Raw genomic sequence first — 57,671 nt, forward strand, 5'->3', positions numbered from 1 at the left:
CACGCCCTCTTCGCGAACAAGTTCGCTCCCACAAAAGCCAACGGATAACCTGTAGGAGCGAACTTGTTCGCGAAAGCGTTAATCCTGACGCAAGAAATGCATCGACTGTCACGCCCTCTTCGCGAACAAGTTCGCTCCTACAACAGCCCACGGATCAGCGTGACGCTCACAACGTCCAGATCGATCCGCTGGCCCTGGCGCGCTCGTCGCACAGCTTCAGCACGACACGGCGCTCGTCGTTGCTCATGCGGCTCCAGCGGGTGATCTCGCTCACGGTGCGCTGGCATCCGGTGCAGATATCCTGTTCATCCAGCGCGCAGATGCTGACGCATGGAGAACGGACCGGCTTTTCGACTATGGAATCGGTGCTCATTAATCTTCCTGCTCGGCCAGGTCGCGGGCGTAGCGCTGAGCGTTTTGGACGTAGTGGGCGGCACCGGCTTCCAGCATCTTCTTCTGCACGTCAGTAAGTTCACGTATCACTTTGCCTGGCGACCCCATGACCAGCGAGCCGTCAGGAATGATTTTGCCCTCTGCAATCAGCGAATTGGCGCCGATGATGCAATATTTTCCGATTTTTGCCCCATTGAGAATGACGGCGTTGATACCGATCAGGCTGTAATCGTCAACGCTGCAACCGTGCAGCATGGCGTTGTGCCCGATGGTCACGCCCTTGCCGATGTCCAGCGGCCAGCCCATGTCGGTGTGCATCACCGTGCCGTCTTGCACATTGCTGTTTTCGCCGATGTGGATCAGCTCGTTATCGCCGCGAAGAACGGTGTTGAACCAGACGCTGGCGCCCGCGTCGAGCCTGACGTTGCCGATCAGTACGGCGCTGGGTGCCACCCAGCTCTGCGGGTCGGTCTGAACGCGGGAATTTCCCAGGCGAAATTTCATGCAGATTCCTCAGGCTGGCCGCTTAGGGGTCAGCTCGTTATGGATAACGTGAAAACTGTCTACTTAGCGGATCGAGCGTTCCGGCGGATGATGCAGGCTGATTTTACTGTCGTAGAGCACATTGACCAACTCGACAATCATGATCGCGGTCAGCCCCCAGATCTTGTACTCGCCGTACCGGTAACTGGGCACGTACCAGCTCCGGCCTTCGTAATCGATGCGGTGCGTGTGCTCACGCGTGTCCTGCCGAAAAAACTCCAGAGGTACGCTGAATACTGCAGCAATCTCGCCATCGTTGGGGCGGTACTCGACAAAGTCGGGGATGACACCCACATAAGGCGTGACCTTGATTCCGTGTTTGGAGATCAGCGGGCTGAGCGGGCCGATGATTTCGACCAGTCCGGGCGGCAGGCCAATCTCTTCTTCGGCCTCACGCAACGCCGTGAAAATCAGATCAGGATCACCCGGATCGCGACGGCCGCCCGGAAAAGCCACCTCACCGCCATGAGTCGACAGGCCGCTGGCGCGCAGGGTGAGGATCAGCTCGGGTTGCTCACTGCGGGTGACAGGCACCAAAACAGCTGCTTCGGGAAATCCTCGACCCGTGTCGAGGGTCTCTGGCGTATGACTGACGACGCGGCGAAGTAGCTCATCCAGCATGGGGAATCTCGATCTGTTGCCTGTCTGGCATCATGCACCAAAGCAACGTTGCGCCCAACCCCTTGTAGGACAACTCTCCGCAAACCGAGGCTTGCCGAGCCGCTGCGGGACAGGCCAAGATAGCCACTGCGTTCACTATCGACTGAAACCATGAAATTTTGCAGCCAGTGCGGCAACCCGGTCATTCAGCGTATTCCCGAAGGCGACAGCCGTCTGCGGTACGTCTGCGAACAGTGCCAGACCATTCATTACCAGAACCCGAACATCGTTGCGGGTTGCCTGGTGACGCAGGGTGATAAGGTTCTGCTCTGCCGCCGCGCCATCGAACCGCGCCTGGGCTTCTGGACATTGCCGGCCGGTTTCATGGAGAACGGTGAGACCATTGAACAGGCCGCGCGCCGGGAAACCGTCGAAGAAGCCTGCGCGACATTGACCGAACTGCATCTGTACACATTGATTGACGTTCCTCATATCAACCAGGTGCATGTTTTTTATCGTGCGGAAATGGCGTCCGACGCATTCGCCGCAGGTATCGAGAGCTTGGAAGTGCAGTTATTCGACGAAGCAGACATTCCCTGGGCGGACCTGGCTTTCATGACGGTCAGGCGTACTCTAGAATGCTTCTTCGCGGATCGGCGTCGGCAGACTTACCCGGTTCATACCAGCGCCCTCCCCCCGTCACGTCCGCTGCTGGACACCTGAGCCAGGGTCGCAATCAACATCGGCCTGATGATCGGTAACAAGCGTTATCCATCAAGGAAGCCGTCAGGGAAATCGTAATGCGCTGGTTGCTCGCCTTTTTTTGCATGTCATTCGTACCGCTGTCGCAGGCTGCGTTTACTCAGACCATCGTGCCCAAGGGCAGCGAACAGAAAATCATCAATAACACAGTCATCAACACCGAAAGCATTGCCAGCAAGAAAATCGACAAGGTGCTGGTGCTCAAGTCGGCGCGTCAGTTGCAACTGATCAGCGGCGGTGAGGCCTTGAAAACCTACCGCATCTCTTTGGGTAAAAACCCCAAGGGCACCAAACTTCAGGAAGGCGATCAGCGCACACCGGAGGGTTTTTACTGGCTCGACTGGCGCAAGCCCAGTAACAACTTCAACTTATCGATGCACATTTCCTACCCGAACATCTCTGACGCCGCGCGTGCGCGCAGCCAGGGCGTGAAGCCAGGCAGCATGATCATGATCCACGGTACGCCGGTGGATGAGGAATACCCGGAATGGTATTTCCACACACTGGACTGGACCAACGGCTGTATCGCGATGAAAAACAACGACATGCGCGAGGTCTGGGATCTGGTGAAGGACGGGACAATGATCGAGATTCGACCTTGAATGCGCGGCGTCACGCAAAGTTGTGACGCAGAGCGTCACGAAAGGCATGCCAACATAGCCTTCTCCCGAGCACCTCTCATGCCTCACGCTCCAGCGTGGGAATGCAGTTCTGGACGCTCTGCGTCCAACCCCGAGCGTGCATGTCGCGCAGAGTCAGGCTTCAGAAATCTTCCAGTCGCCACACTTCATAAGCAGGTGTTTCGTAGGGATGGCTCTGCTTGAGCGCCGTCACGGCCTGCTGAATCAGCTCGTCAGCCACGACCAGCTCGACTTTCCATTCCTCCACCGACTCGACCGCGCCATTCTGCCCGATAAATGGCTGGCTGCCATTCAGCGGGCGGAACTGGCCGTGGCCGAGTACCTGCCACGAGCATTGATCGTAAGCGCCGATTCGCCCTGCACCCGCAGCGAATACGGCGCTCTTGACCTCGTCCACATGACTCGGTGGAACAAAGAAAGCGAGCTTGTACACGCGCCTTAGTTAACCCAGGCGCGCGCGTTGCGGAACATGCGCATCCAGGCACCGTCCTCGTTCCAGTCCTCTGGACGCCACGAGTTCTGCACGGCGCGGAACACGCGCTCCGGGTGCGGCATCATGATGGTGACGCGACCGTCAAGGGTGGTCATGCCGCCGATACCGCGAGGCGAGCCGTTCGGGTTGGCCGGGTAGGTTTCAGTGACCTTGCCGTGGTTGTCCACGAAACGCAGCGCCACCGTACCGGAGATATCCGCCTCAAGCAGCGCATCGCCATTGCGGAATTCCGCATGGCCTTCACCGTGAGCGATAGCGATCGGCATACGCGAACCGGCCATGCCTTGCAGGAAGATAGAAGCCGACTCCTGAACCTGCACCATCGCCACACGCGCTTCGAACTGCTCGGAACGGTTACGCACGAAGTGCGGCCAGAACTCGCTGCCCGGAATCAACTCATGCAGATTGGAGAGCATCTGGCAGCCGTTGCACACGCCCAGCGTAAAGCTGTCGGAGCGCTCGAAGAAGCCCTGGAACGCATCGCGTGCGCGGCTGTTGAACAAGGCCGACTTGGCCCAGCCTTCACCGGCACCCAGTACGTCGCCGTAAGAGAAGCCGCCGCAGGCAACCATGCCCTTGAAGTCGTTCAGATCGACACGACCCGCCAGGATGTCACTCATGTGTACGTCGATAGCGTTGAAGCCGGCGCGGTCAAAGGCTGCGGCCATCTCGACCTGCCCGTTGACACCCTGCTCGCGCAGAACGGCCACTTGAGGACGAACACCGGTCTTGATATACGGCGCAGCGATATCTTCGTTGACGTCGAAGCCCAGCTTGACGGTCAAGCCCGGATTGTCTTCTTCCAGCAGCGCGTCGAATTCCTGATCGGCACACTCGGCGTTGTCACGCAGGCGCTGGATCTGGTAGCTGGTCTCGGCCCACTGACGCTGCAACAGACGGCGCTGACCGCTGAACACTGGCTCGCCGTGGAAGCTGATCGACACTTCGTCGTTATTGATCGGCTGCCCGATCACCGCTACGCAATCTGCCAGACCCGCTGCGCTGAACTGGGTCAGCACCAGCGGCGTGGCGTCCTGACGCACCTGGATGACCGCACCCAGTTCTTCGTTGAACAGGATAGCGCCCAGCTCTGAAACGTTATCGGCCAGACCGTCGAGGTGCAGGTTCAGACCGCAGTGGCCGGCAAACGCCATTTCCAGTGTGCTGACCAGCAAACCACCGTCAGAACGGTCGTGATAGGAAAGAATATGGCCATCGGCGTTCAGCCCCTGAATCACGGTGAAGAACGCTTTCAGATCTTCACCGTCATCGACGTCGGGAGCAACGCGACCCAGCTTGCCATGCGTCTGGGCAAGGATGGAGGCGCCCATGCGGTTCTGGCCACGACCCAGGTCGATCAGGATCAGGTCGGTGATGCCTTTGTCCATGCGCAGCTCAGGCGTCAGGGTCTTGCGGATATCGACCACGGGCGCAAAGCCGGTCACGATCAACGACAGCGGCGAGGTCACGCTCTTCTCGGTGCCTTCGTCGCTCCAGCGGGTTTTCATGGACATCGAGTCCTTGCCCACTGGAATGGTGATCCCCAGTTCCGGGCAAAGCTCCATACCGACCGCTTTCACGGTGTCATACAGACGCGCGTCTTCGCCAGGGTGTCCGGCAGCCGACATCCAGTTTGCCGACAGCTTGATGTCGGACAGCTTTTCAATGCGCGAAGCCGCGATATTGGTCAGCGTCTCGCCGATGGCCATACGACCGGAAGCCGGGGCGTCGAGCAGTGCCAGCGGTGTGCGCTCGCCCATTGCCATGGCTTCGCCAGTGTTAACGTCGAAGCTGGTCGCAGTGACGGCGCAGTCAGCCACCGGCACTTGCCACGGGCCGACCATCTGATCGCGGGCTACCAGACCGGTGATGCTGCGGTCGCCAATGGTGATCAGGAAGCTTTTGCTGGCGACGGCCGGGTGACGCAGCACGCGCTGCACACTTTCTTCGATATCCAGCGTGCTCGGGTCGAAATCATCGCCAATCTCGGCTTCACGCTCGACCGAACGGTGCATGCGCGGTGCCTTGCCGAGCAGCACTTCCAGCGGCATGTCCACCGGGCTGTTGCCGAAATGACTGTCGGTCACGGTCAGTTGCGGCTCGGCAGTGGCTTCGCCGACCACGGCAAACGGGCAGCGCTCGCGCTCACAGATGGCCTTGAAACGCTCGAAGTCTTCAACGCCGACCGCGAGCACATAACGTTCCTGGGACTCGTTGCTCCAGATTTCCAGCGGGGCCATGCCCGGCTCGTCGTTGGGTACGTTACGCAATTCGAAACGACCGCCGCGATCACCGTCATTGACCAGTTCAGGGAAGGCGTTTGACAAACCCCCGGCACCGACATCATGGATAAAGCTGATCGGGTTACGGTCGCCCAACTGCCAGCAGCGATCGATCACTTCCTGGCAACGACGCTCCATCTCAGGGTTTTCACGCTGAACGGAAGCAAAATCGAGGTCTGCAGAGCTGGTCCCCGTTGCCATCGAGGAGGCCGCACCGCCGCCCAGGCCGATGAGCATGGCCGGACCACCCAGCACGATCAGCTTGGAACCGACGGTAATCTCGCCCTTCTGAACGTGATCTTCGCGGATATTGCCCATACCACCCGCCAGCATGATCGGCTTGTGGTAACCACGAACTTCATCGCCATGCGGCGTCGTGATGGACTGCTCGAAGGTACGGAAATAACCCGTCAGGGCAGGACGGCCGAACTCATTGTTGAACGCCGCGCCACCCAGCGGGCCTTCGATCATGATGTCCAGCGCGGTCACGATACGCTCGGGCTTGCCGTACGGCACTTCCCAAGGCTGCACGAAACCGGGGATCTGCAGGTTGGACACGGTAAAACCGGTCAGGCCAGCTTTGGGCTTGGCGCCGCGACCGGTTGCACCTTCGTCGCGAATCTCACCGCCGGAGCCGGTCGCTGCGCCCGGAAACGGGGCGATGGCTGTCGGGTGGTTATGGGTCTCGACCTTCATCAGAATATGCACCGGCTCCTGCACCGCGCCGTACTGACGGGTTTCAGGGTCCGGGAAAAAGCGACCGGCGACGTTGCCGACGATCACCGACGCGTTGTCCTTGTAAGCGGACAGTACGCCTTCGCTGTGCATCTGGTAGGTGTTCTTGATCATGCCGAACAGGCTTTTTTCCTGGCTCTGACCGTCGATGTCCCAACTGGCGTTGAAAATCTTGTGACGGCAATGCTCGGAGTTCGCCTGGGCAAACATCATCAGTTCGATGTCGTGAGGGTTGCGCCCCAGGCCATTGAAGCTGGTGATCAGGTAATCGATTTCATCTTCCGCGAGGGCCAGGCCCAGCTCGACGTTGGCCTTTTCCAGTGCGGCACGACCGCCGCCCAGAATATCCACGGCGGTCAGCGGCTTTGGCTGAGCGTGGCTGAACAGACCCGCAGCCTGATCGTGATCGCCCAAGACCAACTGCGTCATGCGGTCGTGCAGACTGTCGGCGATGGCCTGAGCGTCGGCTTCGCTGAACTGACCTTCTACATAGAAGGCAATCCCGCGCTCGATGCGCTGGATTTTGCTCAGGCCGCAATTGCGAGCGATGTCGCTGGCCTTGCTCGACCAGGGAGAAATAGTGCCAAAACGCGGCAACACCAGAAACAGACGGCCGCTCGGTTCCTGAACAGGCACGCTTGGGCCGTATTTCAGGAGACGGTCGAGAACCTGCTGTTCTTCGCGGGTCAGAACGTCGGTGACGTCAGCGAAGTGAGCGAATTCGGCGTACAAGCCACTGACAGCTGAAACTTTTTGTTTCAGTTGTTCTAGTAATTTGCTGTGGCGGAAAGCAGAAAGGGCAGGAGCACCGCGCAGGATCAACATCTTCGGGACAGCCTCGAGAAGGGGGTGTGCTTTGAGGCCGGATATTCTAGCCTAAACCGGGCCTTTGATCACCCAAAACGGCAGCACTCCGTGCGCCCAAATGTCGCTGCACCCAAAAAAAGACGGTAAATACCTGCAAATTGCCTTCGCCTATCAGACGCAAGCGTCACTGTCGAGATATGGCGCCCGGTGCGCTTTGCGTATACTGCACCGATGTTCTTCAGACCAGATTTCCGCCCACGTTGCGCCAAGTGGCTCATCGCAACCGGACTCTTCCTGATGCTCGGCGCCTGCGTGGAGAAACCCACCACACTGGAACGAGTCAAGGAGGACGGTGTTCTGCGCGTGATTACCCGTAACAGCCCGGCGACTTATTTCCAGGATCGCAACGGTGAAACGGGCTTCGAATACGAGCTGGTCAAGCGTTTTGCCGAGGATCTGGGCGTCGAACTGAAGATCGAAACGGCAGACAATCTGGACGATCTGTTCGATCAGATGAACAAACCTGGCGGTCCGGTGCTCGGCGCAGCAGGCCTGATTGACACGCCAAAGCGCAAACAGCAGGCGCGTTTCTCGCATTCGTACCTGGAAGTGACCCCGCAGGTTGTGTATCGCAACGGCCAGTCGCGCCCGACTGACCCCGGCGATCTGGTGGGCAAGCGCATCGTGGTGCTTAAAGGCAGCGCCCACGCAGAACAGCTTGCGGCGCTCAAGGAAAAAAATCCCGCCCTTGAATATGAAGAGTCGGACGCGGTCGAGGTCGTCGATCTCCTGCGCATGGTGGATGAAGGCCAGATTGACCTGACGCTAGTCGACTCCAATGAACTGGCGATGAATCAGGTGTATTTCCCCAACGTGCGGGTCGCTTTCGACCTGGGCGAGGCCCGCCAGCAGCGCTGGGTGGTGGCGCCGGGTGAAGACAACAGCCTGCTCAACGAAATCAACGCCTACCTCGACAAGGTCGAAAAGAACGGCACGCTGCAGCGCCTGAAGGACCGCTACTACGGTCATGTTGATGTACTTGGCTACGTTGGCGCTTACACCTTCGCCCAGCACTTGCAAGAACGTCTGCCCAAGTACGAGAAGCACTTCCAGATATCCGCCAAGAAAGAACAGGTCGACTGGAGGCTGCTGGCCGCTATCGGTTATCAGGAATCGATGTGGCAACCCACGGTGACATCAAAAACCGGTGTGCGCGGCTTGATGATGCTGACTCAGAACACGGCTCAAGCCATGGGCGTGACCAACCGTCTTGATGCGCGACAGAGCATTCAAGGTGGAGCAAAGTATTTTGCCTACGTGAAGGATCAACTGGACGACTCGATTAAAGAGCCGGATCGCACATGGCTGGCTCTCGCTTCCTACAACATTGGCAGCGGTCACCTCGAAGATGCACGCAAATTGGCCCAGAACGAGGGGCTGAATCCTGATAAATGGCTCGACGTTAAAAAAATGCTGCCGCGTCTGGCACAGAAGAAGTGGTACAGCAAAACCCGATACGGCTATGCACGGGGCGGCGAGCCGGTGCATTTCGTTGCAAACATTCGTCGCTATTACGACATTCTGACCTGGGTCACGCAGCCGCAGCTTGAAGGCAGCCAGGTGGCCGATGGCAATCTGCACGTGCCCGGCGTCGACAAGACACAACCCGCCACGCCGCCCGGCCCGGCGCCTGCCAGCAACGACGAAAAGCCGGCGCTCTAGCTGACCGGACCTTTCCCTGCCTCCTTGGCCGCCCGGCGCATTCTGAAAAACTCGCTCAGCATTGCCCCGCACTCCTCGCCCAGCACACCGCCTTCAAACAAGACACGATGATTGAGAAAGCCCTGGCTGAAAAACTGCCCCTGGCTTTGAACGATGCCTGCCTTTGGCTCAAGTGCGCCGTAGACCACACGCGCCACACGTGAATGCACGATCAAACCGGCGCACATGCTGCACGGTTCCAGCGTCACGTAGAGCGTGCTGCCTGGCAGCCGGTAATTGTCCAGCGCCTTTGCCGCATCACGAATCGCGACCATCTCGGCATGGGCGCTGGGGTCGCTGCCGCTGATCGGGCAATTGTAACCACGGCCGATGATCTCACCGTTCTGAACCACCACCGCGCCGACCGGAACTTCGCCCAGCAACGCACCCTGCGCGGCCAGTGCCAGCGCCTCACGCATGAAATATTGGTCATTGCTGCGATCAATGATCTGCGGCTGCCTCATCACGCCACCTCGATGGCGGCCATCAGGCCGGTTTCCATGTGATCGATGACGTGGCAGTGAAACATCCAGACGCCGGGATTATCGGCAACCAGTGCAACCCGCGCCCGTTCGTTACGCCCCAGTAGAAAGGTGTCGGTGAAGTACGGAATGATCTTGCGCCGATTGGACGCAATCACCTTGAAACTCATGCCGTGCAGATGAATCGGATGCTGGTACTGGGTCATGTTCTTCAGCTCGAAAATGTAGCTATTGCCGAGCTTCAGTTTGGCGATGGGGCGATCAGCACAGGTTTTGTCGGTAATGTCCCAGGCTTCACCGTTGATCTGCCACAGGCTGGGCGGCTTGCCATTGCCCGTGTTGACTGACATGGAGCCGACCCACTCGACATTGAAATTGATCTTCTCGGCGTTCTCCAGATCAGGTTCGGCCACCGGATTGGCCGGCAGCTCAGGCGGCCACTGGCCGGGCGCGTCGTTATTGGCGACTGACCGGAACGTCCCCAGACGCACCGGGCCGTTGCGCAATGAAATTTCCTCGCCCGCAGGCGGTGCCTTGATCGCCAGACAGAGGCGCATGCCTGGCCCGAGCCAGTATTCATCACCAAACGGACGCGGCGTGACCGGGTTGCCATCCAGCGCATAAATCTGCGCTTCGGCGTCCGGCAGGTTGAGCCGGTAGGTCACGGTATTGTCCAGATTGAGCAGCCGCACGCGAGTGATCTGCCCGGCTGGCAATTCAATGACGGCCTGAGGAACGCCGTTCAGCGTCGAAAGCCGCCCCGCCGTACCTTCGCGCGCCGCCTCACGCAGCACACTGAACTCGGTGAACGCGCCCTCTTCGTCCACATGCCAGCTTTTCAGGCTGACCGTGCGCTCATGGGCAAAACCGGTCGACTCACGTTCTTCGACAATCAACGGCCCGACCAGCCCGCGCCCCAGCTCTTCGCTGCTGCTGACGTGCGGGTGATACCAGTAGCTGCCAGCATCCGGCACACGGAATTTATAATCGAAATACTCTCCCGGTTTGACCGGCAACTGCGACACGTACGGCACGCCGTCCATCTCCAGCGGCAAGCGGATGCCATGCCAGTGAATGGTCGTCTCGACCGGTAACTGATTGATGAAGCGCAACCGCAGCCACTCACCCTGCCGCACCCGCAACTCAGTGCCCGGCGCAGAACCGCCAAACGCCCAGGCAGGCGTCTTGTGGCCAGAGACCAGCTCTATATCCAGCGGTGCAGCGATCAACACAAAGTCCGACCCCGCCTCCGACTCGCGACGCCCCATCCAGTAACGCGAAGCCCCGCCTGCGCCAAGGCCGACTACGGCAAGACCGGCGATGCCTGTAAGGATCTGACGACGTGTGAAGGACATGAACGGCGGGACCTCTGATACGAAAGCTAGGGCACCTGAGAGCAGATGCGAGGGGCGAGTACGATACACCTGCATTTGAGGAAAGATAAGGGTAGACGGTGCGGACTGAAGTCGAGTCGTGAAAAAGCCGGAAGGGCAGCAATGCCCGCTCCGGCTTTTTGAGTGATGAGACCGTTATGCCTGACTGACTCGTTCAAGCCATGCGATATAAGCAGGGCTGGTATCGGGCGGCAGAGTCGCACTGTAGCGCTCCAACTCGGGCTGCATGTTGAACGCTTTCCATATCAACGGTGCAAAGCGCCATGCCGGGCTGTTCACCTGTTCCAGTTCGCTTAATAATTGCAGGCTGCGTTGTTTGTGCTCGGCCAATATGTCCGACTTGTAATCAAGCGCTTTTCCCAATCCCGAGATGTACATCAGCTTTGCTGTTTCTAGCTCAGGCCACTGGAGCGCCATATTCAGCGGCCATTCGAGCATGGCACGCTCACCCCACATTGGCGATTTGGGCATATGGTCATTCGCGAGCAACGTCAGCATAAAGGACTGGCCCAACTGGGCCAGATAAACCGGCAACACCTCAGCTTCGGGCTGCCGGTAAAACACGTCCAGTGGTTGCTCACGCTTAAGTCCGATTCCGGCAAGCAAGCGCTGTTGGGTGTCGAGCACCAGAGCACCCAGTTCAGCCTTGACTGCACTGCCGCTTTCGGTGTTTTGCTTTGTACGGGTGGTGCAATTCCAGAGGCTCATTGAAATCCGCCACAGGGCCGCCTCGCCTTCACCGGAACAACCCAGCTCACCGGTAACGAAATACTTCATGACGGGGGGCACTATATCGAACAGCGCATTGCCGTCGGCCTCACATCCCGATAGCACAGGCCCGCCGCCCTCAATCACCTGAACATAGCAAGTGGCTGCGTAGTCATTCCAGTAATGTATCGACTCAGCCAGATAAAGAGGAATGGCACGCGTGAAGCGTCCCACGTCATCTTCTCGCTGCGATTCAGCTGATTCTTGCGTTTCCATGATTTTTGAAAAAGCAAAGAAACCCACTTCTGGAGCCCCTTCCGGCTTCTGCGTAAAAAACCAGTCGGGATTGCGCAAACCGTAGTGCCAGACAGGCTTGGTCAGTGCCATTGTATTGATCGTCATAGTGTCAGGATCAATCGGAATGCCTTTGTCTTCCTGCCTGCGCATTTCATCAAACGCGTGCGCAAATTGGTCAAGGTGACCTTTGATCGGTGCAAAGCCGAGTGCGTACAGGCGACTCAGCAATGCCTCGCCTTCATCCACCCTGCCAAGCTCCTGATAGGCACGCAACAGATTGAGACCTGCCGTCGAATCATGTTTGTGCTCGTCGTAAGCAGGCCCTACAAGCTCAACGATCAGTGGGATGTGGCCATTGTTACCCAAATCACCCGAGATCATTTGCAGCGCGCTGCGGTCGAACTGACCTCCCGCCAACACCTCCTCATACAGCACGCGCGCCTGTTCAACGTTCTGATGCTGCAGATAATGACGTGCCATCCACAATTGCGAACGCCAGCTACCAGGCAATGCCATGACAGTGCGGAGTGCAGTGAGGTAGCCCGCCTCGCCACTTCGCTCTTGCTGAATGCTCAGCCACCACATCACGCCATTCTCTTGATTCGGATCGGCTTCGACCGCCTGCCAGAGCGTTGACTCTGCGGCTGATTGATCACCACGTTCGGCGAACACTTTGGCCAGGTTGGTCAGCAGAATCCCGGACACACCTACTTTCGCCATTCCGGTGCGCAAGGCAGTTTCAGCAGCATCGAGCTGGCCGTTATGCATCAGCACAATGCCGTGGGCAACGTAACTACGCTCAGGGTTATCGTCGATCTCTATCAGTCGTTCGGCTGCAGGAATCAAATCAGCCGCAAAACCATCATTCAGACCCGACGCAATCAGGTTGTAAAGCTCGTCGGGGCTGCTCCACTGCTGCTTCAGATTGGGCAGGAATACTGTGTCGCGCCACTCACTCCGGGCAATCTTCAACTCACGTCCGTGGCTGTCATAGACGGTGATCAACTCGCCCTCATGGGACTTAGACGACGTGGCATCAGAATGCCGAGCGGATGTATCTGCGGGAGCTTGAGTTTTTTTACCGCTGAGAGCAGACAGAATGCGTTTGAACATAAATGAGTCGCCAAGGTGTCAGGTTAAATGGCGCCGGCAACCCTGAGAGTGAGGTCTGTCAGCAGTTTCACAGTTCTCTTAAAAGCGGTAGTACCCGACTATGCCAGCTGCCGCCGCAAGGCCGGATGCCTACAATAGCTTGTATCGACCCCGCGTGACCGAGGCAGGAATCTGAAATCAATTGCCTGTTTGACGCCAGGGGCGATCTTCAACCCGACGCGTCTCTACGACCTTCATCCGCAGCGGCAGGCGTCCACTGAGCCAGGAACGCCACGACCCTTTGCTCTATGTAGCTCTCAACGGTTCTCAGCCGAAGCAAGGGGATGCCGCATTTGCTCAAAATGCTGTTTTTCACAGCGTCTCTCTCGGCTTGTATCGGATCATCGTGGTAGCCGCCGTCAACTTCAATGACGCCCAGCGGACTTTTCCCCACCTTGAAATAGAGTACAAAATCACAGCTGGCCGCGTTGTTCATGAACTCCAGCTCTCGCGCCGTGAAGTCGGCACGGGCTACAGACACAAGTTGTTTGAGCAGGACCTCGCGATGAAACATGATGCCTTGATGGGTTTCCTGATCCAGCGCCTCACGAAGTATCTGCGCCACAATCCGTTCGGACTTGACTGAGATGTCTTCAGGGTCGAGCCTCTGGTCCAGACGCTCCAGTGATTGGTCGAACTCTTTGTAGAGCAGATCGAACGCGGAGATAACCGGCGCACGATGAATTTGCCCGTCGTCTGCGTAATACTCCATGTAGCGGATAAGTGCAGCGATGTGCCCATTGCTCGTTTTGAAGACGTTGTCGCCCGTGACCAGCGTGAACCTGCTCTTGGCCCTCGAAACGGCCACATTGACCATGCGCGCATCGTCTACAAAGCTCAGCCGTTTCGGGCTTTTGTGTTTGTCCAGAACGGTAGAAAAAACGATTTCGTCGCACTCTCGGCCCTGAAACTTATGCACGGTGTCTTTAACGAAATCTGTCGGCAAACACGAACTGGACAGTACCGCCTGATTCTTGAACGGCGCAATGAACCCTCTGCCATCCTCGCCCTCCCAGAGGCTTTCTCCATTGGCCTCAAGCACCGCCAATAGTGAGTCCAGCTCTCTCAGGTTGGAATTGTTGCGCGTATGATTTCCCTTGGCGGTCACCAACAGCGTCAGTGCCTGCTCGCCGCTGTCCTGCGTCATCGGAACCAGCTGATTGTCATAGAACTGTTGATTGCAGAACTGAATGATCCGCGGATGGCATCGGTAATGCTCTTTGAGCAATGTCATCGGGATTGAATCTCCGAATACACTGATGCACGAATCCAGCAAGCTGTACTTCTCGCAGTCATACCAGGGCGCAGGCGCATCCAGGCCCAGTTTTTCCGGAATATGGGCAAGCTGCTTTCGATCACCCACGATAATAAGGTTCTTCGCGCAACTCAGCGCCAGCACACCGGGAACGATGTCCTGCTGCGAGGCCTCATCGATGATGACATAGTCCAGCACCGCCTTGCCCCCCAGGGAATTGACGATCGAATGCGTACTGCTGCCGATGACCGGGAAGCGCTTCAGAAATGCATCGAGCCGATTTTTGTAATCGGTATCGAAGGTATCATCATCAGAAAGGTGACGCTGCAAGTGGCGTTTCAGGTGGTGCATCGAAGAGGATGTCAGCTCTTCCAGCAGTGCCTTGAAATGACCGACCCGCAAGGTTTCCTTATGGACAGCCAGTTCCGACCTTTTCTTCTGCAGAACGGCGTCGTAATAATGAAGCTGCAAGTTATAAAAGGCCGACATGCGCTTCTCCCGGTCTTTCAACGGCCGGGTGCGCACTATTCTGAAATTGAACAGCAACTCGATCCGGTCCTTGAGCCTGATCCGATCACCAGGAATCCGCGGCAGGTAGGCCATTAAGTCCGTCGTCTTGCGTGGCGACAACATGTACCTGTCTTGAACAGGCACTACTCCGTTGTCCTGTTGCCATTCAAGGAGGTAGCGCCGTTCTATGTCCAGTTCGTTAATTTCGATTTGCAACTGAGCCACTGCATTTTGGGCGCCCAGATAGCGTTTGAGTTGCTGCAGAACGCTCTGGATATTTTCGATGGAAGGCGCAGGCTCAGGGTCTGCTACAGGCCGGGAAGGCAAGTCGGCAAAGAAAGCATTCTGGTTTTTCTGGCTACCCAACCTGGCAACAAGATAGTCCAGCCCGCACTTGCCCAGCTTTTCATAGACATTATCGACTGCGGGATTGTTGTTGGACACCACTGCCACGGTTTTCCCCTGCAAGAGGATATTGGCAATGATGTTCAAGATAGTTTGTGTCTTGCCCGTCCCGGGAGGCCCTTCGATAACGCTTATTTGCGAACTGAAAGCCTGCTCCACCGCCGTGAGCTGACTTTCGTTAAGCCCGAACGGAAAGATAAATTTCCCCGGCGACTCCAGCCGTCCCTGCTGTTTTTTGCAGTAGGCATGCAGCGCCGTGGCCGGAGACAACGAAAGGGTCGCCATCTGACGCGCAACATTTTTGGCAATGCCCTTTTTGTCTTCATCGGGCGCATTGCTGACCCGAGCGTCGGCCACCGAACGGAAATAGTTGAATGCAGGCTCATTGGTGATCGTCGTTGGAGAAACGAGCTCGATCTTGTCCATCCTGAACAAGTATTTTTTTAGGCTTTTTGGATACTGAACGAGCGCGTATTTTTCGCCATAGACCTCCACCTTCTCGACGGGACTGAGCACAGCGCTTCCTTTCTTCAGAAGAAGCATGTCCTTTAGTTCGCGGGTAGGCACAATCGTGCAGTCTTCAAGCAGGCTGGCGTCAGACGGTTGAGAGGCGTAATGGCACGTCAGCGTGAATTCGTTTTGGTCATTCTTTTTTATCACCCAGTCGCTGACCCGCCGGGGCGTGTCCTCGCCGCACACATAGATAGAAACCATAAATCCCTTAAACAGGCTTGATGAAGGCCTGTGTGCATCCGTGCCTTAAAAATCCGAACCGTGTGATTCGGTGCGTGGGGGCCATGTTCGCATTTGTCATTGGTTGAGGCCAGCGTGGAATGATACGGCAAATTGACCATTTTATGAGCGACTCTTTCTAATGCAAAAAAGTACTTTTGAATGAGGTTATGCCAAATCAGTGATCCACGAAATATCCAAGCCACTTTAACGCGCGGACAGTCGATACGCGCGCTTGAGGTGGGTGGACCCGTTATTTCTATCTTGATCTTGGCGCCCGCAATCAGATCTCTAATAGGGTCATCACCACGCCTAAAGGCAAATAATTGGACTCGAGCTTGGGCACTTTGCTTTCCGAACCCGCTAGAAAAAGCTGTCCCTCATCTCATCCCACGAACGAGACATTCTATTTCGTACACGCCATTCATCGACTGCGTTATCTGTTCGTCCAGCGAAAGGCTGCTCAAATTGTGCAGATAACGCGACATCCAAAAATTCACTCACAGGCAAAATCCAACACTTAGAATCGGCAAATGGCAAAACCTTGCCCAAATAGTAGCCATACGCTACCCTCGACATTTCATTATGATGGGCATCGCCCACTTCCCCCGTGAACCCTTTACGTCTAAGGAATGACATGACCACTGCAAAAATCTCAGGACTTATTAACGGCAACAAGCTCTATCAGGAAAGGGCGCGAATGGCACTCCCGATTCTGATTCGTCAAGCCGAGGCAAGAAAGACTCTACATTACTCCGACCTGGCGCAAGAATTGGGCATGCCTAATCCACGCAACCTGAACTTTGTTCTCGGGAGTATCGGTCAAACGCTTGAACAGCTTTCAAAAGAATGGAATACAAAAATCCCCCCTCTTCAAGCGTTGGTAGTCAATAAAAACAGCGGCCTCCCCGGAGAAGGCATTGGTTGGTTTTTAGTGAAAGAAGAAGAATTCTCTACACTGCCTAATCATAAAAAAAAGACGATTATCGACGCCGAGCTTAGCCATGTTTTCGCTTTTCCGCATTGGGACAGGGTCCTTCATGCTTTAGGTCTCGAGCCCGTCGAAGGCGATTTTTCGCACACCATTGAGCTGGCGTCTCAAATGCGTGGCGGTGGCGAAAGTGATCGCCATAAAGCATTGAAGGATTTCGTGGCACGCCATCCTGCCTCAATTGGCTTACCTTCAAATACACCGTGCGGGCTGATGGAGGAGCGACTCCCATCTGGTGACAGTCTCGATGTATCATTTTCGACCCAATCCTCATGGATAGCCGCCGAAGTCAAGTCTGCTCTCTCTTCGGCAGCTGACATCACCCGAGGTCTGTTCCAATGCGTAAAATATCGAGCTGTTATGGAAGCAGTATTGCTTGCGCGGTCGCAGGTAAAAGACGTTCGTGCCCTACTGGTAGTAGAGTCCGGATTCCCTAAACATCTACTGCCATTGAAAAACCTTCTTGGCATTGAAGTAGTCGACTTTGTCCAGCCTGAAAAAACCTCATAGAACGCCTCATCACAAGAAGAGTGAACGCGCTCAACTTTAATATCGTCCCCGCGGAAGTCTACCTCTCCAATCGGCTACTTTTGTTTTGAGATAACGCAGCGGGGTATCGGTCAGTGCCCCTTATTCTAAAGATACACTCAATGAGACTCCCCAATAATCTGTTTATGAATGTTATCTATTGCCTGATCGTCATGCTCTCCACCATTCAAAACTACATGACCACCTGAAAGATGGACAGAGCCGTGTGGCAGCCCGCTTCCGCTCTCACTCGATTCAACATGAAAATACCCATGCTTTGCGTCCTTCACACCGTTATAATCAGATGAAAGCTTATCGATTACACTCTGCTTGTTATTTGACATCTTTAAGGCCTCTTTAAAACTTGCCGCATCTGCTTTATGTTCAAAAAAGTAGTCACTGTGCGCGCCAGCATTGGCTTTTGCAAGCGGGCCGCTCCGGTGCTGCTGCCTGAGACGCCCACTTCTAGCATGATCTTCCGTGTTGAAATATAAGGTGGGCAGCCTGCCTTCTGCCTGTGTCGAAAATTTGTGATTGGCCTGACTAAATAATTTATTCTGGTCATTTTCATTACTTGCCCTTGCCTTCTCAACCACGGCGGCTTCAAGCGCCTCCAGAAACTTCCCTTTTTTAAAGCTATGAAGTGTGGGGGATGCCTCCCAATTAGTAAGAATTGCCAGTCCTGCTGGAGAAAAATCATATGCTTTTAACATAGCGTCAAAGTTCATTCCCCCTTCAATCACCACACGTTGAACAACAGTGGGTCCTGACGCCTCGCTGGATAACAAACTATTCTGTGCAGATCCAGACTTCTGCTGTAACGCTTGATGTCCCATCACATCCGCCTCCCTCTCCAGCCCCGCATCATCATTCACATTCGCCCCGCCCTTCATCTGCACCGTAGGCCTCACTCGGCCCTGAGCCTGTTGCACCACGTGCCAGGCTTCGTGCGGCAAATGTTTTTCCTGCCCGGGGGCCAGGTGGATGTCGCTGCCTTGGGCATAGGCGTGGGCGTGCAGTTGAGCGGGTTTGTCGGAGTTGTAGTGGACTTTGACGTGGTCCATGCTCATGCCTGACAGGGACTCGATGCCCGACTTGAGCGTGTCGGGCATGCCGGTGCGGTTGGGAGTCGGGGCGGCTTTGGCCTGGACGGGGGATGGGCGATTGTCCTGTAGCACCGCAGCGCTCTGACGCTGATGGACGGCGTCGGCTTTGGTGGTGTCGGACTGTTTCTTGCGCTGCGGGGTAAATTCGCTCATCGGGTCTGGCTCCTGCCCACTTGAAGGGTCTTGTTGTCCTTGCGAAATTCGCGCTTGATCCCTTCGATCAAGTCGTTGCGGCCGACTGTTCGGCTGTCACGGCCGATGGCATTCAGCGCGCAGTAACGCAGGACGTTGATGATTGCGCCGCCGGCCAGTTCATGGTCCTGAGCCAGTTGCGGCAGGTCGACGTCTGGTTGCAGTTCGCACACACCGTCGAACGCGTTTTTCCATAATTGCAGGCGCTGCGCCGCAGACGGCATGCTGAAATGGATCATCGACTGGAAGCGCCGGGTAAAGGCTTCATCCATATTGGCCTTGAGGTTGGTTGCCAGAATCACCGTGCCGGGAAAGTCTTCGATCCGTTGCAACAAATAACCGGTCTGCTGGTTGGCATGCCGGTCGTTGGAGGACGCGGCAGCCGTGCGCTTGCCGAACAGCGCGTCGGCCTCGTCAAAAAACAGAATCCAGTCTTTGTAACTGGCCACGTCGAACACTTTGCCAAGGTTCTTTTCGGTTTCACCAATGTATTTCGAAACCACCATCGACAGGTCAACGCGGTACACCTCACGCCCGCTGGACTTGCCCAACAAGGCGGCAGTCAGGGTTTTCCCGGTGCCGGGCGGGCCGTGGAATACCGTTCGGTAACCCGGTTTTACCTTGCGGGCCAGCCCCCAATCCTGCATCAGCGTCTGGCCATGTGTCAGCCAGGCACGGACTTCTTCAACTTGGGCCATCACGCTGTAGTCGAGCACCAGATCACGCCAGTCGAGCGGCGTGCCAATCGGGCTGGCGGGAAAGGCCGGGCTCAGTTCCGGGCGCACCTGTTCGCCGGTCAACAGGTAGTGCAGCCACTGATCCGAGAGCGTGAGCATCGCCGCCAGTTGAGGCAGCGTCTCATCGCGACGCTCGAGCGTGACCAGCTGTTCTGCGGCGAAGCGATGTTGCGGTGCAAGTACCCGCATGGCTTCCAGCCGTCTGGCTGGATGGTTGGCGCTGAGCAGAAATACCAGCGTCTGGCCGGTGGGTAGAAAACCACCGACGGCTCGCTCGGTGCAGCCACCGAACTCACTGAAACCGCGACCGGTGCGGCCATTGACGCCAAACAGGGTGTCCAGCGCCTCAGGTCGCAAATGCGGCGCCATCGCGAGGGCCAGGGTCAGTCGTTCATGGGTATCAAGCTTCCAGTCGGCAACCTGCCGGGCATAGATGCTCTGCTCCGGGTCCAGCCGTGGCGCAGGAATGTCTTCGCCCATCGCCTCATGGCCGTCCTGTTTCAGGTAGCACGCTACGGTTTGCTCGATCACAGCGCTCAGCCAGTCCAGCTCTTGATCAAGGGCGTGCAGATTCTGTTGACGGTCGGCCATTGCACCTCTCCATGGGCTACGCAGTGAGTCGCTCGATGTCGTCGAGTGACAGGTCCGCCCAGGCAAAAAAACCGATGCTGGTCGTAAGGTTCAGTTCGTTGCTTTTGATCAGGTTGAGCAGTGACGTATTCAGCCAGTTGGCTATTTCGCCGGGGCGCAGGTCAGCCGCGTTTTCCAGAAGCTGTTTAAGGTAGTGGTCATGCATGGCATCGCTGATCACCAGTTTCCTGGCCTTGAAAAAATAGGCAGCCCGGCCTTCGGATTGCTCGAAATCCACGCTGCCCTGCCGTTGCTGCACGCGGGCGGAGGCATGCCCGAGTAATGCGTGGTGGTCGCTGCTGCCTGAAGACGCCGAAATATCGAGGCGCCCACCTGCCTGTCCGGCCACGGCCAGCCCCCAATCGCTGGCCCTGGCAACGCCGGTCACCACATAGACGTCGGTGAAACCATAGTGCAACTGGGTCAGTTTCAGCGTCACCTCGTCACGAATCTGGCTCCAGTTGGTCATCAACAAGGCACTGACCTCAGCGGCACTGAACAGGTAACCGCCTGCCTCGGAGAATTCCAGCACCTGCTTGGTGAAGGCCCTGCGCTCGCCCTCGTCATCCTCGGCCCACAGGGTTTCGGAAAAGGTCTGTTGCACATCACGACTCAACTTCCAGTCGACCGGGTCGAGGACAACCGGCTGGCTGACGCCGACACGTTCGATCAGGTGCGCGTCCGCAATGTTGAGCAAGGGTTGAAACCGTCCCTGACGCAATTGGCAGGCGTCCCCCACGGCCAGACGGTGGGCCAGTGGGTGCATCGGCAACCAGCCGGTTTTCAGGTAGCAGTCTTGAAAAAAGCGTTTTCTGGACATGTTGAATTTCCCTGGCAGTCTGGCCGATGGGCAACGTTGCCAACCGGCCACGTTGCCTGATGAACCTAGGCCGCGTAAGCCGCTGCCGTGGCGGCCCTGAGCCCGGCCTGAAAGGAACTCAACTGCATGTTGGCCAATGCCAGTCGGGTCTGGGCGAAAACCAGTTGATCGGCAACGTTCTGGTTATTGGCCAGCGTGTTGTTGTAAGTATCAACCGAGTTTTCGTAGGCACTTTGCAGCAACACCAGCAAGCCATCACCGTTGCTGCCCAGGTCCAGAGCGGCCAGGTTGCCGCCGTTGTCGGACGATGGGCGTCCGCTGGCATCCATGCGCTGTAACAGCTTTTCCGCCTGATCGTTGGCCAGACCGATGACGCCGTTGGACTCCAGCAAGGTCGATTCGGCGACGTAGCAGCTTTGAAGGGCCGTCAGCGTCAGCGCCACCGCATTGTTGGCGTCCCGGGTCGCATTGGTCATGAAAACAATCAACGTGTCCGGCAAGAACGCATTCAAGGCTTTCTGTTTGTTGACCAGTTGCGTGACCTTGTTGATGACCTCGACGGAAAAAATCAGCTTGCCGATCAGGCTCGACATTTTCTCCGACACCCGCGCGGCCCCCGCGCTCGCTCGGTCGCCCTGCTTACGAGCCATATCAAAATTGCTGGCCAGGCTTCTCACTCCCGATACCGTGTCGCGGACCAGGTTGTAGTTGACCAGCGCAGTGGCTTTGTTGGCAGTCGCCTGGGTCAGGCTGTCGGCAAACAGGCCGGATTTGGCCTGCAGCGAATCCACGATGGCCTGGTGTTCTGCAACACGGTTTTGCGCCCGCTGCACCTGATCTGTCAGATGCTTGATGTCTACTTTCTTCTTGCCCGCAATTCCATACGCCAAATGTTCGTTAACCATTTCACAAGCTCCTTGTATGAGAAGAATCAGTCAGCAGACGGATTGCCGAGGTGGGGAAAAGTAACCAGATCAAGCGTGTCTGAAAGAACGCTGATATAGGCATCGCTGTGATCGTTTTGGGCGCTGTCGACCTGCGTCAGAATGTACGGCTTGTAAGCGGTTTTCAGTTTCAGCGGGTTGCCGAAGTTGTCAGTGGTCGTCGCAGTGATGGGAACGGTGTAATGACGGAGCGCGCCCTCACTGACCGACACGATGGCCGGGCTGGACTCGTCATCACCCGCAGCAGCCTCGGCGGCTTTTTTCTTGCCCGGCTTTGCTGTGGTGACCAGATGGGCACGTTCGCAATTGGCCGGGGCAATTTGCTGCGCGATGTCGAGATTGAAATAGATGGGTGCCTTTCGGTACTCGGCACTGGCGAGCAGGTTCAGCTTATGAAGATGGCCGTGTTCCACCAGAATGCAGTACGACGCCAGGCCGACGGGTTCGGGCTTGAGCCCTGCCAGATTGAAGTTCAACAGAAACAGCACTCCGTCGGTTGCGGGCGTCAGTGCTTCACCTTCTGACGGCTGGGCCAGTGGCAGTGTGGTCGCCGGCGTGAACGGCAGACTCGGCGAGGACAACACGTCAGAGAAGTCACCGATGTAACGTCGATACTTCATGGACAGCTCAATGTACAGGTAAGCGACATAGGCGGTGCCCGGCAGCACTTTTTCGCCGAACACATCCTTTTTCAGATCCACAGAGGAATGCCTGCCCCCGTTGGCTTTCACTTCTCTGAACTGATCATCCGCTCTGCTGGCAAACAGCTGCTGTGCCTGATCGACAGTGAAGGTAGCGCTCTGATCCTGAGACACCAGCGCCAGGTAGTACACAGGATCGGCAGAGGGAATCACGATTTCGCTGGCAGGCCTGGCATTGAATGTCGGCACCAGCGCAGGCAAGCCCTGAAACGCCACGCCGATTTCCTGACTGCCATACACGCGGACATCCAGACCCATGTTGAGCTGGTTGTTGGTGCGTCGATAAGCTTCGTCGCTGGCCTTGACCTGACTGTCGATGTCACGCACCGCGCCTTCCGCCTGACGCTCCAGTTGCACGGCCTGAACCGCCGCCGCATTACTGGCACTGGCCTGAGCAGAAGCGGTATCAAAGACGGCTTGTGTGGTCTTGAGCAAACCGTCGATCTTGCCTTTGACCTCTGTGGTTTGCTGCAACAGCGCCTGAGTGACGATTTCCGACGTATTGCTGGACGCCTCCATCGCCAGCAGCGAGATTTCACGGGCATCGTTGGCGGTTTCATTGATGAAATCGTTGGCTTGCAGAACCTGCCTGTAGATTTCGCTCTCATACGCCGATGCAATGGCGTTGTTCAACGCAGAACCGATACCGGCCGCCAATGCCGAAATAGCATTGGCGGCAATGTTCACGTTTGAAGCGGCTGTTGCCATATTGGTGTTGCTGGCTGCCACATCGGTATTGGCCAGGGTCGCCGACAGGTACAGATTATCGATAATGTTTTCGTCGAGCAGACTTTGATCATTGATGGCACGACTCAGCTTTTGCAGCTCGATCATCTCCCGTGCCGCATCCTGTCGGGTGATCTGCGCTTCCTGAGCGTAGTAGAGCGAATAATCCTTTGCGATCTGCTCGGACTTCAACCGGGTCTGCTCAGTTGATAATGCCGCCAGGGTCGTGTTGACCGTGGCTTGCAGGTTCTCGTTATAAGTATTCATCTGTGCTTCCTTACAGGTTCATGAAAACAGATAACACGGTGCCCGCCTCGCCCCACTGCGCGAGGCGACCATCACGTCGGCCAAGTGACATACAGCGCCTTCGGCATCCAGGGAAACCTGATGACCGAAAAGGTATACGGTGAGCGATCCAGCAACATATCGTAGGGCCGGTGATGCACCTTCAAATCCCAGCGGTCCTGCGTTTCCTGCAACAACCCGTCCCTGACAAACCAGTTGCCCCGCAGACCTTCAACGCTGGACTTGCCGATGGCCGGCCAGTGGTTGATGACCGCAAGGAGCATCTCGTCCATGGTTTTCTTTTCTGCGTCGCTCAGCGTTATTTCGGCCTCGACGGGATCAGTGACCGCAAGACCGCAAAGCAACTTGTTGAGCATCAGGTATTGCTCCGGTGTATCGGTGCGTCCGTTGACCAGATACTGCAGGCAATGGACGGCACGGCGTTGCGCGTCTTCGCTGACGAACGCCCCCTTCTCGACCAGCCCCTGTAGGGCGAACAGCCTTGTGATGTAGCCCTGCACGATAACCAGTCCAGCGTTATTGAGAGTCATGGGAATATCCAGCATGTGGGTGGGTTTGGAAGGCACGCGAGGTTTTTGCACGGCGGCGGCCGGCGTGTCCGCCGTCTTTTTCGTACCGTTCGTGATGACGTCCAGTGCCTGACGCAGACGTTTGGGCAACTGGCTCCGGTGTGGCGCAAGCGCGTCGTACACAGCGGCCGGGCTGACCGGGCGCTGGCGTATCAACTGATTGAAGACGTTGTCGACCAGTGGTTCTGGCTCCAGCGCGGCCCAGTCACCGACCATCGACCTGTCCAGCACCCGCTGAAACAGCAGGGCCTCGCATTGCTGCGCGCTCGCGCCCGGCAACTCGATGCGGCTCAGGCAGTGGTGGAATGCGTCGAGCAGCATGAGCAGAACCTGGCGTTGCGGGGCGATGCTGCGCAAGGCATGGGCCAGCCAGGCAAAAGGCACAATACGTGTCAGCCGGAACAGCGCGGCGGGATGCTGCGCACTCTCCTTCAGGACCCCTGGCAGCAGATCAGGGCGTACATGAAACAGGTCATGCAGCAACCGCGTCAGGTCCCAGGCCACAGCAGACGAAGACGGGGCAGAAGAACCACTGACGGGCGCGCGACCGTGAAACAAAAAGTGACGCGCGACTTCCGGCAACCGCGCATCACGCAGATAAAGCCCCGAGTAATCCTGTTGATAGACGCCGGCGGCCAGATCGGTGACGGACGCGGGCTGATCACCGTGGGCTGGCGATTGTTGCAGCAGACAGACGCAGGCGTCATGCCATGAGCTGTGGGCCATCGCCGGAAGCCGGGTGCGATAGGCCGCGAGCATGTCCGCAACGCTGATGTTCAGCCGCAGGCTCGCACACACCGTCATGCGTGCGAGCAGTTGCGCAGCGCTGAGGTGTTGATCGCGCGCGTCGAAACTGACCGACCAGAATACCTGCGCCAATTGTTGCTCCAGCAGTGCCTGTGCGCCCTGCCAGCAGTCGCCCAACAGCTCGCGCCACTGCTTGAGGATCGCCTGCGGACGCTTCAGCCCGGCGGGCAAAAACGTGAGCATTCCGTCAGCAACCGGCGCAACGTGTTGCTGCGTGGACAGCCAGTTCAGAGCCTGATAACGGTCAGGCTGGTGTTCTATCCAACGGTCGAGGGCGACGCTCTTTTCCTGCGTCAGGTCGAGCAGCAATTGTTGTTGCGCATCCACACACGTACGGTCGACGGGATCGACCGGGTGACCGGTCTGCGTAACGGGCAGTTCAAAGGCGACGACTGTCTGCGCAGCCCCCCACAGCGGATCGCTCAGCAGATAATCGGCCAATTGCCGATGCAGCGCAGCGGTGTCAACGCCCGCCTGCCGTTCGAGCAGCGAACTCAGTTGCCGCCAGAAAACGGCGCTATTGAAGCGTGCAATGGAGCGTTGATGGCGCATGTGCAAAGCGGGCAGCGACTGGATCAGCAGCGCTGGCAACTGAAACCCCGGATCAAGCCGCGCCAGGCACGGCAAGTGACCGCGCCGGTAGCCATCCAGCAGGCGTTTGGACAGGTCGTGGCAATAATCGACAGCGTCGGGATCAAGCCATGCCACCAGGCGCAGCCAGTCCACTGCGCCCGCAAGGCTGAGCAATCGCTGACTCAACACGCGGTCGCTGACACCGCGCAGCTGTGGCGAACGCAACAGGTCGCCGAGCAGGTTGCACGCCTCCGGGGTAACGGGGTCAGCCAGTAACACGGCGAACCTGTGTGTCCAGGAATGCCGGCCACGGCGACTTCGCGAACCGGTGTTCAGATAGCTCAGCAGGCCGCGCCACTGAAGGTTCTGTGCCTCGACGGCCGTCGGCTGCTGGAGCAGATCGCTTTGCAAGCGCCTGAGCACTGCCAGCAACTCAAAACGATGGCCGGCGTGAGCCACCGATACCGAGTGAATCAGCAGGTCCAGCAAGGCTTCAAACGAATAACCATGCGCACTGCAAAGTTGCTGCAACGTATCGCGCACCAACTGGCGCCGATTGAAATCAGAACCTCTGGTAGACAGCAGGCAGGCCAGCACTGCCTGCCAGACAACCTCGACCTTCCAGCGTTGCGCGCGCATCAGTTGTTCTGCCTGATCGGCATAGGCGACAACGAAGCGGTGCGCCTGTGGTGCCAGCAAGCGGGCCAGCAAATCCAGACCTGATGCGTCCAGATGACGCAGCAAACCCTGGCGAACCTCAAGGGCCGCGCCCTCCTGGTACAGAAGCGCAGTCATGCGAGCGGGATCAAGGCCCGCCAGGGCGGCAAACAGCTCGGTATAACGCACACTGTCCTGCTCGATGGTCCGCCGCGTCTGGCCATGACGCAGCATCAGTTGCCAGTGCGCCCAACGGTCTGCCGGCGGTGAGTCAGCATGCGTGACAACGCGGGCGGCCTGTTCCTGACCGTGAAGGGTTTCTATGGCCGTGAGAAATCCGACATTGATCACACCCGATGGCCGCAATGCCTGTACGGCTCCAGCCATCTGCGCCAGCAACATCCGGGGATCGATTCGATAGTGCTGCGCGGTCCGCCAGACACTGGCCCGCATGAAACTGATGGTGTTGAACAGCGTGCCGCGGTCGATCAAAAGGTAACCGAGAATGCTCAGCCAGACCTGCGTGCTGAAACTGCTCGGGTCCACGTCCGGTACTCGATGCCTGGACTGCACGACAAGCAACTGATCAGCATAGGCACACACCACCGTGCCCTGCCACGGCTCCAGAAGGTGAACCACGCTACGCACCCTCGCCTCGCCCAATTGCCAGACGACACGCTTGCGCACCACGTCCGACTGGCCAAGGTCACGCAGCAGTTCGCCCACGGCCTCAGGCTGCACGGCCAGCAGTTGATCGAATACTTGCAGCGCATCCAGCGAATCCCCGGACCACCAGGGCGCGCAACCATGCTGGAGGTACCAGGCGAGAAAATCACGCGGCGAATTATTGCGTTGCAGAATGCGGAAATTCGGTTGGCCGGCATCGTCGCTCGCAAAGGCCTGCTGGCTCAGCAGGCGGTCAATGGCCTCATGCAGACGCACACGAAAACGCTGCGGCAGTTCGCTTGTCAGCTCATCCAGTTCGATCTCGCCCAGGTCCAGATGCAGGCGCTCGATCCGCCAGGTCTGATCGGCCGGGCAACGCGCGTTGAAACAGCGGTCCAGTTCCTCGGTAAGGCCCGTATTGCTCCAGTGGCTGAGTACATCCTGCAAAGCACCCGCCTGCGCCTCACGGTCAAAGGTACTTTGCCAACGGCAGCGGGCAATGACGTTGTCAGCCTGCATGCGGCACCTCGCTCGGCGCAGGCAGCCTCAGCAACCTTGCCAGCACCCGGGCGGCCGGTTCACGGCGCTCTGCATGGCGAGGGCTGTTATGCCAGAGGACAAAGTGCGGAATCATCGCGCGCAGGCCGACATGGGACATTTTCACGACGTTGACCATAACGTGCGCGGGCCAGTGCTGCTCAAGCAGCGTCTGGATAAAGGCATCGAAGCCTTGCTGACTGACCAGGCCGACGTAGTCGGGAAAGACCAGCGAAGCGCTCAGGCAGTAGTCCGCCGGCCCTTGCCCGATGTCCGGCAGCAACAGAATGTGTTCAATCAACAAAAAGCTTTTGCGCTGTGTCGCCAGCCAGTGCAACTGGTCCAGGTGCATCCGGTAATCGTGCCGGTCCAGCCGCCTGTCTGCGGCCCCGGCAATGGTCAGCAAATGCCCGTTGCTTTCATACAACTGGTGGCCAGTGTCCGCGTGGCACACCGAGATATCCAGATGAGGCTTCGAATAGCTGGCGGAGTCGCCGGACGACGCTTGCAGCCATTCATCGAAGTCCGGCTCATCCAGCAACGATTGCATTTTGCCGGCCAGCGCCAGCAGATGGGTAGAAAGCCCGAGCAGAATATCGACCTTGAGTTCAAACGCCGAAAAGTTGCGAAAGTCCTTCTGGGTCAGTTCGGCACGCTGGTATATCAGCGCTTCATCAAGCTGCCCGTCAATGGTCGGGTGACCGGCAAAAGGCTGATGGCGGTGCGGCTGCCTGCTGTCGGGCAGCACCTTGAGCGGTGTGGCGAATTCACGGTTGAATGCGCAGGTGCGGTAATACGACAGCATCCGGTAGTTCTGCAGCCAGATGCCTTTGACCACAATACGGCTCTTGGCGTCGCTGCCATACCCATGACCGATTCTGATCATGTCGTCGTAACGATCTGCCTGCTCGCCGTGCCTCGCCATCAAGTGCGTCAGCATTCGATCGCGCCGCAGCTGCGCCTCGGACACACGCTCCATCATGGCACGCAGCCCGTGCAGGTAAGCATTGCCCGGATGCTGCCGGAAACGCAGCCAGGCATCACGTGCGACCAGTTTGTCCGGTTGCTGGGGGTCGGCCTGATAATGGAATGCGTCATTGCCTCGCAACAGCGGGATGGCGCCGGGCACGTCATACAGGGGCTGACAGTGATACGTCACTTCGACACCGGAATAGCCCAGGCCTCGAGTGTCCGCGCTGCCCGTGTAGAGCGCGGTTTTCGGCAATTTGAATGAGAACAGATCGCTGACATGGGCCAGTTGCGAAAACTGATTGGCCAGCAGCTGATCGTAGACCAGCAGGTAGCCTTTGAGCTGACGTGAGCTGGCCACCCGCGAATCCGGCAAGTCCGATTGCAGGGAGTTGGCACCGATGCCGTAAGTATCCGGAAAGGTGTTCTGAATCGAGTAATAGGCCTCGATATTCCGATAGCGACCCTGCGGCAGCGACGGGTAACGGCATACCGCCGACTCGACACCGGAAGACACATGCTGCTCTCGCATATCACTCAGGTAATCGGCGGCCTCGGACAGCGAAGCGAGGGGGTGTTGCACGGTGCCCAGGGTGAATACCAGTGCGGATGAATCGATATCGGGAATCTGATCCAGGTGTATATCGAGCGTGTCCTTTGCCGCATCAGGGCCACTGAAGCACAGGCCTTGCAGTTGCTCCACGCCGTCGATGCCGAGGAGCAAGGCATGCAGCTCGAACAGGTTCACGCTGTCTCTCTTGGTCCCTAACGCATCCGGTCCGCTGACCCAGCCTTGCTGCAGGTCCGGCCCGTTGAAAATCTCGTCAGCCTCCACGCCCAGGTCCCGCAGCTGTTGGTAACCCTGGCGAACAACCGGGGGTATTACATAGGCCTTGAGTGCTTGCAGAACCCGGCTCTGCACATTGACAACGCTGGCCGTGGAAGAGAGGCGCAGCGTGCCCGCCAAGGCCAGGGTGCGAACCGCGATGGGTGTGGGCGTGAGGAAAAGCTCGCCCAGATTACGATGGCTGTTGAGCAGCGTCTGCACCTTGGCAAGCAGTTCTTTTGATGGCTCGACCGCCAGATGTACAGCGCTGAGGTAACGCCCGCTGGGTTGCGCGGCCCCGTCAGCCATGATGAGTTCGGCCTGAATGTAGATCGCCTCGACCACGTCGATGCGGTCATGCACCAGCTTGCGGTAGTCGTCGAGGGTGACCGGCGAACAGGTCAATATGTGCTGCGGCTCAAAGAACTGGCCGTCGTAGCGAATGCGCCCATCCTTCTCGGTCAGCACATCGTTGATCGGGAAATCCGCGCAATAGCCCAGTTCGGTGAGCGCGTAGCACAACTGGTCGAGAATCGTGACACCCGGGTCGCTCTCGTTGAAGTTGCTCCAGGTCTCACCCACCAAGTGCTTCAACCGGTCGATGCCCATCGCCTTCAATGCGTTGAAATTCAAGGCGTCGGACAGGGGCGTGTCGATAATGCAGGTGGCCTTGTCAACCATGACGGGCCTCCATGCTCGTCTGCTCTGATCCGTCATGCAGCAGGTGATGCTCGGCGGACACCAGCAGGCAGCCGCCAGCCGCCAGCAGTGGATCTGCGAGGACGGGAACCCCACACTCGGCACCCTGCCCGACCGGAACCAGCAGAAGCTGTAGCGAAGACACGCCCAGAACATCGGGATGCTGGTTGATGACGCTGGCCAGTTCGGAACGGCTCAAGCCGCTAGCGATGTCCATCTGCGGCCGGTCGCTCGCAATCCAGGGCGAAAGGTACAGACGCAGCCGCTGATTCAGGTCCTTGAGCACCGCATTGCTGCTGGCTGCGGGTGACAGCACCAGTGTTGCCTGGACTCTGACAACCTGGTGATCCAGGTTCCGCACGCCAACCACGGCCATCGCACTGGTGCGTCGGGCAATAAATGTCTGGATGGCGAGTTGCGCAGCGGCATTGACCAGCGGCCTGAAGGCATCAGGGTGCGTAGCGTCGGGATAGCCATTGACCAGACCGATGCTGACCGCCCCTTTGCGTGTCTGGCTTGCGGAACGCTGCGCACAATACAGCTCAGGGCACGCTTGCAGCGCCATTTCAATGTAGTTGCTATGGCTGCTGGCGCGGTCCTTGTGATTGAGCCGCATACTGACGCGCCGGTAAAAACTGTTCGCCTGATCGTAACTCGCGCTGCCTTCGGATGGCAGGCCACCCGAGGAGGCGAAAGGCTGAGCGACTCCCGCCACCTGCACGCACTTTTGCAGGGTCGACACAATGCTGCCGGGGCTGATGACAGGGGTTTCACCCTCTGGCACGGACACCACAGAACAGCGGCGCAGCGTCACCCCTTGGGTGTTGAGACAGGTCACTCTGACGTTCGGTGCGTTGCACGGCGCCGCGATGGCCAGCCAGAACCCTTCGGCGGGCATGACCGGCGAAGCCAGCCAGGAGGCGCCGCCCGCCGCCTGGGTTGCAGCAGAGGTCGCTGGGATCTCCAGCGTGATGATTCCGGAGCAGCTCAGGTTGCAGGTGCCATCGTCGACGACATCAAGGGCTGCCCAGCCATCGGCCGTCCAGTAAAAGCAGGCAGCCCTCTCGCTGGCGGAAACCACCCGGTGTTCGTCGGTGAGGATGTTCAGAAAAAGGCTCAGGGAGCCAGGCGCGACCAGATTGCTCAGGGCCAGATACAGGCTGCCGCTGCCTGCCACACCCGGATACAGCGGCAGCCGGCGATGCCGAATGTCCTCTTGCGTCGCCACCTGCGTTTTTGCGACCTGCGGCGTCAGTTGCGCGAACCCGCAGCCCAGATCAGGACGCTGGGCATCGTAGGCCAGATAAGGCCTGAACGAACCATAATGATAAATTTCCAGCGGGTGGTTTTCATCCTGCCCGCTGCGGACAATATCCAGCGACACGCTGGCCTTGTAACGGGCCACCAGTTTTTGCAAAACAGGCGCATAGGGCGGGTTGGGCAGCTCCAGCAACGAGTCTGAGGCTGCACCGCTGGCAGGGACGCTGCCGGATGCGGGCGGCGGGGTTTGCGGGGTTGTCGGCTTCGTGGTCGTGGCGTTGCTCATTACGCGCATGAACGCGCGGCACAGTTTGCTGAACAACGACTCACGGCGGGTGGTTGCCGACTGGATCAGGGATTGCGCGTTGTGCAGGCTGACACTGGCGACAACCTTGGGATAGAGGCTGTGACCAAAGGCCCAAGGAGGGTTCACAAGCTGTAAACGGACGTAGCCGTTCTCCGCCAGCCGGACAGGGGGCAACGGCGCCAGTGCCAGCTGCGGTGCCGCCGGGAAAACGCTGTCCGAATCGGGATGCGCCAGGCCCGGCTCGGGAAAGATGTTGAACACGCTGGTGGCCGGTGTGGGGTCGGTCGCTACTGCGGACGTCTGATCAGACGTGGCGTCTTGTTGCTGAAACAGCGGAGTCACACCGATACGGGTGGCGTCCGGCAAGGTTGGCGAAACCTGCAACAGCGGCCAGCTCTTGTTCTTGAGCATTTGCCAGCACACGCTGAAGACGCCAGGGTCAACCGCCGCATCCGTCCCGGAGGCCTCGACGGCGGTATACGCGTTGTAGGCCTGGTAATAATGTTTCAAATCAGCGGGCAGGCCTTCCCACGTCATTGACAGCCCGAACTCGCTCAGCGGCTTGGCAAAACACTCGTTGCTGCCCACATAGAAATTCTGCCCGACCACTGGCACCGGGCCGAACGGCTGAACGATCCCTGTCGAGGGGAGCACGGAACTGTCACTTGCCAACACCAGCCGGGTAAACCCCTCGACGCTCACACTGATCGAAACCGTGGCCAGGCTGCAGGGTTTATCAAGCCTCTGCGCGGGCCCCGGCAGTACTTTGAACATCGGCCACTGGCTTGCGAAACCGTCTATTGCCGTCCCGAATGCGACGATGGCGGGGGCGCTGTCGCGCAGCTCGAAATGCAGGGTCACGACACCCTCCACCGCCGTGCCGACCGTTTTTTCCGGCGTCACTTGTAACCAGGCTTTCTCGGTGCTGAAAAAGTATCGGCAGCCCGCATCGGGGAAACCCGTCACCGGCGTCTCGTCGGACATCAGACCCAGCGTGATCGTGATGGAGCGTTTGCCGCTCTGCAGTAACAACATCGGCGAAGCGATGGCGAACCCCTGCTCCACCGCAACGCCTTGGTCATTGCCAAAGGCATCCCAATAGCGGGTTCCGTGAACAGGGTCCTGAACCAGCTTGCCCGGATCGCTCACGGTGGCCGAGTACAGCAGCGCGTCGGGTTCGCCGACCGGATAGTACAGCGTGCGGACCTGAGCGATGGCCGCACGGCTGAGCTGCGCCTGTTGATCGTTGACAAAAATAATGTCGCTGCCATCTGCATAAGTGCCGGCCTTGAACAACGTGCCCGCCGGGAGCGTGAACGTGTTGTACCTTGGCGCCAGGCTCAAGCAGACGTGGACCTGATCTGCCTGCGCGGGCCTGGGGTTTTGAAGCAGCACCTGCCGGTAATAGAAATCGAGGTGCTTGCGGCCCAGCCCGTTGATCTCACGCTGCTGGACTTCCATCAGTTCGCTGAACGCCATCAGCAGCGCTGTGTCTGCATACCGGGTGGGAAGGTTCTGACACTCCTTGAAGGCGTGCCCCGCGTAGCCCACGACCTGAGTAAAAATGCTGAACACTTGTTGGTAGATTTGCTGCAGGCTTGCGTAAATGGCCTCCAGCGTCGGCGCAACCAGTGAAGCCTCGACGGCCGAGTAATCACGCACCTCATGCCATACCGGTTCAAAACCTGCAAAAAGCTGCCGATCCGGCGGTGCCACGCTGCCATGAGAGCTGATGCTCAGGGCCTGCTGCCAAGCCACCAGGCCCCACAGCAGCCCGGCGAGCGAGCTTCCGATCCGGGCGTTCAGAAAGGCATGCAAGACGTAGGAATCGGGAGACTGATTCATGAAATGCAGCCACCGGTCCAGAAGCACAAGCATGTTGCTGGTCAGAACGCATAGCTGGGACGCTGCTCCGATGTTGGCGACATCCCTGACCTCGGGCGAGCGGCCTGACAGGCCTGCACAAGCCCCCGCGTAGTAACTGCCAGGTTCCGTCTTGCTGATCGCGGCCATGAGAATGGCCGGATCCTTTAGAAAGAACCGGCTCCACTCCCCGGCCACCCGGTTGGACTTGTCGTAATACAGCACCAGCGTGGCGAAATCGGCAGCGAAAGCGAGCCGGTCGCGATGATCCCTCTCGTCCACCCTGCAACTGTCTGGGTCGAGTGCCGCAGCAAGGGCCATCCTGGCGTTGTCCCGATGCGCCCCCATCTAGCCACCGATCTCCAGATTAGTGCCTTCCAGCTGCGAGAACGGATAGACGTGGTTATGCCGGGTGTTGGTCTCCCTGACGCGATAGGTAATGGCAATCTGCGCTGTCGCTTCTGCCGCCAGCACCGACAGATCTACGCGCTCCACATCAATGCGCGGCTCACCGTTGAGCAATGTCAGCCTCACGGACTGGATGATCTCTTCCCTGACAGACGCGTCGATACGCCGAAAGACATAGCTGGACAGGTTGCAGCCGTAATCCGGCATCAGCGTGCGGCTGCCGACAGGCGTGTTCAACAAGAGGTCGATCGACTGGTTGATATTGTCGACACCGCTGCTCATTTTCAGCTCGAAATTGACGTCGTCGAACACGGGAGGATACGACCAGCCGGTTCCCAGAAAGGTGCTGTCAGCCATGCCGCTCAGCCTCCGATCATCACGGTGAAATCACCCAGCGCCACCGACCCGCCATGTGCTGTGCTGTCCCCCATCCTCACCGCCGGCACACCGTTGATCATGACCGTCGCGGAACCGGTGATGATCGTATCGGGCGGACCGACGCACACGCAGGAAGTCCCGATCACCGCAGCGGGCAAGCCGCCTATCAATACGGTCGGCGCGCCTGGCGGCAGGATCGGGCCGCCGACATGAGGAATGGGCGGCACGCCGGGGGTGACCATCGGGCAGAGATGAAAATCGGTGACACGAGCTGCTGGCGGCATGGAACCTCCTGGATCAGTTGATCATTACCAGCGCGGCCTTCAGGGTCAGCTCCATACCGCCCTGAACCTGCGCGGTGGCTTCACCCTTGGCACTGAATTGCATGTTTGCGCTGTGGCCGATATTGATTGCGGTGGTCTGCACATCGCCCGTTTTGCTCTGGATCTCGATACCGAGATCGCCTGTCAGGGTGATTTTCTGCGCAGCCTGCATGGAGATGTTCTGGTCACTCTTGAGGGTGATGCCCGACTCGGACATGACGATGGAGTTACCGTTTTTATCGCTTATTTCGATCTTCTGATGCTGATCATCAAGCACCACGCTGTTCTGGCCGGGCGTTATCAGCGAGAGGATTGCGTTCTTGTCGTCAAACAGGACACGCAATGCACTTTTGCTCACGATGCCTTTCAGGCTGTTTTCTTCATTCGGCGAAAACTCGCTGAATGGCGCATTCTTCTGGCTGTACATGCTGCCCAGAATGACCGGGAAACGCGGGTCCTGATTGAGAAAACCGAGAATGACTTCATCTCCGACTTCCGGCAAAAAGAACGTGCCCTGGCCATTGGTCGAGTAGAAGTTGGCCACTCTCGCCCACACGCCTGTCGCCTGGTCGTCGAACAGCGCCACTTCCACCTGGATTCTGAATTCGCCGTCCGGGTCATTGAACAACTGCAAGACCGTGCCATTGAACAAGCCCTGAATACCGGGCAACAGGCCCGCTGCGCAGGGTGCCTGCACCTCATGTTCCTGCGCGAACCAGAGCGGCGACATCCCGATTCGCGCCTCGGTGAACCAGTTACCGTCAGCGATATCGTGAGTAATGCCCGACACGAAATGGTCGCCGTCGAAACGCGCACCCAGACCTTTCAGGCTGAGGTAGTTGCCCGGCACGATGGCCGCGCTGCCCTGAAAACGTACTTCCCCGGTGATCTTTGACAAGGCACTTTTGAGCATCTGTGCCTGGGCCCAGCACAACAGTTCGGCATCGGTCTCGGTAGCCGAGGTCTGCAGGTCGTAGCTGCTCAAACCCACCACTGAGGCCAGTGTCTTGCTGCTCAGATTGCCCGGTCCGGGCATTATGTTTTGGGCGGTGGCAGAGATCATCTGCTGGCTCTGGAAACTCCATGCCGAGGCTTTGACCTCGGCCACCTGATCGATGGCATTGAGCTGTGCATTGAAATCCATGATGTCGTTGCCATAGGTCAGGGTCCGCACCGACGTGGTGTCCGCAACCGGATCGAAAACCCTGACCTGATTATTGAGCGTGCTGATCATGAGGCCGTTGACTTCGGCCCTCGACAGAATGAAGTCCCAGTCCGTTGCGTAATACTGGACCAGGTTGGGCAAGGTCAGACGGGTTGCGCTCACTGCAGCGGTCAGCCCGGCCCCCGCGATCACCTTACTGATGACGTCGCTGTCAGTGCTGGCACTGAAGTTTGCACTTTTGCGCCCTACCGTCATTTTCACAGCCTTGTCCTTGCACTCCACTTCCAGCAAAGAGCCATTCATGCTGTCGATGCGCAGCGCCTGTTGAGTGACAATGCCTTGAAACACCACCGTGTTCAGGCCGTCGTAGCCGACCTCAATGCTGACATCGTTACCCGGCACGAAGCTGGCTGAGGCGCTGACAGGAAAACCTTCATCAGCCGCGCTGCCGTCGAGCAACGTGATGGTGGCGGTGGCGATGCGATTGATCATCTGCTCCACTCGAATCGCAGAAACCGGGTAATTGCCCGGAATGGCCGTGCCATTGATCTTTACGGTGAAGCTGACAACACTGCCTTCACTGGGACTAGACATTGCCGGACTCCTGGGCCACCAGCGGCGGTACACTCAACACCGTACCGGGCTTGAGGTGACGGAACTTGTCCAGTTTGTTGACCTGGGCAATGTGCAGGTAATAGCCCGGATCCCGGTAGATATCGTCGGCAATCTGCGGCAGCGTATCGCCTTCGACAATACTCACCAGATGGCTCATGTCGGGCGATGCTTTCTTGTCTTTCCGGGCCAGCGTGACGCTGTCGATATAGGACGCGAACTCCAGTGACACCTTGGCGCGTAACGGCGTGCCGTCCGGTTTGAAAAAGGTGTAGCTGGTGTTGAAACCGGTCAACACACCGCGAAACGCCAGCCCGCCGCCCCAATTGATGATCACGTAGTTGGGACGGTGGACAGTGCCGTTGTAGTCATAAATGACCCGCGAGAGGTGCGCCATCTCTTCAGGCAGGTCGACACGTTTGCTGTCCACGACCCCCGTGCAATCGATGACCAATTCAAAGCTGAGCTTTTCGCTGTTGGTCTTGTTGTATTTGGACGTCGGGGCGCTGCTGTCGGGCGCCGACGCTTCGTTGTATTGAACCTGACGGCCCCACTGTAACTTTTCAGGGTTGAGCATGGCGGTGTACAGCCCACCCGCGACCCTGTCAGTGAACTTTTCATCGCTGTAGGCGACGATTCTCATGTTGCTCATCTGGCGCCATCCCTGGGTTAACGATCCGCAATGCGTTTGGCGGTCTTCTCTTTCAATAGCCGAAGACACTCCTGAACAACTGTCTTTTTCAGCTGGGCCATTCGCTCGGCGCTGAGGGGTTCTTTTTCCGTCTCGTCATGACTGACAATTCGGGTTTGAATCACCAGTTCACGTATTTCCACCGGCATGGTCAGGCGTCTCCGAAGAGTGATGCGAATGCCGCGTACTGATTGATTCGACTGTCATCGGCTTTGTAATACTGGTAAGCCAGTTCAATGGTTTCCACCAGGAGGTTGCTGTCCTGAGACTTCAATTCACTCATCGACCATTTAACGGGATAGGCCTTCACGAAATTCCAGCTCAGGCGCGTCAGCCCCTGTTCATCAAACAGGCTCACAATAATGTTTTTGGTCTGTATCGGGTTTCTCAGGCCATCGTCCATCGTCTCCTGACACCATTCGATCAGCGGAGAATCAGCCTGCGCCACACCGCGCTTCAAGATCAGATTCGAGTAGCGCGTGTGTCCGGGCAGGCGATAGTTGAAACGGTTCTCTCCGCCGCTGATCACTTCCTCGATAGCGGTTTCCTGGCTCAGCCCGGAGACTTCCTGAAAAGCAGCGTCCGTGCCGCTGCTCTCACCGGAAATCCTCACGCTGAAATAGAAACCGGTCAGCAGGTCTCTATCAGCCATTGGTGATAATCAACTGCTCGTGGGCAATCTCGATGGTGTCCACGGCCACCTCGTTACCGTCGGACTTCAAGTCCGTGCCCGTGATCTTGGTGGGCCAGGCATTATTCAATTGCCACTGCATCGTCACGGCACCCGCTTCATCCAGCAGCTTGATCAACACCGTACGGCGCGCGACGGTGTTCATCTTTATTTCGTCCATCCATGCCCAGAACGTGTTGTCGTTGACGAACACACCGCGTTTCATGGTGACGTTGCTGTACTTGGCGATGCCCGGCATTTTAATCGTCGAGAACAACGCGCTGTTGCTGTGCCGGTACTCGATGATCTGAACTTCCTTGTCCATGCCCGACACTTCCTGAAACGCGATCTTGGGCAACTGGGTTCCGAAGTCCACTTCGAAACGAAACTTGGGCATCGGCCATGTCGTGCCCTCTTTACTTCCGTCATCTGCCATAACACATCCCTTTCAAGATAATCCGAACCAATGATTGATTGAACTCGACACGCTCGTGATACCGGAACCGTGGTCCGGGTATCAGCCAGACTTGGCCTGCTCCTGCTGGAACGTGATGACCAGGAATTCGGCAGGTTTGACGGTTGCCACAAGAACGGAAACGCGCATGTAACCATTGAGCAGATCATCGGCCGTCATGGTACTGCCCAACCCGACGTTGACCTGAAAGGCGTCCGCAGGCGATGCACCCTGCAGGCCACCTTGTGCCCACACCCCCATGAGGAAGCTGGTGATCATGCTTTTCACGGCAGACCAGGTGTTGGCCGTGTTCGGACTGAAGACATACTCCCGAGCGGCCAGTTTGACCGACTGTTCAAGGTAGGTCATGGTCCTGCGCACGGGCACGTAACGCCAGTCCTGACTGTTGCCATCCAGCGTACGCGCGCCCCAGATCAGGATGCCCTGGCCGTTGAAGAAGCGAATTGCGTTCACTGACTTTCCGGAAACGGCATCGATGTTGAGCGGTTCCTGCTGCGAGTCCGACAGGCGAATCGGCAAACTGGCCGCCCCTACAATGCCGACGTTGGCTGGGGCTCCCCACACTCCGTTGGTGTTGTCATTGACGGTATAGACCCCCGCGATGGCGCCGCTTGGGGGCAGCGTGTTGGCACTCGACAGCACGTGATTGACAATTTGCTGGTAGACCGGGCTGGCGATAAGCAGCGCCGCCTGCAATTGACTGTTGCTCATCGGATTGGCCGGCGGCTTCTGGATCATTCCAAGCAGCGTGGCGACCGCGGGGTTGGGTGCCGAAGGCGGATTCAACAAAGGCCCCAGTTGGGTCGTGTCCCCGCCAAACAGATTGGTGAAGTCGATGTCCGAGGCCTGCATGATCGTGGTGCCGATAAACGGGTAGTAGCTGGCACCGTATTTAAGCCCGGTGTTGCCCGTGCTGTTGCGGAACGTCTGAATGTCCTGGGTATAAAGGATCGGGTCAGGGTTGGCGCCACCGATGATGTCGAACACACACATCGCGGTGCCCATCTCTTCGGCCTGCAACAACATGCTCTGCATCAATGTGCCATTGTCGGCCACCGACAACAGCGTCGCCTCGGGGCAGATATACATCGTCGGCTCGGGCTCATTCTGGAGCAGGGCCAGACCGCGCTGCAGGTCAGCCAACTGAACGTTGGGGTTAACCACCGGAGCGGCCGGGTCGGTCGCAGGTTTTTTGCTGGGCGGGCCATAGGGGCCGACCGCCACGATGTAAGCATCGCCGCCGCCGTTCTGATAGAAAAGCCGCACGCTGTTGTAGAGGTAGTAGAGGGTGTTCGGGTCTGGCAGGATCGAATAATACTGATTGTTCAACATCAGGTATTCGCCGGACGTCGGCAGGTCCTTCTGTTGAACCAAGTAATACTCCGGGCTGTATTGCCTGGCCGGGTCGGCGGGCGCCGGCAGGTCGTCCAGCATGAAAAACGCCTGAAACTCCATGAACGAAGAGATCTTTTGAGGCTTGTTGTAATACGACTTGCCCTTGTAGTCCGCTTTCGGTGTGTAGCCGATAAAAGCAGGCACGGCAGTGGCTATTGGCACGACCGAGTTGGCAAAGCCATTAACCTCATTAATATACACACCTGGCGTTGAATAGTTGGAAGCCATTGCTCATCCTTGAAGGAGTTGGGAATTAATGGATTAACGGATTGCAGCCTTGCAGGTATTACACGTAAACATACATGGCACACACGGCACAGGATGATCGCGGATCACTGGACTTGATCAAGTGGCCGAGCCCCGGTGTCGGCAAGCCTTTTATTAAAACCCGTTCAGCCGAGTGCCCTGCTGAAAAACCGTCCAGCCTGTCCACCAGATTAAAGGGCGTATCGGGCACCTGCCGCAAGGGATAGGCTTCTGTGCCCGAACTGAAATGCAGAGCCTGCTCGCTGCCAGGAAGCGTCATGATAACAGGGCCTTCAAACACACTTCCGGATGCACTGACAATAACCGGACTTGTCAGTTTGACCTCACTGCGATTGATCAAATAATAATGCCAATGAACCGTCCGGCTATTAAACTCAACCACGTAACGCGTACCACAACCGGTGACCAGTAGATCGTGCAGATTGACACACACCGTCGCGACCACGCTGTTTCCAATCACGGCCTGTTCATCAAGTATTGGCAGCATTTCAAACGGCCCTGCTGCGGTGCTTTTGACGTGTCCGGTGCTGAGTTGCAGCACGCCCGTCCAGTCCAGCGGCAGATCCGTTATAAATAAAAAATGCCCTTGGTCGCCGACCAGAGAAAACCCCAATGGCGCTGCCTGCATCTGATCCAGCAAATACGCCACCAAGCGGTCGTCAGCACTTTCGGCCAGCAGGCTAAAGACGCCCTGCTCGAAGCGGATCATCAACCTGTACCGGGCGAGTAACCGAGCCGTGGCCTCGTCAGGCACCACCCGAAAACCACCCAACACCCCGTCCTGGAAGTAATCATGCCGCAGCTCGATCTCGAGCAAAGGCCGGATCATGGCGACGCCGAACCGGTAACACTTTGAACACGTGCAGAGACACTTTTGACATGGCCCGACTGAATGGAAACATGCCGAAACTTGTAAACCATCGAGGGTAAATACCCCACCCCCAACGCCGTCCATAACTCGTGAGTTTTTGCGGAGGGCGAGTTTTCTATTTCACACTTCAAGGCAGACAACCCCTCCGGCATGGACGGATTGTTATGCCGGTCAAACGAGAGATTATCCTGAAAGAAAGCAATCACCAATGACAGCTGCTTGAGCGCTTCGGTGTAGTCGTCGAAGTTCGCGCTGACCAAAACATCAAGGTTGAAAAACACGGCTGGATTAACACGATTGACATGATCGCCTTCCTTGCGTTGACCGCCATAAAACTGCTTATTGCTTTCGTATTCAAGATTGATCAGCGTGACCACTATCCTGTTCCGATTCTGCTCGATTTTAGCAGGGTCAGAACCCGATAAATTGTTCAAGATAACGCTGCCACTGTCCTGACCCAACTGGGCACAAAGATACTGATCCAGCACCTGCCGAATATACGATAACGCCACATCAATCATAAGCCGCACTCAGTCGCGTGCCGGTGCCTCCACGGGCAACTTTAATAACCCCGCATGAAAGGGCTGCTGAAAAAATCCCCCTTAGACCTCAACTTCGAAAAAAAGTACCATAAGCCTCAGGACTTTTCCTAGGCCCTTCGCAAAATATATTTTAAAAACCGAGGTAAATTTATTCACCGCACTCCACACGCTTAAAATTTCCTTTGTAGATCAATCGGTAACTTTCACTGACGGGCTCGGTTTTAAAAACTCGTCAAATAAAGACATTGCGCTGCCGGCCGAAAACAAACGACGTCAAAGGCCCAGCCAGACCGCAAAAGAAAATCATAAAAAAGCCCGCAATTATGCGGGCTTAGGGGTGTTTTTTTCACCTGTCGGTGCAGGAATGCGCGTTAAACCATCATTCCCACTCAATCGTCGCAGGCGGCTTGCTCGACACATCGTAAGTCACCCGCGAAATACCTTCGATTTCGTTGATGATACGGCCGCTGACGGTTTCCAGCAGTTCGTAGGGCAGATGTGCCCAGCGAGCGGTCATGAAGTCGATGGTTTCGACCGCACGCAATGCCACAACCCACGCGTAACGGCGGCCGTCGCCGACCACGCCGACTGATTTGACTGGCTGGAAGACCACGAATGCCTGGCTGACTTTGTGATACCAGTCGGCCTTGCGCAGTTCTTCGATGAAGATGTGGTCGGCACGACGCAGGATGTCGGCGTATTCCTTCTTCACTTCACCCAGGATACGCACGCCCAGGCCTGGGCCTGGGAATGGATGGCGGTAGACCATGTCGTACGGCAGGCCGAGTTCCAGGCCAAGGCGGCGGACTTCGTCTTTGAACAGCTCGCGCAGTGGCTCGACCAGCTTGAGGTTCATTTCTTCCGGCAGGCCGCCCACGTTGTGGTGCGACTTGATGACGTGGGCCTTGCCGCTTTTTGCGCCAGCCGACTCGATCACGTCCGGGTAGATGGTGCCTTGCGCCAGGTACTTGATGTTGTCCAGCTTGCAGGATTCGGCATCGAACACGTCGATGAAGGTGCGGCCGATGATCTTGCGCTTCTTCTCTGGATCGCTCTCGCCTTCCAGGTTGTTCAGGAACTGTTCTTCAGCGTTGGCGCGAATGACTTTGACGCCCATGTTCTCGGCGAACATGGCCATCACTTGCTCGCCTTCGTGCAGGCGCAGCAGGCCGTTGTCTACGAACACGCAGGTCAGTTGATCGCCAATGGCCTTGTGCAGCAGCGCCGCGACCACAGAGGAGTCAACACCACCGGACAGGCCCAGCAGCACGTTGTCGGTGCCGACCTGAGCACGGATGGTGGCAATGGCGTCGTCAGCGATGTGCGACGGCGTCCACAGTGCTTCGCAGCCGCAGATGTCGAGGATGAAGCGCGAGAGGATGCGACCGCCCTGCTTGGTGTGCGTCACTTCCGGGTGGAACTGCACGCCGTAATAGCCGCGGGTGTCGTCAGCCATGCCGGCAATCGGGCAGCTCGGGGTGCTGGCCAGGACGTGGAAGCCGTCCGGGATTTCAGTGACTTTGTCGCCGTGGCTCATCCAGACATCGAGGCCGAACACGCCGTCGGCATCTATATGGTCTTCAATGCCGTCGAGTACGCGGCTCTTGCCAACCACATCGACACGGGCGTAGCCGAATTCGCGCAGTTCGGAGCCTTCGACGCGACCGCCCAGTTGCTCTGCCATGGTCTGCATGCCGTAGCAGATGCCGAACACCGGTACATTGAGGTCGAATACCGCCTGCGGCGCGCGCGGGCTGTTCGCTTCGTGTACCGACTCGGGGCCGCCAGCGAGGATGATCCCGCGCGGGGCGAATTCGCGAATCGCTTCGTCGTCCATGTCGTACGGATGCAGTTCGCAATACACGCCGATTTCACGCACGCGGCGGGCAATCAGCTGGGTGTACTGGGAACCGAAGTCGAGGATCAGGATACGGTGGGCGTGAATGTCGAGGGCCATGACTCATTCTCGTCAAAAAACAGAAACGACACGGGGCTGCGTCAACAGCCCCGGCTATAAAACTTGCTGGCCTGCATCGCGGCGCAAACCACGATGCAGTCCGGATCAACCAACGCGGTAGTTCGGCGCTTCCTTGGTGATCTGCACGTCGTGGACGTGGGACTCAGCCATGCCTGCGCCGGTAATGCGAACGAACTCGGGCTTGGTGCGCATCTGCTCGATGTCGGCGCTGCCGGTGTAGCCCATGGAGGAACGCAGACCGCCCATCAACTGATGGATGATGGCGGACAACGGGCCTTTGTAGGCAACACGGCCTTCGATGCCTTCCGGCACCAGCTTCTCGGCACCTGCGGACGAGTCCTGGAAGTAACGATCAGACGAGCCTTGCGCCTGGGACATCGCACCCAGCGAACCCATGCCGCGGTAAGCCTTGTAGGAACGACCCTGGAACAGCTCGATTTCGCCCGGTGCTTCTTCAGTACCGGCAAACATCGAACCCATCATCACGCAGGACGCACCGGCCACGATGGCCTTGGACAGGTCACCGGAGAAACGGATACCGCCGTCGGCGATCAACGGAACGCCGGTGCCCTCAAGGGCGGCGGCGACGTTGGCGATGGCGCTGATCTGCGGCACGCCGACACCGGCAACGATACGGGTGGTGCAGATGGAACCCGGGCCGATACCGACCTTGACCGCATCGGCACCGGCAGCGACCAGCGCTTTGGCCGCTTCGCCAGTGGCGATGTTGCCGCCAATGACCTGTACGTGAGGGAAGTTGTCCTTGACCCAGCGAACGCGGTCGATCACGCCTTTGGAGTGACCGTGGGCGGTGTCGACGACGACGACGTCAACGCCGGCAGCGACCAGCGCGGTGACGCGCTCGCCGGTGTCCTTGCCGGTGCCGACCGCAGCGCCGACGCGCAGGCGGGCCTGATCGTCCTTGCTGGCCAGCGGATAAGCTTTGGCTTTTTCGATGTCCTTGACGGTCATCATGCCCTTGAGCGCGAAATTGGCGTCCACGATCAGGACTTTTTCAAGACGGTGCTTGTGCAGCAGTTCGCGCACTTCGTTCTTGTCGGCGCCTTCACGCACGGTGACCAGACGCTCTTTGGGCGTCATCACTTCGCGGACAGGGACATCAAGACGGTTTTCAAAGCGTACGTCGCGCGACGTCACGATGCCGACTAGGTCGCCATTGTGCAGCACCGGTACGCCGGAAATGTTGTGCATGCGAGTCAGTTCGAACAGATCGCGAACAGTGGCGTCGGCTTCGATCGTGATCGGGTCCTTGACGACACCGGCTTCGAACTTCTTGACCTTGCGCACTTCGGCGGCCTGTTGCTCGACGGTCATGTTCTTGTGGATGATACCGATACCGCCTTCCTGGGCCATGGCAATTGCCAGACGGGCCTCGGTGACTGTATCCATTGCAGCAGAGACCAAAGGTATATTCAGCTCGATGCCACGGGTCAAACGGGTTTTCAGACTGACTTCGTTGGGAAGTACCTCGGAATAACCGGGCACTAGGAGAATGTCGTCGAATGTAAGGGCTTCTTGACTGATACGCAGCATCGCGGGGGCTCCCGGGCGGGAAATTGGAAGCGCGCCATTATACCCACAGACCCCGCCCGGCTCAATGTAAACCTCAGCCTATTATCAAAGCTGTTTATAAACGCACTTGAACGAACGATACCGGGCGATCCAGACGTTCGGCGAAGTCGTCCAGAAAGGTCTGGGTGAAAGACGCCTCCAGCCAGTTATTGAAGATGAAGCCCAGGTTGGAAAAGCCGCAGGCGTCCAGAAACAGGAAACCGTTGATGTCGTCTTCATGACGGCATTCAGGGCAGGTGAAATTATCCGTGTGGCCGGGCATCCAGTCTTCCAGGCTGTCGAACAGCGCTTCGCCGACCTCACGACGGCACTCAGGGCAGCCGGCTTCTTCGGCAAAGTGGTTCAGCGGGGTGAAAATGCAGCGCTTGGTGACAATTTCCAGACCATTGATGACCTGCCCGAACGGCAAAGCGTCGGGGTTCTTCACCACCCGCCTGGCTCCGGGGGCCACGGCGTAGGCCATTTTGTTATAGGTACGCCCGCAGGTGGTCAGCTCCGGCTCGACCACATCGAGCTTGACCAGCCAGCGCAGGATCAGCCGCGCACGGGCCTCGTGCCCTGGAAAGGTTGAGATTTGCGGGACGATGATGCTTTGGGTGTTCATGGTGAAGCGTCACTCGAAGCTGTGCGAGGCCCGCAGCTTAATAGGCTAGCGTTTCAGGTCAAGGTCAAATCCCGACTCAGGCAGCGACACAGACCCGTGCGCCGGACCCGCATTGCCATTATGATGCCCGACATGATCAAAGACCCTTTCGCAAGACTCGGCCTCGACCGGGAAGTCCTAACTGTCAGCCAGCTCAACGGCCGTGCGCGGGTGTTGCTGGAGGACGTGTTCAGTAGCATCTGGGTAGAGGGCGAGATTTCCAATCTGTCGCGTCCGGCTTCGGGCCACGTGTACTTCACCCTCAAGGACTCCGGCGCTCAGGTGCGCTGCGCACTGTTCCGGCAAAGCGCTGCCCGTGTGCGCCAGGCGCTCAAGGATGGCTTGCAGGTCAAGGTGCGCGGCAAGGTTTCGCTGTTTGAAGGCCGTGGCGACTATCAGTTGATCCTCGACACCGTCGAGCCGGCAGGCGACGGTGCGCTGCGCCTGGCGTTCGATGCGCTCAAGGCCAAACTGAGTGACGAAGGTCTGTTCAGCGCCGAGCGGAAAGTCGCTCTACCGCTGCACCCGCAACGCATCGGCATCATCAGTTCGCCGACCGGCGCCGTTATCCGCGACATCATCAGCGTATTCCGCCGTCGCGCCCCACGTGTCGAACTGACGCTGATCCCTACGGCCGTTCAAGGCCGCGAGGCGATCAACCAGATCGTCCGCGCCCTGAAAATGGCTGACGCGAGAGGTTTCGACGCGTTGATCCTCGCCCGCGGCGGCGGATCGCTGGAAGACCTCTGGTGTTTCAACGAAGAAGCCGTAGCCCGCGCCATTGACGCCTGCGTGACGCCGATTGTCAGCGCTGTAGGCCATGAGACCGACGTGTCCATCAGCGATTTCGTGGCCGACGTGCGCGCGCCGACGCCCTCTGCCGCTGCCGAGCTGCTGGCCCCGGATTCCAGCGACCTGCATCGTCGCGTCGATAACCTGCATCGTCGGCTGGTCAGCCGCATGCAGGACCGCCTGATGCGCGAACGGCTGCGCCTTGAAGGCATTTCACGGCGACTGCGCCATCCGGGCGAACGGCTGCGCCAGCAATCTCAGCGCCTTGACGATCTGGACATGCGCCTGCGCCGGGCTTTCGAGCAGACCATGCATAAAAGGCAGGTTCGTCTCGCGCACATGGAAAGTCGCCTCGCCGCCCAGCATCCGGGCCGGACCCTGGCATTTCTGCGCCAGCGGCTGGACGCGCTGGCCGAGCGCTTGCCGAGGGCCATTCGCGAGCAGATCAAGGCGCGCAAGTTGCAACTGCAAAGCCAGATGCAGACGCTTAACGTGGTCAGCCCGCTTGCCACACTGGGCCGCGGCTACAGCATCCTGCTTGACGAGCGGGGCCATGCGATCCGAAAGGCCGCACAAACCCGCCCTGGCCAGCGACTGACCGCCAGGCTCGGCGAAGGCGAACTGCAAGTACGCGTCGAAGACAATCACCTCACGCCCGTGACCCTTTCACTTCTGGACTGACCCTCTGATGCTACGTTTTATTGCACCGCTGTTTGCCCTGCTGCTCTGCCTGCCCGCTCACGCCGACAGCTTCATCACTCGCGCACTCGACAAGCCGGTGCCCGGCGGCGTGGCCGTCATCGATCTTGGCATCGGTGCGCAGGCGCCAACGGCCACCTATCAAGGCAAACCGGTGCTGGTGGTCAAGGAACAAGGCACGCGCTGGCTGGCCATCGTCGGCATTCCGCTGACCGTCAAGCCGGGCACTCAACAGGTCGCGTCTGGCGGGCGCACGCTCAACTTCACGGTCGGCAACAAGAAATACCCGGAACAACACATCACCCTCAAGAACAAGCGCCAGGTCAATCCCAACCCTGAGGACAACAAACGTATCGAAGGCGAACTGGCCGAACAGCTTCGCGCCTATCGCAGCTTCAGCCCCGGCACGCCAAGCAACCTGATTCTCGACAAACCGGTCAACGGCCCGCTGTCGAGCAAGTTCGGCGTGCGCCGCTTCTTCAACGGCGAAGAGCGCAACCCGCACTCAGGGCTGGACTTCGCAGTGCCGGCCGGCACGCCGATCAAATCCCCGGCAGCGGGCAAGGTGATTCTGACCGGCAACTACTTTTTCAACGGCAACACCGTGTTCGTCGACCACGGGCAGGGTTTCATCAGCATGTTCTGCCACATGTCGAAGATCGACGTGAAGGTCGGCGACGTGGTTCCTCGTGGCGGCGTGGTGGGCAAAGTCGGCGCGACCGGTCGGGCAACCGGTCCGCATATGCACTGGAACGTCAGCCTGAACGATGCACGCGTCGACCCGGCGATCTTCATCGGTGCATTTCAGCCCTGAGGCGTTCATGGGCGAGCACAACAGCGCTCGCCCGGCACGACCTGCTGTTGCGCACATCGCTTGAGCCCGACAATAACCGGCAAACAAAGCGCAAAATTCCGCTATAAAAAATCGGCAATAACGTATTTTCGAGAATTTATCCCAATCTTTTTCAAGGGCTTGCCATCGTTGAGCCCAATGGTTACGGTTGGCCTCATGAAAAACGCTCAAACCCTTATTCTGTTGCGCCAGCATCGGTGCCTCAGCCTGGTCAGTGCCCGACTGCCAGGCTAGATTTGCAGTACCTCGCCCCTGCGTTCGCAACCCCCGTATTTTCTAAGAAACGGCAGGCCGCCTTGACCGGCCCCGTGAATACAAAAGGATTTCCTGATGACCATGCTCAAAGACCCTTCGAAGAAGTACCGCGCGTTCCCGACCATCAACCTGCCCGATCGTACCTGGCCGTCGAAAACCATCGACACGGCGCCGATCTGGTGCAGTTCCGACCTGCGCGACGGCAACCAGTCTTTGATCGAGCCAATGGATTCGGTCAAGAAACTGCGTTTCTGGAAAACCCTGGTCAGCGTCGGAGTCAAGGAAATCGAAGCGTCGTTCCCAGCAGCTTCGCAAACTGACTTCGACTTCGTTCGCACCCTGATCGAAGACGGTCACATCCCGGACGACACCACCATTCAGGTGCTGACCCAGGCGCGCGAAGACCTGATCGCACGCACTTTCGAATCGCTGCGCGGTGCCAAGAAGGCCATCGTCCATCTGTATAACGCTACCTGCCCGTCGTTCCGCCGCATTGTGTTCAATCAGGACAAGGCCGGCGTGAAGGAAATCGCGGTCAACGCGGCCAAGCTGTTCGTCAAGTACGCCGCACAACAGCCCGACACACAATGGACGTTCGAATACTCGCCGGAAACCTTCAGCGCCACCGAGCTGGAATTCGCCAAGGAAGTCTGCGACGCCGTGATCGAGGTCTGGAACCCGACGCCTGAGAACAAGGTGATCCTGAACCTTCCGGCCACGGTGGAAGTGGCCACACCGAATATCTATGCCGATCAGATCGAATGGTTCGGCCGCAACATCACCCGCCGCGACAGCGTGCTGATCAGCCTGCACACGCACAACGACCGTGGCACAGGCGTAGCCGCCACCGAGCTCGGCCTGATGGCCGGTGCAGATCGTGTCGAAGGCTGCCTGTTCGGCAACGGCGAGCGCACCGGCAACGTCGATCTGGTCACCGTGGCACTGAACCTCTACACCCAGGGCATCAATCCGGAGCTGGACTTCTCGGACATCGACGGCGTGCGCAAAGTGGTCGAAGAGTGCAACCAGATTCCGGTTCACCCTCGCCATCCGTACGTCGGCGATCTGGTCCACACTGCGTTCTCCGGCTCGCACCAGGATGCCATTCGCAAGGGCTTCACGCAGCAGAAGGACGGCGAGCTGTGGGAAGTGCCTTACTTGCCGATTGACCCGGCTGACATCGGTCGCAGCTACGAGGCGGTGATTCGCGTCAACAGCCAGTCAGGCAAGGGCGGCATCGCTTATCTGCTCGAGCAGGAATACGGCATCTCTCTGCCGCGTCGCATGCAGATCGAGTTCAGCCAGGTGGTTCAGGGTGAAACCGATCGCCTGGGCCTGGAAATGACGGCCCAGCAGATTCACTCGCTGTTGCGTCGCGAATACCTGCAGGCCAACACGCCTTACGCGCTGATCAGCCACAAGTTGCAGGAAGAAAACGGCAACAGCGCCGTGGATGCCGAAGTGCATGTAGACGGCGAAACCCAGCACTGGCGCGGCAAGGGCAAAGGCGCTCTGGAAGCACTGGTTGCGGGCCTGCCGGTAGCAGTCGAGATCATGGATTACAACGAACATGCGATCGGCTCGGGCACTACCGCCAAAGCGGCCGCCTACATCGAGTTGCGCGTCAACGGCGACCGTGCGGTACACGGTGTGGGCATTGATGAAAACATCACCACTGCGAGCTTCCGCGCGCTGTTCAGCGCCTTGAACCGCTCGTTGAGTCAGGCACAAGCCAAGGCCGCCTGAGTCGATAACCTGGAGGGCGGACCCGGTCCGCCCTTTTCGGCCCAGTGCCAAACACGTTCCCCCGCCCTTCCCGCTTCAAGCCTCTTGCAATCTGCGCATGACCCTGTCTTTTTCGGCATAATCTTTTTCATTTCTGCTGTGGTAGCATGCTGCCCTTATTCGAGACTGGCCCACATCCAACAGCAACCCATATGCTGACGATGCCAATCCGGACTTTCCTGCCAGCTGCACCTTTCCTATAAAAACACGACGACTATTGCTTTGATTTCCGGACGAAAAAAATGCTCGGGCAGAGTTTCCGTGCATTGAAATTACTATCTGCCTCGGTAATGCTGAGCTGATCCAATCACATTTGGAGCGATTATGCCCAAGGCTTCCCACCAAGATTTGCGCCGCAGTTTCCGTGAGCTCACCTCCTCGAACTCATGCTTTCATACCGCCTCGGTGTTCGACCCCATGTCAGCGCGAATCGCGGCGGATCTGGGCTTTGAAGTCGGCATACTCGGCGGCTCCGTCGCGTCGCTGCAAGTGCTGGCAGCACCGGACTTCGCGCTTATCACCCTCAGCGAATTCGTCGAGCAGGCCACACGAATCGGCCGCGTCGCGCAGCTCCCGGTGATCGCGGACGCAGACCACGGCTATGGCAATGCCCTCAACGTCATGCGCACCGTGGTCGAACTGGAACGCGCCGGTATCTCGGCACTGACCATCGAAGATACCCTGCTGCCTGCTCAGTTCGGGCGCAAATCCACCGACCTGATCTCCACCGCTGAAGGCGTCGGCAAGATCCGCGCAGCCTTGGAAGCACGCGTCGACCCCGAGATGTCGATCTTTGCCCGCACCAACGCGGCGATCATTCCGGTTCAGGAAGCCATCAGCCGCGTTCAGCAGTACCAGGCTGCCGGCGCTGACGGCATCACCATCGTCGGCATTCGTGACTTTGATCATTTGGCGCAGGTATCGGAAGGCCTGACCGTACCGCTGATGCTGGTGACTTACGGCAATCCTGAACTGCACGACAATGCGCGCCTTGCCGAAATGGGCGTGAGGGTTTGCGTACACGGTCATGCTGCGTATTTCGCGGCGATCAAGGCCACCTACGACTGCCTGCGCGAGCAACGCCAGATACTGGGCAGCGAGTCGAACATGAGCGCGACCGAATTGACCCACACTTATACGCAGCCTGAAGACTATGTCGAATGGGCCAAAAAGTTCATGAACGTGAACGAGTAAGGGTCAGAGCGGTTCTGGACCCTCGCGCCGTGTGATAAACGCGGACGCAGAGCGTCCGGAACGGCATGCCCACGCGGGAGCATGGGCACGATGAGCGTGCTTCCAGGCACAAATCTGCGCAGCGCCACATAATCAGGCACACCTGCAGAATGTCCGGAAAAACGTGCCCATGAAGCGAACGGGCACGATAGTCATCAGCAGTGAGCGATCAAGCGGTGGTGTTTACGCCGCCATCGGTTTGCAGCTGCAACAACGCGCCCTGCAAGGTCTGCAAGGCAGCACTGGTGACCGCGATCTGCCCCATGATTGTCATGGCTTTTTGAGCCTTCTCTTCCTGAGTACCTTTGCCGCTTTGGGCAGCAGCCAATTGCGCCTGCTGTTCCGCCAGTTGCTTCTGGGTCTGCTTGATCTGCTCTTTTATCCTGTCCATGGTCTCATCAAGCGCAGACTTGCTGGAGCCGCCAACAGTGCCGCCGCCCTCTGCTGCCCCGGTCTTGCCGTCGGCAGACGTCTCGTCAGTGGCTGCATCCGCATCCACAGCACTGGTGGCAGTGGCTTTGTCCGCATCAACCTCAGGCTTCTTGATTGCAAGCGTGAACGCACTCGAATAGCTGTTCAGCGTGGACGTGTTGATGGTAGTCATGACAGTCTCCTGGAGGTCTGGACACGGTATCGGCCGCTTCGAAACATTCTGAAGTAATTTAATGAATATCGAATGAATCAGCGTCGAGCGCCGCCGGGAAACGTGTCCGATAGGCCTGCAAGTCCGCTGCGCTGAGGGTTGCCAGAAACACCCCGTCAGCTTCACCAGCACTCAACAGGCTCTCGCCTTGAAAATCCAGAACCTGACTGTCGCCGGTGTAGGCAAAGCCCTTGCCGTCTACCCCCACACGGTTGACCGCAGCGACGTAGCAGAGGTTTTCAATGGCCCGGGCAGGCAGCAGACGATTCCAGTGCAGACGCCTGGCGCCTGGCCAGTTGGCGGTGTACAGCAACACATCAGTGTTCTGGGCATCTCGGCTCCAGACCGGAAAGCGCAGGTCGTAGCAGATCAGCGGGCGAATACGCCAACCGTTAAGCTCGAACGTCACCTGACGCTCGCCCGGCGTGTAATGTTCATGCTCACCGGCCATGCGGAACAGGTGGCGTTTATCGTAATGCAGCAACTCACCGTCCGGACGCGCCCACAGAAGCCGGTTGCGATGGCTGCCATCCGCCGCACGCACAATCACGCTGCCGGTCACCACGGCGTTGATGCGCCTGGCTTGTTCCACTAGCCAGACCGATGCAGGCCCGGCTTCCGGCTCGGCCAGTGCCTCAGACTCCATCGAGAACCCTGTGGTGAACATCTCAGGCAGGATCACCAGGTCGGCACCTCGCGCCTGATCCAGCATCTGCTCGAAATGATCGAGATTGGCCTCGCGGTCGTGCCAGACCAGTGTCGTCTGAATCAGCGCCAGTTTCAGGTCCGGCAGTTCGCTTATATCGCGCATAGTTTTTCCGCCGCCTGACGCAACGTGTCTTCTTGCTTGGCAAAACATAGTCGGATCAGGCGCTGCCCTTGCGGCGGGCTTTGGTAGAACACTGAAATGGGAATGCTTGCCACACCGTGCTCACGGGTCATCCACAACGCCATGTCCACATCGTTCAGATCAGGCCTGATCTGCGAATAGTCCACCAACTGGAAATAAGTACCGCCAACAGGTGTGAAGCTGAAGCGAGAGCCCACCAACTGATTGCAAAAATAATCCCGCTTGGCCTGATAAAAACCTGGCAGCTCATCGACGTGTTCAGGGTGTTCGGCCATGAAGTCAGCCAGTGCATACTGCAACGGCGTCACGCCACAGAAACTCACGTACTGATGCACCTTGCGCAACTCGGAGGTCAATGCGGGAGGCGCGACCACGTAACCGGTTTTCCAGCCGGTGGCGTGATACGTCTTGCCGAACGAACTGACGACGAAGGCGCGCTGATACAGCGCCTCGTGATCAAGGACGCTGACGTGACGCGCGCCGTCGAACACCAGATGTTCGTAGACCTCGTCACTGAGCAGGTAGATATCGCGATCAGCAATCAGCGCAGCCAGTCGATCAAGCTCGGCACGACTGATCAGTGCGCCGCTCGGGTTGTGGGGGCTGTTGATGACGATCATGCGCGTGCGCGGGCTGAGCGCATCGGTCAGCTTTTGCCAGTCGATGGAGAAATCCTCCAGCCCCAACTGCACATGCACGCAGCGCCCACCGGCCAGCTCCACGGCAGGCTCGTAGCTGTCATAGCATGGATCGAAAATGATGACTTCGTCGCCAGGACGGATCACCGAGTGGATCGCGCAGAAAATCGCCTGGGTCGCGCCAGGGGTGATGGTGATTTCACTGTCCGGGCTGACCGCACGCCCGTAGCTGCGCGCGATCTTGGCCGCCACCTGCTGGCGAAGGGCTGGCAGCCCGGTCATCGGCGAATACTGGTTATGGCCTTGAGTCACGTGCCGGCAGACCGCATCGCGCAGCGCCTGCGGCCCGTCAAAATCGGGAAACCCCTGGGACAGGTTGATAGCGCCGGTTTCGGCGGCCAGCTGTGACATGACGGTGAAGATAGTGGTGCCCACATTGGGCAACTTGCTGTCGATCATGGAACCCTTTCCCTGCAATCTCCCGGCACCGGGCGGCGCGGGGTCAAGCAGGATAGCCCATTAAACGCGCACAAAAAAAGGCGCCGAAGCGCCTTTTTCCAGTGGCTGACTCAGCGCTTGTCGCGGCGCTTCTTGTCGGCTTTCTTGTGGTGCGACATCATTCGACGCTTCTTGTTGACCTGACGGTCGGTCAGCGTGTTCTTGTTGCCTTCATACGGGTTCTCGCCACCCTTGAACTCGATGCGGATCGGCGTACCGACCAGCTTGAGCACACGGCGGTACGTGTTTTCCAGGTACCGAACGTAAGACTTGGGTACTTTCTCGACCTGGTTGCCGTGGATGACGATCAGTGGCGGGTTGGCACCCCCAAGGTGAGCGTAGCGCAGCTTGATGCGGCGGCTGCCGACCATCGGTGGCGCATGCTCGCTGACCGCATCTTCGAGGATCTGGGTCAGGCGGCTGGTCGGCCAGCGCGTTACCGCCGATTTGAACGAGTTCTGTACCGACTGATACAGGTTGCCCACGCCCGTGCCGTGCATGGCCGAAATGAAGTGGATGTCCGCAAAGTCTACGAAGAACAACCTGCGTTCCAGCTCGATCTTCACGAAATCACGTTCGCCCGGCGTCATGCCATCCCACTTGTTCAACGCAATGACCAGCGCGCGGCCCGCTTCAAGTGCGAAGCCCAGCAGGTTGAGGTCGTGATCGACCACCCCTTCGCGGGCGTCCATCACGAAGATCACAACGTTGGCGTCCTTGATGGCCTGCAGCGTCTTGACCACGGAGAACTTTTCAACCTCCTCGTGAATCTTGCCGCGCTTGCGCACACCCGCGGTGTCGATCAGCGTGTACTTCTCTTCATTACGCTCGAAAGGAATGTAGATGCTGTCACGCGTGGTGCCCGGCTCGTCATAGACGATAACCCGGTCTTCGCCCAGCATGCGGTTGACCAGCGTCGACTTGCCGACGTTAGGACGACCGATGATCGCGATCTTGATGCCGTCTTTCTCGCTCGGGCCTGGAATGCGCTTGGCTTCCTGACCTTCGGCGACTTCTTCGACCTCACCTTCTTCAAGCTCGTCCTCGTCCTTCGGGAATTCCCGCAGGGCGATTTCGAGCATTTGCGAGATACCGCGGCCGTGGGCGCCGGCCACCGGAATGGCATCGCCCAGACCCATCGGGCTGAACTCGGCACGCGCCAGGTTCTCGTCAATGTTGTCGATCTTGTTGGCAACCACGTAGGAACGCTTGTTGCGCTTGCGCAGGTGCTCACCAATCATCTGATCAGCGGCGGTATAGCCTGCACGGGCGTCCACCAGAAACAGCACCACATCGGCTTCTTCAATGGCCAGCAGCGACTGCTCGGCCATTTTTTCGTCCATGCCATGCTCGTCACCGGAGATACCACCGGTGTCGATCAGAATATAGGAGCGCCCTTGCCACTTCGCCTCTCCGTATTGGCGATCACGGGTAAGACCGGACAGATCGCCGACAATAGCGTCGCGGGTCCTGGTCAGGCGGTTGAACATGGTGGACTTGCCGACGTTCGGTCGACCCACCAGGGCGATTACGGGAACCATTAGGCTCTCCACTTCGTTATTTCAGAAAATACAAAAGCCGCTGCAGGGCAGCGGCCGGAGTTCGGAGCAGCGCACCAGGGCGCTGCAGCCTTGCCGAAGCAAGGTCACCCGGGGCCATTGGCCCCAGGCATGGACACTTATTGCTTGATGGTCAGGGCTTCCAGTTTGCCGCTGTTGCCATACACGTAAATCATGTCCCCTACCACCAGCGGACGGGCACGCAGGCCGTCGCTGTCGATACGCTCGCGACCGACAAAGCGACCGTCTACCTGGCTCAACAGGTGGAGGTAGCCTTCCATGTCGCCGACCGCTACGTAGCTGGAATAGACTTCCGGCGCACCCAACTGGCGGCGAGCCAGCGACTCGTTGCTCCACAGTGCGGAGGACGAACGCTCGTCGATGCCTTCGACAGTGCCGGAGGCCAGGGTTGCGTAAACGCTGCCAAAGCCTTGGGCAACGCCCGAGTAGCTCGATCCGTCACGCTGCCAGAGGACACGACCGCTTTCCAGATCGAGGCCGGCGATGCGGCCCTGATAGGTAGCGACGTACAGTGTACCGCCGGACAACAACAGGCCGCCGTCGATGTCGACCACACGGTCCAGCTCGGAACGACCTTGCGGGATCGCGACACGCTGTTCCCAGATCGGCACGCCGCTGGAAATATCAAGGGCGATGACCTTGCCGGTCGACAGACCTGCCAGCGCAAGACGGTTGGTCGCCAGTGGAGCGCCCGTGCCGCGAAGGGTCAGCACGGCCGGCGTGCTTTCGTAGATCCAGAGCTGGGAACCGGTAGACGCATCAAAACCTACGACACGGTCATCCTGCGTCTGAACCACCACCACTGAACCGTTGGTGGCAGGCGGAGCCAGCACTTCACTGGTCACGTGGGCGCGCCATTTTTCCTCACCGGTGGCAGCGTCCATGGCAACGACTTCACCCTTCAGGGTGCCGATCATCAGCAGGCCGTACCCTACGCCGACAGCGCCGGAAACCGGAAGATCAAGATCCTTCTTCCAGATCACGTCACCGGTCAGTCGATCCAGCGAAACGACTTCGCCAGTGACGTCAGATGCGTAGATGCGGTCGCCGTCAATCGCCGGGACCAACATGTTGTAGGTCTTGCCCTGCCCGTCGCCGATCGAACGGCTCCACTGCTTGTGCAGAACCACTTCTTCTTTGAAGTCGGTCAGCTCGGCCGGAGGCAATTCCTTTTTGCTGTTGCTGCTGCAACCCGCGGCCAGAATGGCCAGAGCCAGCAATGCTGCATGTTTCCAACGAATCACGTCACGCATCCCCTTTCGCCAGATCGTCGAGCTTCATTTGCAGGCCACCGACCGCTGCATCTTCGGACAGAGCGGATTTGGCCTTTTGGTATGCAGCATGTGCCTCATCGGTCCGACCCAGCTGTACCAGCAGGTCACCCTTGAGTTCTTCACGACTGGCGAGGAATGCCTTGTCGGCATCGCCGTCGAGCAATTTCAGCGCGTCATCGACCTTGTTCTGTGCAGCCATCACGCGCGCCAGACGCTGACGGGCGATCTCGCCCAGGGTGTCGCTGGCCGGCTTGTCGGCCACGGTTTTCAGTTCGGCCGCTGCATCATCCAGCTTGCCGGCATCAACCGCCACCTTGGCGACGAACAGGCTACCGAACTGCGCGTAGGTAGTGCCACCAAATTCGCTTTTCAGTTTGCCGGAGAGATCAGCGACACGCGCCGTATCGGCCTGACCACTTGGCGTCAGTGCGGTTTCCAGCAGTTGCTGATAGAGCATCGAGGCGCCTTGCGACTGGCCAGCCTGATACCGCTGCCAGCCCTGCCAGCCCAAGACCACGACCAGCGCCAGCAACCCACCGGTCAACAGGGGTTTGCCGTTACGCTGCCACCAGTCCTTCATTACCGCCAGCTCTTCATCTTCGGTACCCGACACCCCAATACTCCTATTCGCTAAACGGCTGTTAATCTGCTTCAACCCTGCACGACGCAGGCGGCCAGGTGCTCCGAAAGAGCGTCCCAGGCAATAGTTTGTTGTTCGCCCTGACCACGCAGGGGTTTGACGCCAATGACCTTTGCTGCCAGTTCTTCTTCGCCCAGAATCAGGGCATACAGCGCGCCGCTCTTGTCAGCCTTCTTGAACTGGCTCTTGAAGCTGCCTGCACCGGCATTGACCTGCAGGCGCAGAGTCGGCAACCGGTCGCGAACCTGTTCGGTCAGCGCCAGCGCGGCCAGTTCAGCGGCTTCGCCGAAGGCACAGAGGTAAACGTCCACCTGACGGGAAATTTCTTCCGGAACCTGCTCCAGCGTTTCGAGCAACAGAACCAGACGCTCGATACCCATTGCGAACCCGACGCCGGCAGTCGGCTTGCCGCCCATCTGCTCGACCAGACCGTCGTAACGCCCCCCGGCACAGACGGTGCCCTGGGCACCCAACTGGTCGGTGACCCATTCAAAAACGGTCTTGCTGTAGTAATCCAGCCCGCGTACCAGCTTCGGGTTGATGACATAAGGAAT

44 protein-coding genes and 1 pseudogene (1 of these 45 running past the window's edge) are annotated in these 57,671 nt (G+C 58.3%); 8 read left to right on the forward strand and 37 right to left on the reverse strand.

The annotated features are described in order from the left end of the window. Window positions 1-166 precede the first annotated feature (166 nt). The 3 genes from BW686_RS12760 to BW686_RS12770 all read right to left on the reverse strand — a co-directional run bounded on the left by BW686_RS12760 (window position 167) and on the right by BW686_RS12770 (window position 1,557). Window positions 167-373, reverse strand: coding sequence for a DUF1289 domain-containing protein (locus BW686_RS12760; RefSeq protein ID WP_084917170.1), 207 nt, complete (start codon window positions 371-373; stop codon window positions 167-169). Then, a complete protein-coding gene (locus tag BW686_RS12765) occupies window positions 373-897 on the reverse strand; it encodes a gamma carbonic anhydrase family protein (protein WP_084917173.1) in 525 nt (174 codons plus the stop codon). The genes BW686_RS12760 and BW686_RS12765 overlap by 1 nt, the downstream gene beginning before the upstream one ends. Window positions 898-960: 63 nt before the next feature. After that, the gene (locus tag BW686_RS12770; RefSeq protein WP_084917176.1) at window positions 961-1,557 is read right to left on the reverse strand and encodes a CoA pyrophosphatase; all 597 of its coding nucleotides are present in this window, start codon (window positions 1,555-1,557) and stop codon (window positions 961-963) included. Window positions 1,558-1,707: 150 nt separating this feature from the next. Here BW686_RS12770 and BW686_RS12775 point away from each other — a divergent pair, with 150 nt between their 5' ends. Both BW686_RS12775 and BW686_RS12780 read left to right on the forward strand, forming a co-directional pair. Then, window positions 1,708-2,259, forward strand: coding sequence for an NUDIX hydrolase (locus BW686_RS12775; RefSeq protein WP_084917179.1), 552 nt, complete (start codon window positions 1,708-1,710; stop codon window positions 2,257-2,259). A gap of 221 nt (window positions 2,260-2,480) precedes the next feature. Beyond that, window positions 2,481-2,900 (forward strand): annotated as a pseudogene (locus tag BW686_RS12780) (L,D-transpeptidase family protein); the annotation flags it as partial. Window positions 2,901-3,060: 160 nt separating this feature from the next. Here the strand turns inward: BW686_RS12780 and BW686_RS12785 are convergent. Next, window positions 3,061-3,372 carry a Nif3-like dinuclear metal center hexameric protein gene (locus tag BW686_RS12785; RefSeq protein ID WP_084917184.1) on the reverse strand — a complete coding sequence of 104 codons (312 nt, stop codon included), beginning with the start codon at window positions 3,370-3,372 and terminating at the stop codon, window positions 3,061-3,063. Window positions 3,373-3,377: 5 nt separating this feature from the next. Then, window positions 3,378-7,274 (reverse strand): phosphoribosylformylglycinamidine synthase, encoded by a 3,897-nt coding sequence (purL, locus tag BW686_RS12790; RefSeq protein ID WP_084917186.1) that lies wholly within the window; start codon window positions 7,272-7,274, stop codon window positions 3,378-3,380. Window positions 7,275-7,487: 213 nt separating this feature from the next. Here purL and mltF point away from each other — a divergent pair, with 213 nt between their 5' ends. Next, window positions 7,488-8,978, forward strand: coding sequence for a membrane-bound lytic murein transglycosylase MltF (mltF, locus tag BW686_RS12795; protein ID WP_084917188.1), 1,491 nt, complete (start codon window positions 7,488-7,490; stop codon window positions 8,976-8,978). Here mltF and tadA read toward each other — a convergent pair. The 4 genes from tadA to BW686_RS12815 all read right to left on the reverse strand — a co-directional run bounded on the left by tadA (window position 8,975) and on the right by BW686_RS12815 (window position 15,934). Next, window positions 8,975-9,481: a tRNA adenosine(34) deaminase TadA gene (gene tadA, locus BW686_RS12800; RefSeq protein ID WP_084917190.1), complete on the reverse strand. Its 507-nt coding sequence runs from the start codon at window positions 9,479-9,481 to the stop codon at window positions 8,975-8,977. The genes mltF and tadA overlap by 4 nt on opposite strands. Beyond that, window positions 9,481-10,854: a multicopper oxidase family protein gene (locus tag BW686_RS12805; protein WP_084917192.1), complete on the reverse strand. Its 1,374-nt coding sequence runs from the start codon at window positions 10,852-10,854 to the stop codon at window positions 9,481-9,483. The genes tadA and BW686_RS12805 overlap by 1 nt, the downstream gene beginning before the upstream one ends. A gap of 174 nt (window positions 10,855-11,028) precedes the next feature. Then, complete coding sequence (locus tag BW686_RS12810) at window positions 11,029-13,011, reverse strand: tetratricopeptide repeat protein (RefSeq protein ID WP_084917194.1); 1,983 nt, start codon at window positions 13,009-13,011, stop codon at window positions 11,029-11,031. Between the two features lie 208 nt (window positions 13,012-13,219). Next, entirely contained in the window at window positions 13,220-15,934 is a 2,715-nt protein-coding gene (locus BW686_RS12815) for an AAA domain-containing protein (protein WP_179149260.1), read from the reverse strand. 655 nt (window positions 15,935-16,589) lie between these two features. Here BW686_RS12815 and BW686_RS12820 point away from each other — a divergent pair. Then, window positions 16,590-17,453 carry a hypothetical protein gene (locus tag BW686_RS12820; protein ID WP_084917197.1) on the forward strand — a complete coding sequence of 288 codons (864 nt, stop codon included), beginning with the start codon at window positions 16,590-16,592 and terminating at the stop codon, window positions 17,451-17,453. A 137-nt stretch (window positions 17,454-17,590) separates the two neighbouring features. Here the strand turns inward: BW686_RS12820 and BW686_RS12825 are convergent, their stop codons facing one another. The 21 genes from BW686_RS12825 to BW686_RS12920 all read right to left on the reverse strand — a co-directional run bounded on the left by BW686_RS12825 (window position 17,591) and on the right by BW686_RS12920 (window position 45,338). Then, window positions 17,591-18,730 (reverse strand): eCIS core domain-containing protein, encoded by a 1,140-nt coding sequence (locus BW686_RS12825; protein WP_084917199.1) that lies wholly within the window; start codon window positions 18,728-18,730, stop codon window positions 17,591-17,593. After that, on the reverse strand, window positions 18,727-20,097 hold the full coding sequence (locus tag BW686_RS12830) for an ATP-binding protein (protein ID WP_084917202.1): 1,371 nt from the start codon (window positions 20,095-20,097) through the stop codon (window positions 18,727-18,729). Before BW686_RS12830 ends, BW686_RS12825 begins: the two co-directional genes overlap by 4 nt. Before the next feature lie 16 nt (window positions 20,098-20,113). Further along, on the reverse strand, window positions 20,114-20,956 hold the full coding sequence (locus BW686_RS12835) for a hypothetical protein (protein WP_084917204.1): 843 nt from the start codon (window positions 20,954-20,956) through the stop codon (window positions 20,114-20,116). Window positions 20,957-21,021: 65 nt separating this feature from the next. After that, window positions 21,022-21,861 (reverse strand): hypothetical protein, encoded by an 840-nt coding sequence (locus tag BW686_RS12840; protein ID WP_084917207.1) that lies wholly within the window; start codon window positions 21,859-21,861, stop codon window positions 21,022-21,024. 26 nt (window positions 21,862-21,887) lie between these two features. Next, window positions 21,888-23,594 carry a hypothetical protein gene (locus tag BW686_RS12845; RefSeq protein WP_084917210.1) on the reverse strand — a complete coding sequence of 569 codons (1,707 nt, stop codon included), beginning with the start codon at window positions 23,592-23,594 and terminating at the stop codon, window positions 21,888-21,890. A gap of 71 nt (window positions 23,595-23,665) precedes the next feature. Then, window positions 23,666-27,424: a contractile injection system tape measure protein gene (locus BW686_RS12850; protein ID WP_084917212.1), complete on the reverse strand. Its 3,759-nt coding sequence runs from the start codon at window positions 27,422-27,424 to the stop codon at window positions 23,666-23,668. Beyond that, complete coding sequence (locus tag BW686_RS12855; protein ID WP_084917215.1) at window positions 27,414-29,918, reverse strand: hypothetical protein; 2,505 nt, start codon at window positions 29,916-29,918, stop codon at window positions 27,414-27,416. Before BW686_RS12855 ends, BW686_RS12850 begins: the two co-directional genes overlap by 11 nt. Further along, window positions 29,911-33,687, reverse strand: coding sequence for a baseplate J/gp47 family protein (locus BW686_RS12860; RefSeq protein ID WP_179149261.1), 3,777 nt, complete (start codon window positions 33,685-33,687; stop codon window positions 29,911-29,913). The genes BW686_RS12855 and BW686_RS12860 overlap by 8 nt, the downstream gene beginning before the upstream one ends. Before the next feature lie 27 nt (window positions 33,688-33,714). Then, on the reverse strand, window positions 33,715-34,131 hold the full coding sequence (locus tag BW686_RS12865) for a GPW/gp25 family protein (protein ID WP_084917219.1): 417 nt from the start codon (window positions 34,129-34,131) through the stop codon (window positions 33,715-33,717). Window positions 34,132-34,136: 5 nt separating this feature from the next. Beyond that, the gene (locus BW686_RS12870) at window positions 34,137-34,436 is read right to left on the reverse strand and encodes a PAAR domain-containing protein (RefSeq protein ID WP_084917222.1); all 300 of its coding nucleotides are present in this window, start codon (window positions 34,434-34,436) and stop codon (window positions 34,137-34,139) included. Window positions 34,437-34,449: 13 nt separating this feature from the next. Beyond that, window positions 34,450-36,234 (reverse strand): type VI secretion system tip protein VgrG, encoded by a 1,785-nt coding sequence (gene vgrG, locus BW686_RS12875; protein WP_084917224.1) that lies wholly within the window; start codon window positions 36,232-36,234, stop codon window positions 34,450-34,452. Continuing rightward, complete coding sequence (locus BW686_RS12880) at window positions 36,227-36,904, reverse strand: CIS tube protein (protein ID WP_218775747.1); 678 nt, start codon at window positions 36,902-36,904, stop codon at window positions 36,227-36,229. Before BW686_RS12880 ends, vgrG begins: the two co-directional genes overlap by 8 nt. Before the next feature lie 17 nt (window positions 36,905-36,921). Beyond that, window positions 36,922-37,092: a DUF5908 family protein gene (locus BW686_RS26840; RefSeq protein WP_179149259.1), complete on the reverse strand. Its 171-nt coding sequence runs from the start codon at window positions 37,090-37,092 to the stop codon at window positions 36,922-36,924. 2 nt (window positions 37,093-37,094) lie between these two features. Beyond that, a complete protein-coding gene (locus tag BW686_RS12885; RefSeq protein ID WP_084917227.1) occupies window positions 37,095-37,595 on the reverse strand; it encodes a phage tail protein in 501 nt (166 codons plus the stop codon). Continuing rightward, window positions 37,588-38,010: a phage tail protein gene (locus BW686_RS12890; protein ID WP_218775748.1), complete on the reverse strand. Its 423-nt coding sequence runs from the start codon at window positions 38,008-38,010 to the stop codon at window positions 37,588-37,590. Before BW686_RS12890 ends, BW686_RS12885 begins: the two co-directional genes overlap by 8 nt. Window positions 38,011-38,130: 120 nt before the next feature. Beyond that, window positions 38,131-39,711, reverse strand: a complete 1,581-nt coding sequence (locus BW686_RS12895) for a phage tail sheath family protein (protein ID WP_084917231.1) — start codon at window positions 39,709-39,711, stop codon at window positions 38,131-38,133. Between the two features lie 58 nt (window positions 39,712-39,769). Next, a complete protein-coding gene (locus BW686_RS12900) occupies window positions 39,770-40,579 on the reverse strand; it encodes a hypothetical protein (protein WP_143514186.1) in 810 nt (269 codons plus the stop codon). Further along, window positions 40,576-41,142 carry a Pvc16 family protein gene (locus BW686_RS12905; RefSeq protein WP_084917236.1) on the reverse strand — a complete coding sequence of 189 codons (567 nt, stop codon included), beginning with the start codon at window positions 41,140-41,142 and terminating at the stop codon, window positions 40,576-40,578. The genes BW686_RS12900 and BW686_RS12905 overlap by 4 nt, the downstream gene beginning before the upstream one ends. A 400-nt stretch (window positions 41,143-41,542) precedes the next feature. Further along, window positions 41,543-43,120 carry a glutamine-hydrolyzing GMP synthase gene (gene guaA / locus BW686_RS12910; RefSeq protein WP_084917239.1) on the reverse strand — a complete coding sequence of 526 codons (1,578 nt, stop codon included), beginning with the start codon at window positions 43,118-43,120 and terminating at the stop codon, window positions 41,543-41,545. Between the two features lie 105 nt (window positions 43,121-43,225). Then, window positions 43,226-44,695: an IMP dehydrogenase gene (gene guaB / locus BW686_RS12915; RefSeq protein WP_084917242.1), complete on the reverse strand. Its 1,470-nt coding sequence runs from the start codon at window positions 44,693-44,695 to the stop codon at window positions 43,226-43,228. 94 nt (window positions 44,696-44,789) lie between these two features. Then, window positions 44,790-45,338: a sugar ABC transporter ATPase gene (locus BW686_RS12920; RefSeq protein ID WP_084917245.1), complete on the reverse strand. Its 549-nt coding sequence runs from the start codon at window positions 45,336-45,338 to the stop codon at window positions 44,790-44,792. A 132-nt stretch (window positions 45,339-45,470) separates the two neighbouring features. Here BW686_RS12920 and xseA point away from each other — a divergent pair, with 132 nt between their 5' ends. The 4 genes from xseA (at window position 45,471) to BW686_RS12940 (ending at window position 50,955) form a co-directional block, all read left to right on the forward strand. After that, the gene (xseA, locus tag BW686_RS12925) at window positions 45,471-46,850 is read left to right on the forward strand and encodes an exodeoxyribonuclease VII large subunit (protein WP_179149262.1); all 1,380 of its coding nucleotides are present in this window, start codon (window positions 45,471-45,473) and stop codon (window positions 46,848-46,850) included. Window positions 46,851-46,857: 7 nt separating this feature from the next. Next, window positions 46,858-47,682, forward strand: coding sequence for a M23 family metallopeptidase (locus BW686_RS12930; protein ID WP_084917250.1), 825 nt, complete (start codon window positions 46,858-46,860; stop codon window positions 47,680-47,682). Between the two features lie 369 nt (window positions 47,683-48,051). Beyond that, window positions 48,052-49,722 (forward strand): 2-isopropylmalate synthase, encoded by a 1,671-nt coding sequence (leuA, locus tag BW686_RS12935; RefSeq protein WP_084917251.1) that lies wholly within the window; start codon window positions 48,052-48,054, stop codon window positions 49,720-49,722. Between the two features lie 363 nt (window positions 49,723-50,085). Further along, window positions 50,086-50,955, forward strand: coding sequence for an isocitrate lyase/PEP mutase family protein (locus tag BW686_RS12940; RefSeq protein ID WP_084917254.1), 870 nt, complete (start codon window positions 50,086-50,088; stop codon window positions 50,953-50,955). Between the two features lie 208 nt (window positions 50,956-51,163). On the opposite strand, the gene BW686_RS12945 is transcribed toward BW686_RS12940, so the two are convergent. The 7 genes from BW686_RS12945 to hisS form a co-directional block, all read right to left on the reverse strand. Further along, window positions 51,164-51,598, reverse strand: coding sequence for a hypothetical protein (locus BW686_RS12945; RefSeq protein WP_084917256.1), 435 nt, complete (start codon window positions 51,596-51,598; stop codon window positions 51,164-51,166). 58 nt (window positions 51,599-51,656) lie between these two features. Continuing rightward, a complete protein-coding gene (locus BW686_RS12950) occupies window positions 51,657-52,448 on the reverse strand; it encodes an amidohydrolase (RefSeq protein WP_084917259.1) in 792 nt (263 codons plus the stop codon). Then, window positions 52,436-53,584 carry a pyridoxal phosphate-dependent aminotransferase gene (locus tag BW686_RS12955; protein ID WP_084917262.1) on the reverse strand — a complete coding sequence of 383 codons (1,149 nt, stop codon included), beginning with the start codon at window positions 53,582-53,584 and terminating at the stop codon, window positions 52,436-52,438. The genes BW686_RS12950 and BW686_RS12955 overlap by 13 nt, the downstream gene beginning before the upstream one ends. Before the next feature lie 110 nt (window positions 53,585-53,694). Continuing rightward, the gene (der, locus tag BW686_RS12960; RefSeq protein WP_084917265.1) at window positions 53,695-55,164 is read right to left on the reverse strand and encodes a ribosome biogenesis GTPase Der; all 1,470 of its coding nucleotides are present in this window, start codon (window positions 55,162-55,164) and stop codon (window positions 53,695-53,697) included. A 137-nt stretch (window positions 55,165-55,301) separates the two neighbouring features. Next, window positions 55,302-56,456, reverse strand: a complete 1,155-nt coding sequence (bamB, locus tag BW686_RS12965; protein ID WP_084917267.1) for an outer membrane protein assembly factor BamB — start codon at window positions 56,454-56,456, stop codon at window positions 55,302-55,304. Then, the gene (locus BW686_RS12970) at window positions 56,449-57,090 is read right to left on the reverse strand and encodes a YfgM family protein (protein ID WP_084917269.1); all 642 of its coding nucleotides are present in this window, start codon (window positions 57,088-57,090) and stop codon (window positions 56,449-56,451) included. Before BW686_RS12970 ends, bamB begins: the two co-directional genes overlap by 8 nt. Before the next feature lie 38 nt (window positions 57,091-57,128). After that, window positions 57,129-57,671 carry the 3' end of a histidine--tRNA ligase gene (hisS, locus tag BW686_RS12975; RefSeq protein ID WP_084917272.1) on the reverse strand. Its footprint extends 747 nt past the window's final position, so 543 of the gene's 1,290 nt are visible here — the last part of the coding sequence; the start codon falls outside the window, past its right edge; it ends in the stop codon at window positions 57,129-57,131.

The organism is Pseudomonas syringae (assembly GCF_002157375.1).
Taxonomy (GTDB): Bacteria; Pseudomonadota; Gammaproteobacteria; order Pseudomonadales; family Pseudomonadaceae; genus Aquipseudomonas; species Aquipseudomonas syringae_T.

Excerpts from the sequence above, each read along its gene's own strand:
- BW686_RS12840 (WP_084917207.1), bottom strand. The coding sequence starts at position 21,861 with ATGGTTAACGAACATTTGGCGTATGGAATTGCGGGCAAGAAGAAAGTA.
- bamB (WP_084917267.1), bottom strand. The coding sequence starts at position 56,456 with ATGCGTGACGTGATTCGTTGGAAACATGCAGCATTGCTGGCTCTGGCC.
- BW686_RS12900 (WP_143514186.1), bottom strand. The coding sequence starts at position 40,579 with ATGATCCGGCCTTTGCTCGAGATCGAGCTGCGGCATGATTACTTCCAG.
- BW686_RS12835 (WP_084917204.1), bottom strand. The coding sequence starts at position 20,956 with ATGTCCAGAAAACGCTTTTTTCAAGACTGCTACCTGAAAACCGGCTGG.
- xseA (WP_179149262.1), top strand. The coding sequence starts at position 45,471 with ATGATCAAAGACCCTTTCGCAAGACTCGGCCTCGACCGGGAAGTCCTA.
- BW686_RS12775 (WP_084917179.1), top strand. The coding sequence starts at position 1,708 with ATGAAATTTTGCAGCCAGTGCGGCAACCCGGTCATTCAGCGTATTCCC.
- guaA (WP_084917239.1), bottom strand. The coding sequence starts at position 43,120 with ATGGCCCTCGACATTCACGCCCACCGTATCCTGATCCTCGACTTCGGT.
- BW686_RS12760 (WP_084917170.1), bottom strand. The coding sequence starts at position 373 with ATGAGCACCGATTCCATAGTCGAAAAGCCGGTCCGTTCTCCATGCGTC.
- BW686_RS12905 (WP_084917236.1), bottom strand. The coding sequence starts at position 41,142 with ATGATTGATGTGGCGTTATCGTATATTCGGCAGGTGCTGGATCAGTAT.
- BW686_RS12920 (WP_084917245.1), bottom strand. The coding sequence starts at position 45,338 with ATGAACACCCAAAGCATCATCGTCCCGCAAATCTCAACCTTTCCAGGG.
- BW686_RS12945 (WP_084917256.1), bottom strand. The coding sequence starts at position 51,598 with ATGACTACCATCAACACGTCCACGCTGAACAGCTATTCGAGTGCGTTC.
- BW686_RS12885 (WP_084917227.1), bottom strand. The coding sequence starts at position 37,595 with ATGGCTGATAGAGACCTGCTGACCGGTTTCTATTTCAGCGTGAGGATT.
- BW686_RS12855 (WP_084917215.1), bottom strand. The coding sequence starts at position 29,918 with ATGGTTGACAAGGCCACCTGCATTATCGACACGCCCCTGTCCGACGCC.
- BW686_RS12815 (WP_179149260.1), bottom strand. The coding sequence starts at position 15,934 with ATGGTTTCTATCTATGTGTGCGGCGAGGACACGCCCCGGCGGGTCAGC.
- BW686_RS12845 (WP_084917210.1), bottom strand. The coding sequence starts at position 23,594 with ATGAATACTTATAACGAGAACCTGCAAGCCACGGTCAACACGACCCTG.
- BW686_RS12870 (WP_084917222.1), bottom strand. The coding sequence starts at position 34,436 with ATGCCGCCAGCAGCTCGTGTCACCGATTTTCATCTCTGCCCGATGGTC.
- BW686_RS12890 (WP_218775748.1), bottom strand. The coding sequence starts at position 38,010 with ATGCCCAAGTTTCGTTTCGAAGTGGACTTCGGAACCCAGTTGCCCAAG.
- BW686_RS12820 (WP_084917197.1), top strand. The coding sequence starts at position 16,590 with ATGACCACTGCAAAAATCTCAGGACTTATTAACGGCAACAAGCTCTAT.
- BW686_RS12880 (WP_218775747.1), bottom strand. The coding sequence starts at position 36,904 with ATGAGCAACATGAGAATCGTCGCCTACAGCGATGAAAAGTTCACTGAC.
- BW686_RS12765 (WP_084917173.1), bottom strand. The coding sequence starts at position 897 with ATGAAATTTCGCCTGGGAAATTCCCGCGTTCAGACCGACCCGCAGAGC.
- BW686_RS12770 (WP_084917176.1), bottom strand. The coding sequence starts at position 1,557 with ATGCTGGATGAGCTACTTCGCCGCGTCGTCAGTCATACGCCAGAGACC.
- vgrG (WP_084917224.1), bottom strand. The coding sequence starts at position 36,234 with ATGTCTAGTCCCAGTGAAGGCAGTGTTGTCAGCTTCACCGTAAAGATC.
- BW686_RS12950 (WP_084917259.1), bottom strand. The coding sequence starts at position 52,448 with ATGCGCGATATAAGCGAACTGCCGGACCTGAAACTGGCGCTGATTCAG.
- BW686_RS12810 (WP_084917194.1), bottom strand. The coding sequence starts at position 13,011 with ATGTTCAAACGCATTCTGTCTGCTCTCAGCGGTAAAAAAACTCAAGCT.
- BW686_RS12860 (WP_179149261.1), bottom strand. The coding sequence starts at position 33,687 with ATGGCCCTTGCTGCGGCACTCGACCCAGACAGTTGCAGGGTGGACGAG.
- BW686_RS12895 (WP_084917231.1), bottom strand. The coding sequence starts at position 39,711 with ATGGCTTCCAACTATTCAACGCCAGGTGTGTATATTAATGAGGTTAAT.
- purL (WP_084917186.1), bottom strand. The coding sequence starts at position 7,274 with ATGTTGATCCTGCGCGGTGCTCCTGCCCTTTCTGCTTTCCGCCACAGC.
- BW686_RS12940 (WP_084917254.1), top strand. The coding sequence starts at position 50,086 with ATGCCCAAGGCTTCCCACCAAGATTTGCGCCGCAGTTTCCGTGAGCTC.
- BW686_RS12930 (WP_084917250.1), top strand. The coding sequence starts at position 46,858 with ATGCTACGTTTTATTGCACCGCTGTTTGCCCTGCTGCTCTGCCTGCCC.
- BW686_RS26840 (WP_179149259.1), bottom strand. The coding sequence starts at position 37,092 with ATGCCGGTGGAAATACGTGAACTGGTGATTCAAACCCGAATTGTCAGT.
- BW686_RS12850 (WP_084917212.1), bottom strand. The coding sequence starts at position 27,424 with ATGCAGGCTGACAACGTCATTGCCCGCTGCCGTTGGCAAAGTACCTTT.
- guaB (WP_084917242.1), bottom strand. The coding sequence starts at position 44,695 with ATGCTGCGTATCAGTCAAGAAGCCCTTACATTCGACGACATTCTCCTA.
- BW686_RS12830 (WP_084917202.1), bottom strand. The coding sequence starts at position 20,097 with ATGGCCGACCGTCAACAGAATCTGCACGCCCTTGATCAAGAGCTGGAC.
- BW686_RS12825 (WP_084917199.1), bottom strand. The coding sequence starts at position 18,730 with ATGAGCGAATTTACCCCGCAGCGCAAGAAACAGTCCGACACCACCAAA.
- BW686_RS12955 (WP_084917262.1), bottom strand. The coding sequence starts at position 53,584 with ATGATCGACAGCAAGTTGCCCAATGTGGGCACCACTATCTTCACCGTC.
- tadA (WP_084917190.1), bottom strand. The coding sequence starts at position 9,481 with ATGAGGCAGCCGCAGATCATTGATCGCAGCAATGACCAATATTTCATG.
- leuA (WP_084917251.1), top strand. The coding sequence starts at position 48,052 with ATGACCATGCTCAAAGACCCTTCGAAGAAGTACCGCGCGTTCCCGACC.
- mltF (WP_084917188.1), top strand. The coding sequence starts at position 7,488 with ATGTTCTTCAGACCAGATTTCCGCCCACGTTGCGCCAAGTGGCTCATC.
- der (WP_084917265.1), bottom strand. The coding sequence starts at position 55,164 with ATGGTTCCCGTAATCGCCCTGGTGGGTCGACCGAACGTCGGCAAGTCC.
- BW686_RS12865 (WP_084917219.1), bottom strand. The coding sequence starts at position 34,131 with ATGGCTGACAGCACCTTTCTGGGAACCGGCTGGTCGTATCCTCCCGTG.
- BW686_RS12805 (WP_084917192.1), bottom strand. The coding sequence starts at position 10,854 with ATGTCCTTCACACGTCGTCAGATCCTTACAGGCATCGCCGGTCTTGCC.